The 56,755-nt window shown below is 49.5% G+C and carries 55 protein-coding genes, 17 tRNA genes, 1 pseudogene and 2 riboswitches; of the genes and pseudogenes, 10 read left to right on the top strand and 63 right to left on the bottom strand.

All coding sequences use genetic code 11. From position 1 onward, the window contains the following. Positions 1–265: 265 nt before the first annotated feature. The 4 genes from EDC32_RS15240 to EDC32_RS16460 form a co-directional block, all read right to left on the bottom strand. Positions 266–1,402, bottom strand: coding sequence for a gluzincin family metallopeptidase (locus EDC32_RS15240; RefSeq protein WP_132223588.1), 1,137 nt, complete (start codon positions 1,400–1,402; stop codon positions 266–268). A 235-nt stretch (positions 1,403–1,637) separates the two neighbouring features. After that, complete coding sequence (locus EDC32_RS15235) at positions 1,638–2,966, bottom strand: NCS2 family permease (protein ID WP_132223585.1); 1,329 nt, start codon at positions 2,964–2,966, stop codon at positions 1,638–1,640. A 21-nt stretch (positions 2,967–2,987) separates the two neighbouring features. Beyond that, on the bottom strand, positions 2,988–4,526 hold the full coding sequence (guaA, locus tag EDC32_RS15230) for a glutamine-hydrolyzing GMP synthase (RefSeq protein ID WP_132223583.1): 1,539 nt from the start codon (positions 4,524–4,526) through the stop codon (positions 2,988–2,990). A 127-nt stretch (positions 4,527–4,653) separates the two neighbouring features. Then, positions 4,654–4,755, bottom strand: a riboswitch (purine riboswitch). Between the two features lie 26 nt (positions 4,756–4,781). Further along, positions 4,782–4,931, bottom strand: a complete 150-nt coding sequence (locus tag EDC32_RS16460) for a hypothetical protein (protein WP_158283410.1) — start codon at positions 4,929–4,931, stop codon at positions 4,782–4,784. A 510-nt stretch (positions 4,932–5,441) separates the two neighbouring features. On the opposite strand from EDC32_RS16460, the gene namA reads away from it, so the two are divergent. Beyond that, complete coding sequence (namA, locus tag EDC32_RS15225; protein ID WP_132223580.1) at positions 5,442–6,461, top strand: NADPH dehydrogenase NamA; 1,020 nt, start codon at positions 5,442–5,444, stop codon at positions 6,459–6,461. A 121-nt stretch (positions 6,462–6,582) separates the two neighbouring features. On the opposite strand, the gene EDC32_RS15220 is transcribed toward namA, so the two are convergent. After that, positions 6,583–7,482 (bottom strand): cation diffusion facilitator family transporter, encoded by a 900-nt coding sequence (locus tag EDC32_RS15220; RefSeq protein WP_132223577.1) that lies wholly within the window; start codon positions 7,480–7,482, stop codon positions 6,583–6,585. 245 nt (positions 7,483–7,727) lie between these two features. On the opposite strand from EDC32_RS15220, the gene EDC32_RS15215 reads away from it, so the two are divergent. Further along, positions 7,728–8,681, top strand: a complete 954-nt coding sequence (locus EDC32_RS15215) for a phosphotransferase enzyme family protein (protein ID WP_132223574.1) — start codon at positions 7,728–7,730, stop codon at positions 8,679–8,681. A gap of 107 nt (positions 8,682–8,788) precedes the next feature. Here EDC32_RS15215 and EDC32_RS15210 read toward each other — a convergent pair whose 3' ends face one another. The 9 genes from EDC32_RS15210 to EDC32_RS15170 all read right to left on the bottom strand — a co-directional run bounded on the left by EDC32_RS15210 (position 8,789) and on the right by EDC32_RS15170 (position 16,816). Beyond that, on the bottom strand, positions 8,789–9,820 hold the full coding sequence (locus tag EDC32_RS15210; protein WP_158283409.1) for a murein hydrolase activator EnvC family protein: 1,032 nt from the start codon (positions 9,818–9,820) through the stop codon (positions 8,789–8,791). 253 nt (positions 9,821–10,073) lie between these two features. Further along, positions 10,074–11,267 (bottom strand): MFS transporter, encoded by a 1,194-nt coding sequence (locus EDC32_RS15205; protein WP_132223568.1) that lies wholly within the window; start codon positions 11,265–11,267, stop codon positions 10,074–10,076. Next, a complete protein-coding gene (locus EDC32_RS15200) occupies positions 11,239–11,625 on the bottom strand; it encodes a MarR family winged helix-turn-helix transcriptional regulator (protein WP_246026971.1) in 387 nt (128 codons plus the stop codon). Before EDC32_RS15200 ends, EDC32_RS15205 begins: the two co-directional genes overlap by 29 nt. A gap of 316 nt (positions 11,626–11,941) precedes the next feature. Beyond that, on the bottom strand, positions 11,942–13,579 hold the full coding sequence (groL, locus tag EDC32_RS15195) for a chaperonin GroEL (protein WP_022738632.1): 1,638 nt from the start codon (positions 13,577–13,579) through the stop codon (positions 11,942–11,944). Between the two features lie 67 nt (positions 13,580–13,646). Continuing rightward, entirely contained in the window at positions 13,647–13,931 is a 285-nt protein-coding gene (gene groES, locus EDC32_RS15190) for a co-chaperone GroES (protein WP_022738634.1), read from the bottom strand. A 257-nt stretch (positions 13,932–14,188) separates the two neighbouring features. Beyond that, positions 14,189–14,536: a hypothetical protein gene (locus EDC32_RS15185; RefSeq protein ID WP_132223565.1), complete on the bottom strand. Its 348-nt coding sequence runs from the start codon at positions 14,534–14,536 to the stop codon at positions 14,189–14,191. Positions 14,537–14,657: 121 nt separating this feature from the next. Further along, a complete protein-coding gene (gene tatC, locus EDC32_RS15180) occupies positions 14,658–15,401 on the bottom strand; it encodes a twin-arginine translocase subunit TatC (RefSeq protein WP_132223562.1) in 744 nt (247 codons plus the stop codon). 33 nt (positions 15,402–15,434) lie between these two features. Beyond that, on the bottom strand, positions 15,435–16,100 hold the full coding sequence (locus tag EDC32_RS15175; protein WP_132223559.1) for a redox-sensing transcriptional repressor Rex: 666 nt from the start codon (positions 16,098–16,100) through the stop codon (positions 15,435–15,437). 140 nt (positions 16,101–16,240) lie between these two features. After that, positions 16,241–16,816 (bottom strand): 5-formyltetrahydrofolate cyclo-ligase, encoded by a 576-nt coding sequence (locus EDC32_RS15170; RefSeq protein ID WP_158283408.1) that lies wholly within the window; start codon positions 16,814–16,816, stop codon positions 16,241–16,243. Positions 16,817–16,973: 157 nt separating this feature from the next. Here EDC32_RS15170 and abc-f point away from each other — a divergent pair, with 157 nt between their 5' ends. Continuing rightward, entirely contained in the window at positions 16,974–18,893 is a 1,920-nt protein-coding gene (abc-f, locus tag EDC32_RS15165; RefSeq protein ID WP_211341942.1) for a ribosomal protection-like ABC-F family protein, read from the top strand. A 51-nt stretch (positions 18,894–18,944) separates the two neighbouring features. Here the strand turns inward: abc-f and EDC32_RS15160 are convergent, their stop codons facing one another. The 11 genes from EDC32_RS15160 to EDC32_RS15110 form a co-directional block, all read right to left on the bottom strand. After that, positions 18,945–19,889 (bottom strand): 5-oxoprolinase subunit C family protein, encoded by a 945-nt coding sequence (locus EDC32_RS15160; RefSeq protein WP_132223553.1) that lies wholly within the window; start codon positions 19,887–19,889, stop codon positions 18,945–18,947. Further along, positions 19,886–20,674: a LamB/YcsF family protein gene (locus tag EDC32_RS15155; RefSeq protein ID WP_132223550.1), complete on the bottom strand. Its 789-nt coding sequence runs from the start codon at positions 20,672–20,674 to the stop codon at positions 19,886–19,888. Before EDC32_RS15155 ends, EDC32_RS15160 begins: the two co-directional genes overlap by 4 nt. Beyond that, the gene (gene pxpB / locus EDC32_RS15150; protein ID WP_132223547.1) at positions 20,640–21,392 is read right to left on the bottom strand and encodes a 5-oxoprolinase subunit PxpB; all 753 of its coding nucleotides are present in this window, start codon (positions 21,390–21,392) and stop codon (positions 20,640–20,642) included. The genes EDC32_RS15155 and pxpB overlap by 35 nt, the downstream gene beginning before the upstream one ends. A 259-nt stretch (positions 21,393–21,651) precedes the next feature. Further along, positions 21,652–22,665 carry a tRNA (adenosine(37)-N6)-threonylcarbamoyltransferase complex transferase subunit TsaD gene (tsaD, locus tag EDC32_RS15145; RefSeq protein ID WP_029072123.1) on the bottom strand — a complete coding sequence of 338 codons (1,014 nt, stop codon included), beginning with the start codon at positions 22,663–22,665 and terminating at the stop codon, positions 21,652–21,654. Then, positions 22,634–23,134, bottom strand: coding sequence for a ribosomal protein S18-alanine N-acetyltransferase (rimI, locus tag EDC32_RS15140; RefSeq protein ID WP_132223544.1), 501 nt, complete (start codon positions 23,132–23,134; stop codon positions 22,634–22,636). Before rimI ends, tsaD begins: the two co-directional genes overlap by 32 nt. Beyond that, a complete protein-coding gene (gene tsaB / locus EDC32_RS15135; protein WP_102991374.1) occupies positions 23,127–23,852 on the bottom strand; it encodes a tRNA (adenosine(37)-N6)-threonylcarbamoyltransferase complex dimerization subunit type 1 TsaB in 726 nt (241 codons plus the stop codon). Before tsaB ends, rimI begins: the two co-directional genes overlap by 8 nt. Continuing rightward, complete coding sequence (gene tsaE / locus EDC32_RS15130) at positions 23,849–24,307, bottom strand: tRNA (adenosine(37)-N6)-threonylcarbamoyltransferase complex ATPase subunit type 1 TsaE (RefSeq protein WP_132223541.1); 459 nt, start codon at positions 24,305–24,307, stop codon at positions 23,849–23,851. The genes tsaB and tsaE overlap by 4 nt, the downstream gene beginning before the upstream one ends. A gap of 210 nt (positions 24,308–24,517) precedes the next feature. Next, positions 24,518–24,588, bottom strand: a tRNA-Gly gene (locus EDC32_RS15125). Positions 24,589–24,616: 28 nt separating this feature from the next. Beyond that, a tRNA-Pro gene (locus tag EDC32_RS15120) sits at positions 24,617–24,693 on the bottom strand. Between the two features lie 15 nt (positions 24,694–24,708). After that, a tRNA-Leu gene (locus tag EDC32_RS15115) sits at positions 24,709–24,794 on the bottom strand. A 13-nt stretch (positions 24,795–24,807) separates the two neighbouring features. Continuing rightward, positions 24,808–24,891 (bottom strand) — tRNA-Leu (locus tag EDC32_RS15110). A 373-nt stretch (positions 24,892–25,264) separates the two neighbouring features. Here EDC32_RS15110 and EDC32_RS15105 point away from each other — a divergent pair. After that, positions 25,265–26,938 (top strand): glycosyl hydrolase family 18 protein, encoded by a 1,674-nt coding sequence (locus EDC32_RS15105; RefSeq protein ID WP_246026970.1) that lies wholly within the window; start codon positions 25,265–25,267, stop codon positions 26,936–26,938. A gap of 227 nt (positions 26,939–27,165) precedes the next feature. Further along, the gene (locus EDC32_RS15100) at positions 27,166–28,146 is read left to right on the top strand and encodes a glycerophosphodiester phosphodiesterase family protein (protein WP_132223538.1); all 981 of its coding nucleotides are present in this window, start codon (positions 27,166–27,168) and stop codon (positions 28,144–28,146) included. A gap of 78 nt (positions 28,147–28,224) precedes the next feature. On the opposite strand, the gene EDC32_RS15095 is transcribed toward EDC32_RS15100, so the two are convergent. From EDC32_RS15095 to EDC32_RS15045, 11 genes are all read right to left on the bottom strand, one after another. Next, positions 28,225–28,734, bottom strand: a complete 510-nt coding sequence (locus EDC32_RS15095) for an SgrR family transcriptional regulator (protein WP_158283407.1) — start codon at positions 28,732–28,734, stop codon at positions 28,225–28,227. A gap of 200 nt (positions 28,735–28,934) precedes the next feature. Next, positions 28,935–29,010, bottom strand: a tRNA-Lys gene (locus tag EDC32_RS15090). Positions 29,011–29,021: 11 nt separating this feature from the next. Beyond that, a tRNA-Gln gene (locus EDC32_RS15085) sits at positions 29,022–29,096 on the bottom strand. 3 nt (positions 29,097–29,099) lie between these two features. Beyond that, positions 29,100–29,175 (bottom strand) — tRNA-His (locus EDC32_RS15080). 9 nt (positions 29,176–29,184) lie between these two features. After that, positions 29,185–29,261: transfer RNA gene (locus tag EDC32_RS15075), tRNA-Asp, on the bottom strand. Between the two features lie 8 nt (positions 29,262–29,269). Continuing rightward, positions 29,270–29,345 (bottom strand) — tRNA-Val (locus tag EDC32_RS15070). Positions 29,346–29,349: 4 nt separating this feature from the next. Further along, positions 29,350–29,426, bottom strand: a tRNA-Glu gene (locus EDC32_RS15065). Between the two features lie 12 nt (positions 29,427–29,438). Then, positions 29,439–29,531: transfer RNA gene (locus EDC32_RS15060), tRNA-Ser, on the bottom strand. Between the two features lie 4 nt (positions 29,532–29,535). Continuing rightward, positions 29,536–29,610 (bottom strand) — tRNA-Asn (locus EDC32_RS15055). 271 nt (positions 29,611–29,881) lie between these two features. Continuing rightward, a complete protein-coding gene (locus tag EDC32_RS15050) occupies positions 29,882–30,583 on the bottom strand; it encodes a Bax inhibitor-1/YccA family protein (RefSeq protein WP_158283406.1) in 702 nt (233 codons plus the stop codon). Between the two features lie 211 nt (positions 30,584–30,794). Next, complete coding sequence (locus EDC32_RS15045) at positions 30,795–31,118, bottom strand: hypothetical protein (RefSeq protein ID WP_102991369.1); 324 nt, start codon at positions 31,116–31,118, stop codon at positions 30,795–30,797. 110 nt (positions 31,119–31,228) lie between these two features. Between EDC32_RS15045 and EDC32_RS15040 the strand changes: the two genes are divergently transcribed. Further along, positions 31,229–32,263: a ThiF family adenylyltransferase gene (locus EDC32_RS15040; protein WP_425460178.1), complete on the top strand. Its 1,035-nt coding sequence runs from the start codon at positions 31,229–31,231 to the stop codon at positions 32,261–32,263. 60 nt (positions 32,264–32,323) lie between these two features. Here EDC32_RS15040 and EDC32_RS15035 read toward each other — a convergent pair whose 3' ends face one another. From EDC32_RS15035 to EDC32_RS15025, 3 genes are read right to left on the bottom strand one after another with little or no spacing between them, the layout of a single operon-like run. Then, positions 32,324–33,226: an NAD(P)-dependent oxidoreductase gene (locus EDC32_RS15035; RefSeq protein WP_132223529.1), complete on the bottom strand. Its 903-nt coding sequence runs from the start codon at positions 33,224–33,226 to the stop codon at positions 32,324–32,326. A 51-nt stretch (positions 33,227–33,277) separates the two neighbouring features. Continuing rightward, a complete protein-coding gene (locus tag EDC32_RS15030; protein WP_132223591.1) occupies positions 33,278–33,835 on the bottom strand; it encodes a thioredoxin family protein in 558 nt (185 codons plus the stop codon). A gap of 21 nt (positions 33,836–33,856) precedes the next feature. Next, on the bottom strand, positions 33,857–34,318 hold the full coding sequence (locus tag EDC32_RS15025) for a SprT family protein (protein WP_211341943.1): 462 nt from the start codon (positions 34,316–34,318) through the stop codon (positions 33,857–33,859). Positions 34,319–34,392: 74 nt separating this feature from the next. Between EDC32_RS15025 and cmpA the strand changes: the two genes are divergently transcribed. After that, positions 34,393–34,515, top strand: coding sequence for a cortex morphogenetic protein CmpA (cmpA, locus tag EDC32_RS15020; protein ID WP_132223523.1), 123 nt, complete (start codon positions 34,393–34,395; stop codon positions 34,513–34,515). 85 nt (positions 34,516–34,600) lie between these two features. On the opposite strand, the gene EDC32_RS15015 is transcribed toward cmpA, so the two are convergent. From EDC32_RS15015 to acpS, 12 genes are all read right to left on the bottom strand, one after another. Beyond that, complete coding sequence (locus EDC32_RS15015; protein ID WP_132223520.1) at positions 34,601–34,984, bottom strand: hypothetical protein; 384 nt, start codon at positions 34,982–34,984, stop codon at positions 34,601–34,603. A gap of 117 nt (positions 34,985–35,101) precedes the next feature. Further along, positions 35,102–37,267, bottom strand: a complete 2,166-nt coding sequence (locus EDC32_RS15010; RefSeq protein ID WP_132223517.1) for a Tex family protein — start codon at positions 37,265–37,267, stop codon at positions 35,102–35,104. A gap of 318 nt (positions 37,268–37,585) precedes the next feature. Then, positions 37,586–38,371: an RNA polymerase sigma factor SigB gene (sigB, locus tag EDC32_RS15005; protein ID WP_022738666.1), complete on the bottom strand. Its 786-nt coding sequence runs from the start codon at positions 38,369–38,371 to the stop codon at positions 37,586–37,588. After that, complete coding sequence (gene rsbW, locus EDC32_RS15000) at positions 38,337–38,822, bottom strand: anti-sigma B factor RsbW (RefSeq protein WP_022738667.1); 486 nt, start codon at positions 38,820–38,822, stop codon at positions 38,337–38,339. Before rsbW ends, sigB begins: the two co-directional genes overlap by 35 nt. Beyond that, positions 38,819–39,154 (bottom strand): STAS domain-containing protein, encoded by a 336-nt coding sequence (locus EDC32_RS14995; RefSeq protein WP_022738669.1) that lies wholly within the window; start codon positions 39,152–39,154, stop codon positions 38,819–38,821. Before EDC32_RS14995 ends, rsbW begins: the two co-directional genes overlap by 4 nt. A 22-nt stretch (positions 39,155–39,176) precedes the next feature. Then, entirely contained in the window at positions 39,177–40,181 is a 1,005-nt protein-coding gene (locus EDC32_RS14990) for a PP2C family protein-serine/threonine phosphatase (RefSeq protein WP_132223514.1), read from the bottom strand. A gap of 202 nt (positions 40,182–40,383) precedes the next feature. Further along, complete coding sequence (locus EDC32_RS14985) at positions 40,384–40,734, bottom strand: type II toxin-antitoxin system PemK/MazF family toxin (protein WP_022738671.1); 351 nt, start codon at positions 40,732–40,734, stop codon at positions 40,384–40,386. 5 nt (positions 40,735–40,739) lie between these two features. Next, complete coding sequence (locus EDC32_RS14980; RefSeq protein ID WP_035952874.1) at positions 40,740–41,036, bottom strand: CopG family ribbon-helix-helix protein; 297 nt, start codon at positions 41,034–41,036, stop codon at positions 40,740–40,742. Positions 41,037–41,194: 158 nt separating this feature from the next. Further along, positions 41,195–42,403: an alanine racemase gene (alr, locus tag EDC32_RS14975; protein WP_132223511.1), complete on the bottom strand. Its 1,209-nt coding sequence runs from the start codon at positions 42,401–42,403 to the stop codon at positions 41,195–41,197. Between the two features lie 4 nt (positions 42,404–42,407). Further along, on the bottom strand, positions 42,408–42,836 hold the full coding sequence (locus EDC32_RS14970) for a hypothetical protein (RefSeq protein WP_132223508.1): 429 nt from the start codon (positions 42,834–42,836) through the stop codon (positions 42,408–42,410). 118 nt (positions 42,837–42,954) lie between these two features. Beyond that, positions 42,955–43,983: a LolA family protein gene (locus tag EDC32_RS14965; protein ID WP_132223505.1), complete on the bottom strand. Its 1,029-nt coding sequence runs from the start codon at positions 43,981–43,983 to the stop codon at positions 42,955–42,957. Between the two features lie 195 nt (positions 43,984–44,178). Then, positions 44,179–44,562 (bottom strand): holo-ACP synthase, encoded by a 384-nt coding sequence (gene acpS, locus EDC32_RS14960; RefSeq protein ID WP_132223502.1) that lies wholly within the window; start codon positions 44,560–44,562, stop codon positions 44,179–44,181. Positions 44,563–44,749: 187 nt separating this feature from the next. Between acpS and EDC32_RS14955 the strand changes: the two genes are divergently transcribed. Beyond that, a complete protein-coding gene (locus EDC32_RS14955) occupies positions 44,750–45,037 on the top strand; it encodes an antibiotic biosynthesis monooxygenase family protein (RefSeq protein ID WP_132223499.1) in 288 nt (95 codons plus the stop codon). A 52-nt stretch (positions 45,038–45,089) separates the two neighbouring features. Beyond that, entirely contained in the window at positions 45,090–45,545 is a 456-nt protein-coding gene (locus tag EDC32_RS14950) for a DUF2269 family protein (RefSeq protein ID WP_132223496.1), read from the top strand. Positions 45,546–45,726: 181 nt separating this feature from the next. Here the strand turns inward: EDC32_RS14950 and EDC32_RS14945 are convergent, their stop codons facing one another. After that, entirely contained in the window at positions 45,727–47,172 is a 1,446-nt protein-coding gene (locus EDC32_RS14945; RefSeq protein ID WP_132223493.1) for an amino acid permease, read from the bottom strand. A 114-nt stretch (positions 47,173–47,286) separates the two neighbouring features. After that, positions 47,287–47,475, bottom strand: a riboswitch (Lysine riboswitch). 285 nt (positions 47,476–47,760) lie between these two features. Here EDC32_RS14945 and EDC32_RS14940 point away from each other — a divergent pair. Next, positions 47,761–48,366, top strand: a complete 606-nt coding sequence (locus EDC32_RS14940; protein WP_158283405.1) for a LysE family translocator — start codon at positions 47,761–47,763, stop codon at positions 48,364–48,366. Between the two features lie 106 nt (positions 48,367–48,472). Here the strand turns inward: EDC32_RS14940 and EDC32_RS16675 are convergent. From EDC32_RS16675 to EDC32_RS14885, 11 genes and pseudogenes are all read right to left on the bottom strand, one after another. Next, positions 48,473–48,583, bottom strand: a pseudogene (locus EDC32_RS16675) (aminoglycoside 6-adenylyltransferase); the annotation flags it as partial. 92 nt (positions 48,584–48,675) lie between these two features. After that, positions 48,676–50,502 (bottom strand): glutamine--fructose-6-phosphate transaminase (isomerizing), encoded by a 1,827-nt coding sequence (glmS, locus tag EDC32_RS14930; protein ID WP_132223486.1) that lies wholly within the window; start codon positions 50,500–50,502, stop codon positions 48,676–48,678. Positions 50,503–50,876: 374 nt separating this feature from the next. Then, a complete protein-coding gene (gene glmM / locus EDC32_RS14925; RefSeq protein ID WP_132223483.1) occupies positions 50,877–52,220 on the bottom strand; it encodes a phosphoglucosamine mutase in 1,344 nt (447 codons plus the stop codon). 31 nt (positions 52,221–52,251) lie between these two features. Continuing rightward, on the bottom strand, positions 52,252–53,451 hold the full coding sequence (locus EDC32_RS14920) for a CdaR family protein (protein ID WP_132223480.1): 1,200 nt from the start codon (positions 53,449–53,451) through the stop codon (positions 52,252–52,254). Continuing rightward, on the bottom strand, positions 53,444–54,262 hold the full coding sequence (cdaA, locus tag EDC32_RS14915) for a diadenylate cyclase CdaA (protein WP_022738691.1): 819 nt from the start codon (positions 54,260–54,262) through the stop codon (positions 53,444–53,446). The genes EDC32_RS14920 and cdaA overlap by 8 nt, the downstream gene beginning before the upstream one ends. A gap of 473 nt (positions 54,263–54,735) precedes the next feature. Continuing rightward, complete coding sequence (gene rocF, locus EDC32_RS14910; protein WP_022738694.1) at positions 54,736–55,638, bottom strand: arginase; 903 nt, start codon at positions 55,636–55,638, stop codon at positions 54,736–54,738. A gap of 683 nt (positions 55,639–56,321) precedes the next feature. Continuing rightward, positions 56,322–56,396, bottom strand: a tRNA-Gly gene (locus EDC32_RS14905). Positions 56,397–56,406: 10 nt separating this feature from the next. After that, positions 56,407–56,479, bottom strand: a tRNA-Lys gene (locus tag EDC32_RS14900). A 7-nt stretch (positions 56,480–56,486) separates the two neighbouring features. After that, a tRNA-Asp gene (locus EDC32_RS14895) sits at positions 56,487–56,563 on the bottom strand. A gap of 17 nt (positions 56,564–56,580) precedes the next feature. After that, positions 56,581–56,656, bottom strand: a tRNA-Val gene (locus EDC32_RS14890). A gap of 5 nt (positions 56,657–56,661) precedes the next feature. Then, positions 56,662–56,738, bottom strand: a tRNA-Glu gene (locus EDC32_RS14885). Positions 56,739–56,755 lie beyond the last annotated feature (17 nt).

Genomic DNA, 56,755 nt, shown 5'->3' with positions numbered 1-56,755 from the left:
CAATGAATTGACAGGTCACGTTGTCACTCTTTAGTTTTCAAGGAACACTCATTTTTAGCGCCGCTCTTGTAGCGACGTTTTATATCTTATCATGCTTCCTTCCAACTGTCAACAACTTTTTTAGTCAATTTAGGTAAAAGGAACATGGAATGATGTTGCGACAAGCAACGAAACTAAATATAACAAGATTTCTATTCCTTGTCAACGCCTTTTTCTTCTGTTGGCTTTTTCTCTGCCGATGCCTTCATCTTTACTCTCCTCATTCTTAAGCAGACATTCCCACCATCCCTTCGATGCTGCGGCCGAACACGCGCATCCATGCGTTTCTCGTCCGTTGGTTTAACGTCGGCTGCTTTTCACTGCTGTCGAGATCGAGGTACGGGTATTTCCCCAACTCCCGTAACACCGCGCCAAAGGCTCGATCTCCCCATCGTTCGGCCAATGATTTGTAAGCGAGATATGCACTGAGATAATACTGTTCTGCTTGATCCGATGGCAATTTTTCCAGCTTTGCCCGTTCTAGCTCGGCCAAACTCATGCGCCGCTTTAAACGATTCATTTCATGGCCAACCATCAACCGAGGCAACAAATGGGCTTCATAATACATCGCGGCTCCTTCTTGCAACCAATACGCCGCATTGTCATTAGACAATTCGCTCACCATCTGATGCGTCAGCTCATGTACCAATCCAGCAGCCAATAACCGGAGTTCCCCCCAGCCGCCGATAAATTTGATCGCTTGATTGGCTTCATGCCAACCACCAGCCCATTCCGGCAACGACGGTTTGACAAATTGGCGGAACACCTCCGGGCGGTGATACAATTTCACCTCAATCCCTTTGGTCGTCCAGCCCATACGCCGATGCAACCCTTCATAGGCTTGTTGTAACGTGTTCATTGCTAATGTCGCTTCCCGCTCGAGAGCAGGGTCGCTATAATACACGCTGATTCGCTCATGTTTCAACACAGAAAAAGCCAGATCAGCATCCTTCCAACCATCCGTCCTTTTTTTCAATGACAGCGGGTAGTTAAAAGATACAGCCTTCTTGCCCATCCGATAGGATTGCTTTACTTGGACAACGGCGGTTCCCCGGCCAACGGCTTTCACTTGGAGAAGCTGCAACCGAAATGATCCCGGTTCGATCACACGCACCGCATCTTGAAACCACCGCTTCTGTTCATGAAGATATGTTTGATTTTCCTCATCCAATGTGGCTCGATACATATGCCAATTTTTTTCTTTAAGTGCCTGCTCCTTTTGTGCGAACAATTGCCGAAACTCTCCGATCTCCTTTGCCATCCCCGAGACAGATCGTTCAGCTGCTTCTGCCCCCTGCGCGCACCAACCAACAAGCAGCGCGATTCCTACGCAGAATCCTGTCCATAACACCTTGCTTCTCATTCCAGCCCACCTCCATCTTTATCTATAAGATGGCAATTCTACGCTGGTTTTAACCCCGCTTTCGCACACTGGCCGAATTAACATGGCAGCTCCTTCTATGTAAAGTGGACAATCCACAAAGATGACGGATAGATGACGTCCACACCCAACTCATTCGCAGAAAAAGCCCTGCGTTTCGTCACATTGACGTACGCAGGGCTTGATGCGTCTTTCGCACCTTCCGGTCGGAGCTCATTCAGACACTCCCCAGAAACATAAATCGCAAGATGAAAATAACCCCCAACACATACACGACGGGGTGGACATGCTTACCTTCTCCTGCCACGACCTTGCACAATGGATACAGGATAAAGCCAGCGGCAATGCCAGTCGCGATGCTGAAACTGAGTGGCATCATAATCAAAGTGATAAAGGCTGGAATCGCTTCAGACAAAGAGTCCCACTCGATCTTGCTCAAGTTGCCGGCCATCAGCACACCCACGATAATCAACGCAGGCGACGTGATTGCGGCCACCGAAGCAAGTGTCTGTACGATCGGGAAGAAAAACAGCGCCGCCGCAAAACAAAGCGCGGTGGTGACTGAGGTCATGCCCGTCCGTCCTCCCGAAGCCACTCCCGCTGATGACTCAATGTACGAAGTAACGGTTGACGTACCAAACAACGCCCCCAACACCGTCGCAATCGAGTCGGTGATCAAGGCCCGTCCGGCTCGCGGCAGTTTGTTGTCTTTCATCAGCCCGGCCTGGCTGGCTACTCCCACCAGCGTGCCGGCATTGTCAAAGAGATCCACAAACAAAAAAGCAAACACGATCGTGACAAAGCCCAATTCCAACGCACCCATTACATCTAATTTCAAGAAAGTAGGTGCCATGCTGGGCGGCATTGCAAACAGCTTGTCCGGTACCTTGATCAATCCCGTCATCATGCCGACTATAGCCGTCGCCACCATCCCGATGAATATGGCTCCCTTTACCCGGCGCACCATCATCACAGACGTGATCAGCAAACCGAACAGAGTTAACAAAATCTCCGGTTTTTTAGTCAAGTCGGGGTTGATCATCACATAAGTCGCTTCCGCGGGCAGAATGATTTGAGCATTTTTGAGACCGATAAAAGCAATAAAAAGTCCAATACCTGACGACACGGCATATTTTAACCCGGTCGGAATGGCATTAATAATCAGTTCCCTGATTTTGGTGACGGTCAACACAAAAAACACAGTACCGGACAAAAACACGGCGCCCAGCGCTTGGGTCCATGGCACATTCATCCCCAGTACGACAGCGAACGCAAAATATGAAATCAACCCGATCCCGGGGGCCAGGGCAATGGGATAATTGGCCACGACGCCCATCAGGAAGGTACCGATACACGCGGACAAACCTGTGGCCACAAACACCGCACCCAGATCCATCCCGGTCTTGCCAAGAATCGATGGCGCCACCAACAAGATGTACGCCATCGTGAAAAATGTGGTAACCCCGGCAAGGATCTCTGTCCGCAAGTTCGTTTGGTGTCCAGCAAAGTCAAAGTAACGAGCCAACCCTGTTGCAAACTTGGACATGTGAGATCACCTGATTCTCTGTTATTCCCATTCAATGGTTGAAGGTGGCTTAGAAGTCACGTCATAAACGACACGGTTTACGCCATCCACTTCATTGACAATGCGGGTGGAAATTTTCTCAAGCACATCATAAGGGATACGAGCCCAATCCGCAGTCATCCCGTCGATCGAGGTAACTGCACGAATCCCTACCGTATAAGCGTAGGTGCGCACGTCTCCCATCACGCCCACGCTTTTGAAGTCGGGTAGCGCCGTGAAGTATTGCCAAATCTCGCGGTCGAGTCCCGCTTTTTTGATCTCTTCGCGCAGGATCGCATCCGACTCGCGCACGATCTCCAACTTAGCTTCCGTCACTTCACCGATGACGCGAATCGCCAGTCCTGGACCTGGGAAAGGCTGACGCCACACGATATCCGCAGGCAAGCCCAACTCTTCGCCCACTTTGCGGACTTCATCTTTGAACAAGGTGTTGAGCGGTTCAACCAACTGCATTTTCATATCCTCTGGCAACCCACCTACATTGTGGTGAGACTTAATCGTGTGCGCGGTCGCCGTACCCGATTCAATGATATCGGTGTACAACGTACCTTGTCCCAAGAACTCATGGTCGCCAAATTTAGCCGACTCTTCTTCAAATACCCGGATAAATTCAACACCAATGATTTTCCGTTTTTGTTCCGGGTCGGAAACACCCGCCAGTTTGGACAAGAAACGCTCACGGGCGTCTATTTTAACCAAGTTCATTTTGAAGTTTTTGCCGAAGGTTTCAACCACGCTCTCCGCTTCGCCTTTACGCAAGAGGCCATGATCGACAAACATGCAAGTGAGCTGATCTCCTACCGCTTTGTGAATCAGCGCCGCAACGACAGACGAGTCAACGCCTCCACTCAACGCGCACAACACTTTTTTGTCGCCAACTTGCTCGCGAATCGCTCTCACGCTGTCTTCGATAAATGTTCCCATGCTCCAATCGCCTGAGCATCCGCACACATCGTACAAGAAGTGCTTGATCATTTCATTCCCGTTCACTGAGTGTTGCACTTCTGGGTGGAATTGCACCGCGTAGATTTTATCAGCTGGATTGCTCATCGCGGCGACCGGCGCAGAATGCGTTTTTCCATCCACTTGGAAGTTGGCCGGCGGCTCCACAACCACATCGCTGTGGCTCATCCACACCGTTTGTTTTGTATCCAAGCCTTTATACAGGACGCTATCGGACACAATCTCCATCTCCGCTTTGCCGTACTCACGCTTGCTGGCGCGGGATACATTTGCACCAAAATGATGGGCGATCATTTGCATACCGTAGCAAATACCGAATACAGGAATCCCCAAATTAAAAATCTCCGGATCGCACTTTGGTGAATTCTCGTCATACACACTGTTTGGCCCACCTGAGAAAACAATGCCTTTTGGATTGATTTGCTTCAACTCGGCCGCAGTGGTCGTGGGTGGCAACAATTCACTGAACACACCCAAATCACGGATACGGCGGGCGATCAATTGGTTATACTGCCCTCCGAAATCGAGCACAACAACGCGTTCTAATGGCTTCTCCATCATATAACCCCTCTTTTGTCATGAAACTTTAGGTAGGTACAAAAAAACCCGGGTAACCCACACCGCCGCTCCCGGCGATATGGACCCCGGTCCCCCGATTCCTTCGTCATGAAGAAAATATAAGGCTTCCCGGCGCCCCATCAACCGTAGTCCAGCTATTTTCGGTAGCCGGGTAGAGACGTTCAGGCCTTATTCCTAAACATATACGGGTGGGCGAACAACTAAATTTCATCATATCAAGCCGTCCATAGGCGGTCAAGATCGCTTCCGTCCACCCATGATTTTCCACAATGTTCGCCAACGCAACACCATCGCCTTTCCTTCTTCGTTTGCCCCATATCTCCGTTGTTCATACCAACGAATGAACGAGGCAATCTCTTGATCTGTCTGCACATCTCTTCCCATAAACGCTTCCCAGCGCTGACGCATCGTGAGGCCGGTTTGATTGCTCCACCTCTGCTCTCAATTTTTCTATATTTTCAATCAATTGATACACCTGTGAATGTCCTTCATCCCAAACAAAGCCGCTCGTCTCTTCTGTTGTCATCGATTCCCTCCATTTTTGTTATTTGAAACCACCTTGCAGCTGGTACAAGCACGCGCATGGCATTCCACATGTTCATCCGTATCAAAAATACTCTTAAACAAAATCATAATATTATTATATACAAACCTGATCCGCTCTCGATACCGTTTCCTCCACTAGGGCACGCCTAGTCTGATGCGCAGGCCAGCGACTCCAATACCGTTTCCTCATTGGCTTCAATCGGGCATTTCCCACCCGCTTGCTCGCCAGCCACACTTGTCGCCATGCCCTGTGAAAAGAGGGTAAATTTTATGTTTCATGTAATGGAATAAAGGTAATATAATGTAGAAAGATAAGTTAGTACATATTTAAAAGGTGGGGATGATGGAATGTCATTTTTATTTCAACCTTTTACCCAAAAGGAAGTCACTTTGCCCAACCGCGTTGTTTGTTCCCCCATGTGCATGTACTCCGCTGGAGACGACGGAAAGGTAACTGATTGGCACATGGTCCATTATGGTACAAGAGCGGCCGGAAAAGTAGGCTTGCTGATGGTAGAGGCAACCGCGGTGGAACCCCGGGGCCGCATCAGCACGAATGATTTGGGGTTGTGGTCTGATGAACAGATGGACGGGTTAAAGCAAATTGTTTCGTTTGCCCATTCTCAAGGCAGCAAAACGGCTATCCAATTGGCCCATGCCGGCCGGAAAGCGATCGTGGATGAACCGATCATCGCCCCCAGTGCGATTCCGTTTAGTGAAGGAGACAAAACACCGCTGGAGATGGGAAAAGAGGAAATCGCCCAAGTGATTGAGGCATTCGCCCAAGCGGCGCGACGCGCTTCAGAGATCGGCTTTGACATTATTGAAATCCATGCCGCCCATGGCTATTTGCTCAACCAATTTTTGTCGCCACTATCCAACAAAAGAACCGATGAGTACGGTGGAGACCTGAATGGCAGAGCACGACTGCTCAAGGAAGTCATCCAAGCCGTCAAAGCGGAATGGGGAACTTCTCGTCCCCTTTATGTACGCATTTCTGCTGTGGACTATCACCCTGATGGCATCCAATTGGCGGACAGTGTCGCTCTGGCACGCATGATGAAAGAGTGGGGCGTTGATCTGGTGGATGTCTCCTCCGGCGGCATTACCCCTCAACCACCGGATCGCATCTTCCCTGGATATCAAGTCTCTTACGCTGAAACAATCAAGCGCGAAGCCGGGATTGCTACCGGGGCTGTCGGCCTGATTACCACCCCGGAACAAGCAGAAGAGATTATCGCCAATGGACGGGCTGATCTTGTCTTTTTGGCTCGGGTACTGTTGCGTGATCCCTATTGGACCATTCATGCCGCTAAAAAACTTGGTGTAGAATATATTGGCCCCAAACAATACAAATATGGATTTTAACCGCAAACCGCCCAAGAACCAATCGCTTGGTTCCTGGGCGGTTTGCAGTAGGAAGGGGCATTCTGCATTCTTCCCATCCGACTGAAGCTACCGGTATCGCAACAAACACGAACCAGCCCCATCACATAGAAGTCAACTTTTGCGGTGGATCAGCCGGCTCCACATGCACATGTACATGGGCAATTCGCTCAAAACCGATCAACGCCTCTTCCACCTCTTCCGTCAAACGGTGGCTTTCCTCAACTGATAAATGGGCATCCACGCCTACCGTCAACTCCACAAACACATGCATGCCTTGATGGCGCGCACGTAACGCTTTAACCTCTCGAATGCCCGCAATCTGAACAACCCGTGCATGAATTCGCCCTGTTTTTTCCTCATCAAACCCATCCATCAACATATCGATCGCCGGCTTTCCCACTTGGTACCCCGTGCGCAAGATCAACAGGCCCACTACAAACGCAGCCAATGGGTCCATCCACATCCATCCTAAGTTGGCACCGACGATCCCCACCGCCGCCCCCAAACTGACCAATGCATCTGAACGGTTGTCGTGGGCAGCCGCTTGCAGTGCTTCGCTGTTCGTTTTCTTGCTTAATGCGAAGTTGACGCTGGATACAAGCAACATGACCACGGCCGAGATCAGCGATACGGCCAGTGCGGCATTGCCAATCTGCCCCGAGCGCGGGTGCAACACTGCTTCAACCGCACCAATCCACACTTCCAAAGCCACCAACACCATACATGATGCCGCCACCAATGTTGCTACCGTCTCAGCTTTGCTGTGACCAAATGGATGATTGCTATCCGCTGGCTGGATGGCCACCCGCACCCCAATCAGGATCGCCACCGACAACAATATGTCCGACACATTGTTTAATCCATCAGCGAACACCGCTTGGGAATGCTCCGTCACGCCGATCCAACACTTGACCGCACTTAAGATGAGGTAGGAAAAAATGCTGAGCCAGGCTCCTTTTTGCGCTTCTGCCGCTTGCTTGGACTCAGGTAACTTTACCATTTTTGTCCCCCTTCCTTCTTCAACCCACTATATGATAAGGAAGGGCTCCCTTCTTAGTCCAGAGAAACGTTTTTTACCCCATTTAGAAAAGATGACAACTCCCATTAATGTTGGCTCCGGGCAACAATTCACCCAGCTGTCCCACCCTTTTTTTTGCGAACTCCCTATAATAGAAAGAATAAGATAACAATGTTATCATGAAGAAAGACAGATGATGATTGAACCGAGATAGGTGGGTTAAATCCATGTGGAAAAAAGAACTGGTAGAAGAAGCATGTCGTAGGTTTAAGGGAACACCCGAAACAATCAAGCCGCTCGGGGGCTTTTATAACAACGTGTTTGAGTATGAGCGGGATGGGGAAGCGTGCGTGCTCAAGCTGATGCCCATCGCCACCAAAGATAAAAGTCAACTTCACTCAGAGTTAAAATGGGTGAATTTTTTGCGTTCGCATGGCATCGCGATCCCTAAGCAAATCTTATCGACGCGCGGTCAATCGATTGAAACCATTATCGAGCTTCCCATCCCATGTTGCGCGATCTCCTTCCGCAAAGGGGAAGGGAAACTGTTGGAAGCCTCGCGCCTCAATGATTGGAGCCCCAATCTGTTGCGTCGGATGGGCCAAGTGATGGGCAAGATGCACTCCCTTTCTCAACGCTTCTTGCAAAAAGAACAGGCCACTACCTTTGAGGAATGGGACGAAGGCGAGATATATCATAGAGATTGGTCCTTCATTGACCGTCCGGTCGCCGACCGCTGGTCATCGATGTTGCAAAGGGTACACCAATTCCCCAAAACAAGCAGATCCTATGGGTTAATCAATAATGATTTCCATCATGACAGCATCTTGATCAGCAACACAGGCAATCCTATCGTGGTTGATTTCAACCGTGTCAAATATCACTGGTTTACATACGATATTGCCATTGTACTATTCCACGCCTTGGAATCGATCCCGGAATCAGAACATGCCGCTTTTAAGCAACTGTTCACCCATGAGTTTATGTCAGGCTACTTCCTTGAAAACATCCTGGAAGACGATTGGCGCCAGCAATTGGACTTCTTCGTGGAATTCCGGTTGTACTTTATCTATTTGCACCGGCTGATTCACTTGCACCGTGATGTAGACGCACAAGAACAAGAAACAAGAATCAAAGAATACAAAGAGCGAATGGATCGCCTCGCGTATCCCACCATGTGATTTCCCCAGCAATGAGAGAAAAAACGCTGTCAGGTGTTTACCTGACAGCGTTTTTACATACCCTCCGGCATAAAAAAAGCCGGCTTTGGCCGGCCGTATTAGCGAATTTATGAGATATATGGTTTGGGGTTGACAGCCTGTCCGTTTTTATGCACTTCAAAGTGCAAGTGAGGCCCTGTGGAACGGCCGGCATTCCCCACCGCCCCGATTACTTGGCCCCGGGCAACCCGTTGTCCCGTGCTCACTTTTACTTGATAGCTGTACATGTGGGCGTACAACGTCTCCAATCCGTTATTATGGCGCACAATAATATACCAACCATATCCGCCCGCATCATATCGCACCGACTTCACCACGCCGCCTTCTGCCGCATAAATCGGCGTGCCGATCGGCCGCGGAATATCTACACCAGCATGAATGTGACTACTGCGGTTTTGCCCGTAGTTCCAGTAGGTCATGCCCCGTGAGGATGGATATCCCAAGACACCGCCCCCGACAAAGCCAAATTCCCCCATCAACTTTTGCTCTTGCTTTTCGAGTTCCTTCAACTCGGCTTTGTACTTGGACATCTCATTCATCATTTTCTCGACGCGTTGCTTTGATTCTTTGAGAAGCTTTTCTTGCTCCTCCTTGGCTTTGACGACTTTGGCTTTATCTTCTTCATATTTTTTCTTCAAATCATTATAATGCTGAAAGTCGTTCATATCTTGATTGACAATAATGCGGATCAATTGGAATCGATTCAAAAAGTCGGCAAATGACTCCGCTGCCAACATGTGAGCTAAGTATTCGTTTTCGCCTTGCAGATAGAGACGTTGCAATTTCTTGCGTAATTTCTGTTCTACCGCCTTCTTCTCTTTTTCATTGGCGGCCAGACTTTTGTTCAATCCGTCTATTTGTTGCAGATAGGCTGAAAGCTTCTCATCTACTTTTGACACATCTTTTTTATGCTGTTCCAGCTTAGCTTCTACTTCCTTTAAATTCGCCTTCGTTTCCTTCGCTTCGTTTTTTACTTCTTCCAGCTTCTTCTTCGTGTCCGACTGCGTGGGGTTCGCCAATGCAGGACTGCTGTAGATTCCCCAAGACGACACCACAAGCGCCAGAGTGATGAAACCGATAGGCAGGATTCTTCTTCTCATCATCTTCTCCTTCCGTCATGTGATTATATTAGCATTTTAACAAAATGCGTAAGAGTCGTCTCATTCTTTCATTCGATAAGAATTTCTTTTTTATGACTTTGTATCATGGCGGGCACCTGCTCAAATCCCACTTGCCACAACGATTGCCCGCTTCATTTGTCCATTTATTGAAATCACGAAAAAACGAGCTAAAAAAAGCCCCCACCGGTCAACCGCCTGTTAGAGGCTACAGAGCATAACATCATCGTCTCATTTATTGTCGAGCCAAAGCATTGAGGCGGGTCTTTTCTTTCTTACCGTGGAGCCAAAAGTAAAGGCCGGAAGATGCCAAAACGACAACGCTCAGAAAGATATATAGCGAGCGATAGCTGATCATGGGAATGAAGAGTCCCAATAGATAAGGGCCGAAGCCTAGCCCGGCATCAAGAAAGATAAAGAAGGTCGACGTTGCCAGTCCCATGCGCTCAGGGGGCGTCAACTTTACAGCAATCGCCTGCGTACATGACTGCATATTACCAAATCCAAGTCCTACCAGTGCACCACCCAACAACAAAGTAAAACTGCTATGGGCTAAACCTAAAAGCAACATGCCGGCTGCAAAGAGAATAAAAGCCGGGTACATAACATAGTTGGCTCCTTTCACGTCCATTAACCGACCCGTAAATGGACGTGAAACCAATACTGCGATCGAGTAGACAAGAAAGAAAAAACTAGCTGCGCTAACTAGATTCATCTCAATGGCATAGAAGTTTATAAACGAAAGAACACTGGAGTAACAAAAGGCGATGACCAGCGTTACCCATGCTATAGGAACCGCCTTCGGTTCAATCAATTGGAAGGGCTTCAACTCTGTCATCTCAACCTTTTTTGCGCTACTTTCTAATGCCGGGGCATGCACAAAGAATGCCGTGAGCAAACTGATGACACCTAAAGCCAAGCAGAGACTGAAGATCATTTGCGCGCTTGCATGCTGATTCATATATAGTCCAATAAATGGCCCGATCGCTGTGGCCAATGTCGTGCTCATGCTGTAATAACCGACACCTTCTCCTTTTCGTGTAGCGGGGATGATTTGAGCCACAATCGTTCCGGTTGCCGTGCTTGCAATGCCTAGTGCAATCCCATGCACGAAACGAGTGAAAATAAGAAAGGTGATACCCAGATGGATGAAATATAACGATGTCGTTAACAGATAGAGACCCAATCCAATAAACAACGTTCTTTTGCAGCCAATTGAATCGATTTTACGACCAATAAAAAGACGCCCTATTAGCGTCCCTACGATAAAAATCCCTGTAACCAGACCAGCCTGGCTTGCAGTGGCATGATATTCATCTACTGCATAAACACCTATAATTACGACTAGCAAATAAAAAACCAGCGTCAGCAAAAAGTTGATGCTAGACACAATGATAAAATTATTTGTCCACAATTTTGCTTTGCTCAATGTTGCTCCCCTCTCGTTTCATGATGTTCGCCTGCACTTTGGGCAGTGTTTGAAACATAATCATTTGATCTTCCTTATCGATCCCTTCCATCACACGATGTTCCAATTCCGTTATTTTTTTTCTGCATTCTTTGTAGATCTCTTCTCCTAATTCCGTTAACTGAATGATCTTTTCCCGTCTGTCTTTGCCTGGAATTTGCTTCACGATGTTCAGCTCTTCCAAACGTTGAACTCTCCTCGTAATGGTTGGCTTCTCTACTTGATATTGATTTGAAATATCTACAAGCGTCGACGGCCCATGGTTTTTTATATAAAAAATCACTTGCCATAAAGAATAAGAAAGCTGATAAGTGCTCATTAATTCATTCAGCCTCGTGATAAGCGGCCGATACAGCCTTAAATAGCGTTGAAAAAAACCCTCCACTGTCGGTACTCCCTTCTATGGAGAAATAATTAATATAGGTAACTATTACCCAAGGTAACTATATGCCGTTCTAAAAAAAATGTCAAGCAGCACCCTATCACCATCCATATAAAAGAGAAGGTCTTTCACCAGTTTTACACTGATGAAAGACCTTCTTTGTCGGGGTGGTTATTGTGAATAAAGTGATCATGGTTGCTGATGATGAGCAACATGCACTCCCATCCCCATGCTGAAAGGCTTTATGATGTTATTACATCATGCCGCCCATTCCGCCCATGCCATTCATGTCTGGAGCTTGAGCTTTGTTTTCTTCCGGTTTGTCAGCTACAACTGCTTCGGTGGTCAGGAACATAGCTGCTACGGAAGCTGCGTTTTGCAGTGCGGAGCGGGTTACTTTGGCCGGGTCTACAACACCTACTTGGATCATGTTTACCCATTCGCCAGTGAGCGCGTTGAAACCAATGCCCACTTCTTCTTTTTTGAGGCGCTCTACAATGACGGAACCTTCCAGTCCGGAGTTGTGAGCGATTTGACGTACTGGCTCTTCCAGAGCGCGTTTGATGATGCTTACACCTGTTTTTTCGTCGCCAACCGGCAAGGTTGCTTCGAGGTCTTCTACCGCACGGATAACGTTCACCAACGCGGTACCGCCACCAGATACGATACCTTCTTCTACTGCCGCACGGGTAGCGTTCAATGCGTCTTCGATGCGCAGTTTTTTCTCTTTCAATTCGGTTTCGGTAGCCGCACCAACTTTGATCACTGCTACGCCGCCAGCCAATTTAGCCAGACGCTCTTGCAGTTTTTCTTTGTCGAACTCGGAAGTGGTTTCTTCCAGTTGTTGACGGATTTGTTTGATGCGTGCTTGGATGTCGGATTGCTCGCCGAAACCATCCACCACGATGGTGTTTTCTTTGTTTACACGAACTTGACGTGCGCGACCGAGGGATTCGATACCCGTGGATTTGAGATCCAATCCCAAGTCTTCGGTGATCACTTGACCACCGGTCAGGATCGCAATATCTTCGAGCATCGCTTTGCGGCGATCGCCGAAGCCTGGTGCTTTAACAGCAACTGCGGTGAAGGTGCCACGCAGTCTGTTCACTACAAGGGTCGCCAATGCTTCACCTTCTACATCTTCAGCGATGATCAACAGCGGACGACCTTGTTGTACGACTTTCTCCAATACTGGCAGCACGTCTTGGATGTTGCCAATTTTCTTGTCGGTGATCAAGATGTACGGCTCATCCAACACAGCTTCCATTTTGTCGGTGTCAGTAATCATGTATGGAGAGATGTAACCACGGTCAAATTGCATCCCTTCCACAACTTCCAGCTCGGTGTTGAATCCTTTGGACTCTTCCACGGTGATAACGCCGTCGTTGCCCACTCTTTCCATCGCTTCGGCAATCAATGCACCCGTCTCTTCGTCGTTAGCAGAGATCGCAGCTACTTGTGCGATGGAATCTTTGCCTTCGATCGGTTTTGCAATCTTTTTGATTTCGGATACAGCAGTACTTACTGCTTTTTCAATCCCTTTGCGCAGAACCATTGGGTTAGCGCCAGCAGCTACGTTTTTGAGGCCTTCGCGAATGATCGCTTGTGCCAACACAGTTGCGGTGGTGGTACCGTCCCCAGCCACGTCGTTGGTTTTGGTTGCTACTTCTTTAACCAGTTGCGCACCCATGTTTTCGAATGGGTCTTCCAATTCGATTTCTTTCGCGATGGTCACACCGTCATTGGTGATGAGCGGAGAACCGAATTTTCTCTCCAATACCACATTGCGACCTTTTGGGCCGATGGTTACTTTCACTGCGTTAGCCAGGGCATCTACCCCGCGCAGCATCGCACGACGCGCGTCTTCACTGAATTTGATATCTTTCGCCATAATCTTCCGTCCCCTTTCGTATGTAGGGTATTTAATTTATGTTAAAGCAACGCTCAGATGTCCTTCATTACTCCACAACAGCGAGAATGTCGCTTTCACGAAGGATGAGATATTCTTTCTCACCATACTTTACTTCGGTGCCAGCATATTTGGAGAAGATGACGAGGTCGCCTTCTTTAACCTCCAATGCGATGCGGTTCCCTTTCTCATCCACGCGGCCTGCGCCTACTGCCACGATCCGTCCTTCTTGTGGCTTTTCTTTGGCGGTTTCTGGCAATACGATTCCGCTAGCGGTTTTTTCTTCTTTCTCAACTGCTTCTAAAACGACACGATCACCCAATGGTTTGATCATCGTAATAACCCTCCTTCGTATGAGGTGGTATGAAATAGTTTCATGTTGTTAGCACTCGACCTCGATGAGTGCTAACATCAATTATAATGATATTCATCTCGTTTTCATTTTTCAAGTATCCACCACAAAAAAAATCTAATAAATATTGTTCCTTCCTCACACATATCAAGCGCTGGCCGGGTCGGGATATCCCGCCTAACATAAAACACCGGTCGCCCATCCTCTTCTTTACAGGCAACCGGTGTTTGCCGCTTCCCTTATTCTTGTCCGCGCTCAGGCAGCTCAAAATGATCGCCGAACGCGTTTGGATCTGTCAAATCGCCCATGTCCGCCATCTCCGGTGCCATATGATTCGGCTCCCTTGTTGCGGACGTCTGAGTCTCTGATTTTGACTTCCGCTTCATGAACTTCGTTAAGTCAATGTACTGTCCCATCTGCGTTTTGGTTTGCGACGCCAAATTAGACATGGTGACGGCCATCCCCTGTCCCTGCGCTCTGTTCCACAGCCTGCGGAGGGAAGGCGCCAACAACCACGCCAGCGCGCCAATCACCACCAACCACAGCAACGCACAACTAGAGCTACGATTTCTTCTCCAATAGTCCATGCTTTTACCTCCACCATGAGAAATCTTTCTCATGGTGAAGTGTGCCCCAACCGATGAAGGTTATGTAAAAAAACGCCGTTTGAACGGGCCACTTTGGGAGTAGCCCGTCAACGATGGCGTTTTACACAGCGTTACCGTCTGCCTCTTCCCGCTCCATCTTTCTCACCAAGCCGGCTGATAGCCAAATCCCCACCTCATACAAAACAATCAAGGGAATGGCTACAAAGATATTGCTTAAAAGATCGGGCGGCGTGATCACCGCAGCGATCACCACCATAATGAAATAAGCGTATCTTCTCATCTTGGCCAACAACTGCGGCGTGATGAGCCGGATGCGGGTCAAAAACAGCATGATGATCGGCAGTTCAAAAAAGATACCCAGCGGCAAAATCACCCCAAACAAAAAATTGAAAGTTTCTTTGGCCGCCAAGAGTGTGCCGAGTCCCATCAGCTGGTTAATGTTCTTCAGAAAAGCAATCAAATAAGGGATGATGACAAAATAACCAAATGCGATGCCAAGCAGAAACAACCCGACCGCCACGGGAATATACAACAAAGCTGCTCGTTGTTCGCGGGGGTTCAAGCCCGGTTGGACAAATCTCCACACATGGTACATGAGAAAAGGCAACGTCACGATGAACGCCATGATGAAGGAAATATTCATATAGATTCTCATGCCGTCTTGTAGTCCCATCGTGTTAATGGCCTGTTTTGGGAACAAGTCGCTCACTATGTAGCGGAAAATCGGCATGGAATAAAACAAGCTGACTACCAGCGCTATCACAAAAAACACCAAACACCATATGATCCTGCGCCGCAACTCCCCCAAATGATCAGACAGCGGCTGCAACTCATCATTCTTCATTTCAAGACGACTCCCTTGACATTAAATTACGGGTTACTCCTTTTCATCAGATACCTCAACGTTCTCCTCATCCGGAAAGTTTTTCAGGAAATAAATCAAGGTTTGCAGCTCAATCGTCAAATCGATATTGTGAATCCGGACAGTGGGCGGGGCAGTCAACCGAGCCGGCGTGAAGTTGAGAATGCCGCGAATGCCCGCTTCAAACAAGAAGTCTGCCGTCGCTTGGGCCACATTGACAGGTACCGTCAAAATCGCCACTTCCACATGATGCAAGGCGATCACTTCTTTGAGCCGATCCATCGAGTAGACGGGGATGCCATCGATGTCTGTACCCACTTTGCGCGGGTCCTGATCAAACCCAGCCACAAGTTTGGTATTGTGACTACGGTAAAAATTATACCGCAACAAGGCCGTCCCCAGGTTACCCACACCGATCAAAACAACGTTGGTCACCTCGTCCTGCTTCAGAAAATCGCGCAAAAACTGGAGCAAATAAGTTACATTATAGCCATATCCTTTTTTTCCCAGTTCACCGAGATACGAAAAGTCGCGGCGAATCGTCGCCGGGTCGATCTGTAGCGCATCACTCAAATCGGAAGAAGAGACGCGCTGCTTGCCGATCGCGTGTAATTTCTCCAAGTAACGGTAATACAAAGGCAAACGTTTGGCTGTCACCTGAGGGATCTTTTGTTCAGCCATGTTGTTTCCCCACACCTCCAGATATGTGAATTTCCGAACAAGAAATGTGCATGTCCAATATAACACAATCACTCATGGCATACATGGCCCCGTTTTTTCATTTCGCCATTTTGGCGGAGCTTCTCTTCCGTACCAACGGATCAGGCCCGCGCAAATGACATCTCCCTCTCGGAACTGATCAGCAGGTGCAATGGTTGATCATGAGGTTCAGGATAAACGGTTGGCACAATCTGCTCTTCATAAGCGACACCGATGCGCCAAGCCTTGGCTTGCCGCTCGAACAACCGATCATAATACCCCCCTCCATAACCCAGTCGATACCCGGCGAGATCAAAGGCGACTCCAGGCACAATGACCGCTTCCAGCCTTGTGTCTGCTACCTGCCGTTCCGAAATTGCCGGCGGTTCCAAAATGCCATAAGCCCCTACTACACACTCCTGCAAACTGCTGACTTCATACCAACTCATCCCACGAGTTTCCCTGATCACTTTCGGCAAGGCCACTCGTTTGCCTTGCTGAAGCGCGGTTTCCATCGACATCCGCACATCCACTTCATTTCGAAATGGCATGTAAAAACCAATCATGGTAGACTGTTGAAACACGGGATGCTCGATCAAACGCTGGCAGATGCGTTCTGAACTTTCTTTCATATATTCGGGAGCAAGCTGGTTCCTGAGCTCCAGTTGTCGCTTGCGCAACGTTTCTTTGTTGGACATGAGAGCTTCATCCTTCAATTTTATGTTAATCCTCATTATTTTACCAGAAAACATTTTTTCTTGTTATCTGACACTCACGCTTCCGCCAGCGAGCACGTTTGCTCTCGTTCCGCGTCTTTATTACACTGGGTAGTGAATGAATGAACGAGGTGACATCATGCTATTGCAAGCAAAACATATCCATAAATCTTACGGCGGAACCACAGTGCTCGAAGATGTCCACATACAGGTAAACGAGCATGAACGGATTGGGCTGATCGGACCCAACGGTGCGGGCAAATCCACGTTGCTCAAAATCATCATCGGTGAAACCGCCCCTGATCACGGGGAAATCCAGATGTCCAAAAAAACGCGCTTGGGCTATCTTGCGCAAAACACTGGCTTCTCCTCAGAGGAAACGATCTGGAACGAGCTTTTATCCGTCTTTGCCGATCTGTTAGATCTGGAGAAGGAAATGCGCTCCCTTGAACACGAAATGGGCCTAGAACAGGTTTATTCCGACGCTGACCTTTATCAAAAAATCACCGAGCGTTACGCCAAATTGCAAGAAACCTTTGAAGAGAAAGGCGGCTATGCGTTTGAAGCCCGCATTCGTGGGGCCTTGCACGGATTGGGATTGGGTGATTTCGATTGGAAGCGAACTCGGGTCAATGAACTGAGCGGAGGACAAAAAACCCGCATGGCTCTGGCTAAAATGTTGTTGGAAGAACCCGATCTGTTGATTTTGGACGAGCCGACCAACTACCTGGATATGCAGGCAGTCGCTTGGTTGGAACAAACATTGAGCAACTATAGCGGTTCGCTCCTCATCGTTTCGCACGATCGGTATTTCCTCGACCGGTTGGTCACTGTGATCTATGAGCTGGAACATCACCACCTCACCCGCTATGTCGGCAATTACACCAAGTACGTACAATTAAAAGAGGAAAAACGGCTACATGATCTCAAACGGTATGAAAGCCAACAAGCTGAGATTAAAAAGATGGAGGAGTTTATTCAAAAGAATATCGCCCGCGCCTCCACCACCAAGCGGGCACAAAGCCGACGCAAAGCGTTGGAAAAGATCGAACGACTTGAACGACCCGCAGACCAGCGACGAGAAGCAGCCATCCGCTTTGAAACCGCCGTGACAAGCGGCAAAGAAGTCCTAGCGGCCACCGATTTGACTATCGGCTACGACCAACCGCTTATGAGCGGGCTTTCTTTCCAGATCGAGCGCGGTGAGCACATCGCCTTGCTCGGCCCCAACGGAATGGGCAAATCCACCCTCTTAAAAACCATCGCAGGCAAGCTTCAACCCCTTGCAGGCAACCTGAAATGGGGCGTGCAAGTGGAGTTGGATTATTATGATCAGGAACAGAAAGAATTGCACCCCGACAAGCAAGTCATTGACGAGCTGTGGGATGATTACCCCAACTTGGATCAGACCACCATCCGCTCTTATCTAGGGCAATTTTTGTTCAGCGGCGATGATGTGTTCAAACAAGTTGGAGCGTTAAGCGGCGGCGAAAAAGCCCGTCTTTCCCTGTGCAAACGCCTGTTAAACCAAGCCAATTTCCTGTTGATGGACGAGCCTACCAACCACTTGGACATGGTAAGCAAAGAACGGTTGGAAGAAGCGCTGGAAGATTATCCGGGCACTCTGTTGTTCGTCTCCCACGACCGGTACTTCATCAATCGCCTGGCGACGAGGATCTGGGAATTGACCCCGGACGGGATAAAAGATTATGTGGGAGATTATGAACGCTATCTTGAAAAAAAGGCGTTAGAAGCATTGGAGAAAAAAGAACAGCCTGCCACCAAAGCGGATGACGACGCAAAGGCCAAACAAGCAGAAGCTTACCGTCAACGTGAGAAAGAAGAAAAACGCCAGCGCAAGAAACGACAACAAATGATCGACCAGTTGGAGAAAGAGATCGCAGAACTGGAAAGCAAAATCGCCGCCATTCACAACGAGCTGTGCAAGCCGGAAGTGTTCAGCGATCCGGAGCAGAGCGCCTCTTTACAAAATGAATTGCGTTCGCTGGAAGCAGACTTGGAACAAAAGACCGATGAATGGGCGGAATGGGCGGAGTAATCACCAATTCCCTGATAGGAGCGGGTGTCTAAGTAACATCCGCTCCATGGTTTATAACCCCGCATGCACCCGGAGTAATCGCAGAAATTGACGTTGTCTCCGCAGGCATCGTTGCGCTTCGTCCAAGGTGACGGGTTGAAAGCGCAAACGGTCACCCGGCAACGCTTGGGCAATCTGAGGGAGATCGACTGTACTCACAGTAGCGATCTGTGCATATCCCCCTGTGGTTTGCCGTTCGGCCAGCAAAAGGATGGGCTGACCGTCGGCGGGGACTTGAATGGAACCGCAGGTCACCGCGCCAGACAAGATGTCTGCGCCTTTCTCATGGGTCAATGGAACACCGTCCAGCTTAACCCCCATCCGATTCATTTGTGGGGTCACCGTGTAGGGAGTATTGAAAAAAGCCTCCAAGGCCTCCGTTGTGAATGCATCTTGATGTGGGCCCAGAATCACCCGGATCGGAGCGCCTTGCCGGTAAACAGGTCGGCATGAAGGGGGCAACAGTCGTCCTTCTTTGGCCACCTGGCCACGAAAAGAACCGATTGGCAATCGATCACCCCGGCGCAGAGGCCGTCCCCGCCATCCCCCCATTCCGGCAGTGAGATAAGTGGATCGGCTCCCCAACAGGCTGGGCACATCCACTCCCCCGGCCACTGATAAGTATGCGCGCGCACCAAGGGGTTTCCCCCGCACTGTTAACTGCTCTCCCTTGCGCCACCACAAACTCTTCCACAACGGCACTGGCTTACCCGCGAGTCGCGCCCCCAAGTCGGAACCAGTGATAGCGATCAAAAGATCGGTTTCCGCCTCAAGTACCGGACCTTGTAGCGTCATTTCCAATCCCGCCGCTTCCGGTGTATTCCCGACCAGAATATTCCCTAGCTGAAGAGCCACCGCATCCAGCGCCCCGCCGACACTCACGCCAAACCGCTGAAATCCTGGGCGGCCGAGATCTTGCACCGTTGTCAGCAACCCGGGGGACAGCACGCGAATCATCGGCCTTTCCCCACCGGCCTGACAGTGATGCCCTCCGCTTGCAATCGTCGGCGCAACGCCTGAGCCAATGCAGGTGCATGCGGATGATCCCCATGCAGGCAAACCGTGTCCGCTTGGATGGGGTGTTTGCCGCCATCTAGCGTTTCCACCACCCCTTCCTTTATCATGGTGAGAACCTGTGCCACCGCTTCCGCCGGGTCAGTAATCACCGCCTGCGGATTAGTGCGGGGTGTCAACTTCCCATCAGCTTGGTAAGTGCGATCAGCAAACACTTCTTCAGCAACAACCAGCCCTTGTTCCCGTCCGGCTTTCGCCAACAACCCCCCTGCCAAAGCATACAAGACCAGAGTAGGATCAACGTCAACGACCGCCTGCGCCAATGCCTCCGCCAATGCAGGTTCCCGCTCTGCCATGTTGTACAGCGCTCCGTGCGGCTTGACATGATGCAAACGAACCTGATGCGCGCGAGTAAACGCCAGCAACGCGCCCACTTGGTACACCGTCATATGATAGACATCGGAAGCACTCACACGCATCTCCCGCCGCCCAAAACCAAGCAAGTCAGGCAACCCTGGATGTGCCCCCACCGCCACTTTGTGCCTTTTGGCCAGTGCGACTGCCCGCCCCATGACTTGCGGATCACCCGCATGGTAACCACAGGCAATATTGGCAGACGTGACCCATGGCAACAACGCCTCATCCTCTCCCAGCCGATACCGACCAAACCCCTCTCCCAAGTCTACATTTATATCAATGCTTCCCTTCACCAGACATCCCCCCTCCATGCTCCCAACTCACCTTTACCGGCGGGATCCCAGCTTGGCTAGCCTCTTGAAGCGCACAGAATTCCTCCGGCCCACAAGGCCGAAAGCGGAGGTAGTCCCCCATCTTCAGCAGACTGGGAGCGGCACTGTTCGGTTGAAAAAGCGTTAAGGGGGTCCGGCCGATGATTCGCCATCCCCCGGGAGTCGCCAGCGGATAAATTCCGGTCTGCCTTCCTGCGATTCCGACCGCTCCTGCCTCGATGCGGGGTCTGGGCGTAGCCAGCCGCGGTGTAGCGATGCGGGCAGACATGCCTCCCAAGTATGCAAATCCCGGAACAAACCCGATCATCTGCACCCAATAGGTCGGCGCCGTGTGGAGCCGGATCACCTCGTCCTCACTCAGGTGATTCAACCTGGCCACATCAGCCAGATCTGGACCCCATTCTCCTCCATAAGCGACAGGAATCTCCACCACCCGCCGGGCTACCTGCTCCTTGTCAGGCCGCCACTTAGCAGCCTGACGCCGCATCCATCTCTCCACTGCCTTGGCTGAAGTGCGCAAAGGATCATACACCACCGCCACCCCGGCAAAGCCGGGAATCCATTCCACAATCCCCGGAGGTCTCTGCCGCTCCAACATCTCGCACAGATAAACCAGTTGCTCATGGTGTTGACGGGTGCCTTCCCCATCCAGCTCAAAGAGCAATCCTTGATCCCCCAGCAAGCGCACATGCATCATGGATGTCTCCTATTCCAAATCATTGTTATATTCTTTCTATTTATAATACACTAACTTACTTGACAAATGAATTGTTCAGCTCAAAGATCTTCCAACAGGTTATGCGAGCGAAATTTCCCACAATCATTCACAAGTTATTCACAACTTAATCACAAGAAGTATACAAGCAACTGGTTATCCACAAATTCATCCACAATTTATACACAAAAAGAGTTACCGCCCTCCCTGGCAGTAACTCTCCTCATCCCTTACCTTGCGTTTATTTTATTAATGGTAAGTTGGCATCCGCATTAAGCTCCAAATCAGCCAACACGCCGTCCAAAAACTGATATGTTCCTGCCGCGGCAATCATCGCCGCGTTGTCCGTGCACAACTCCAACGGCGGGATCGCCAGCCGGATGCCCTCTTCTTTGCATCGTTCTAATAAGCGAATGCGCAAGGCGCTGTTCGCCGATACTCCACCAGCCAACACCAATTGCTCTACACCGGTTTCCTTTGCGGCGCGAATCGATTTCTCCACCAACACGTCTAGCGCCGCCTCCTGAAAACTGGCCGCCAAATCAACATACCGAATCTCTTCTCCGCGTTGGCTAGCATTGTGCATCAAATTCATCACCGCAGATTTCAACCCGCTGAAGCTAAAATCAAACGACCCGGGCTCCAGCCAAGCCCGCGGCAAATCGTAGGTGGGTTCTCCTTGTGCCGCTAATCGGTCAATCTGCGGACCTCCCGGATACGGCAACTTCATGAGGCGAGCCACTTTGTCAAAAGCTTCCCCAGCGGCGTCATCCCGGGTTTTGCCCAGACGGCGGAAATGGTTGTGACGATCCATGTGGATCAGCTCCGTATGCCCGCCCGATACAACAAGGGCAACCAGCGGAAAGGTGAGGGGTTCCACCAAATGATTGGCGTAAATGTGCCCCGCGATGTGGTGAACCGGCACGAGTGGCTTCCCAGTAGCATACGCCAGGGCTTTGGCGGCAGTCACACCGATGAGCAAAGCACCCACCAATCCGGGGCCCTGCGTCACCGCAATTGCATCAATTTCCTCCATCTTCACCTTCGCCTCTTCCAAGGCCTTCTGAATAATCAAGGTGATGCGCTCAACATGCCGACGCGAAGCCACCTCCGGCACGACCCCGCCAAATTTCTTGTGTACATCCATCTGCGACGAAATCACATTGGACAGGCATTCGGTTCCTCCGCGAACCACTGCAGCCGATGTTTCGTCACAGCTTGTTTCAATTCCCAATATGAGAGGTTGATTGTTCATCTTGTTCATGCAATGTCACCCACATGATTATGGCATCTTCTTTATTATCGGTGTAATACGCTTTTCTCACTCCTGAGCGGACAAAACCCAACTGTTCATACAGCGCCTGGGCCACATGGTTGGAAACCCGTACTTCCAATGTCATGGAAGTGGCCCCCAGCTCCCGCGCCAACTGCATCACGTGAAGCAACAGCCGTTTTCCCAATCCCCGCCCACGGTAATCTGGATGGATGGCTACATTGGTGATGTGCGCTTCATCCAAAATCAGCCAAAACCCGCAATAACCCACAATCTCCCCGTCGACACATACCACCGTATAGTGGGCAAACTGGTTGAGCACCAGCTCATTATAAAATGCTTTTCTGGGCCAAGGGGTGGGAAAGGAGAGGTTTTCCACTTCAGCGATGCGCGTCAAATCCAACAACTCCATCGGCCGGAAAGTGACGGCCCCCTCACGTTTCTCACTCATTCGCCTCTGCCTTTCCCCTCTTTTTCAACCAATTGGCTTCCGCTTCGGTGATTTGCAAATAATTCGGCGTAAAATCGGCGTGCTCTGGCGGTTGATGCGCCTTCCATTTCTGTCCGCACAACCACGCCAATTGCGCAGCACGCGGAATGTGATCCGCAGCATTGCCCCACACGGCTCGCTCACCCAGTGCCTCTCGGATGCTTTCACGAAACTTGGCCACATCATCTCCCAAGAACAGAACCGGTTCTTCCCGCTCCCGCAACCAGTCCAATAACGCGCTCACTTCCATCACTTGCTGGGGCAAGACTTCGGTCGGCACTCCCCGTTGCCCACGGTATACGCCCGTGTATGCCCGTTGCCTCCGCGCATCAAACATCGGCACCACCAGACCGGGATAGTTCAACCCATTCATCGCCAGCACCGTCAAGCTCGATTCGCTGTACAGCGGCAACTGGCGCGCCCAAGCCATCGTCTTCGCCGTCGTCACGCCGATGCGAATTCCCGTATAGGAGCCTGGTCCGGCGGTGACCGCCAACGCACCAATCTCCTCAATCGACAGCTCCAGATCAGCAAGCAACCGATCCACCGCAGGCATCAAGCGCACCGAATGGTTTTTATGCAGATTGGTCATCACTTCGCCCAATACCCGATCCGATTCCGCATCGTAAACGGCCACACCCAACACCAACGTAGATGTGTCCATCGCCAATAACTTCATTCAACACCCAACTCCTTACAGACCGATTCCCACCGCGCATGGCTGGAGTAGCAAGCAATCTCCCTCGATCCATCGCCACGGACGGAGAAGTTGAGCCACAGCGTCTCTTCCGGCAACCAAGGCTCCACGCGTGAAGCCCATTCGACCACACACACGCCGTCGCCGTAAAAATAATCGTCCAGCCCTATTTCTTCCACGCCATCCAAACGGTACACATCCATATGATAAAGCGGAAGCTTGCCTTCATACTCTTTAATGATCGTGAAGGTGGGGCTGTCTACCTCTTCCTGGACAGCGAGTCCTTCGGCGATCCCTTTGGCAAACGCCGTTTTTCCAGCGCCCAAGTCCCCTTCCAAAGCCAAAACATCACCGGCGCGAAGCAATCCGGCCAGCCGAACCGCCAGCGCCCGGGTCATTTGTTCCGATTTCGTGGTCAGTACGCATACCTTTTCCATACGATCACCCAACTTCAGAAATTGGCTCTCCCAACCTTTCTATTAGAAGAAAGCCGCCTATCAACGGCTACACACTCACACACAGTTTACCAAACATCTCACTTTGCCCGCATCCTTCGATCTGTTCACAGCTTTTCCCACCATGATGGTCAACTATGCAATAAACAAAGGACCGCAGCTTATGCCACGGTCCCCTCGTTCATTCTCCAGAGCGGGTGAAGGGAATCGAACCCTCGCATTCGGCTTGGAAGGCCGATGTTCTACCACTGAACTACACCCGCGTACACTATCGTGCTGTTTCAATTGACATGGTCGGGGTGACAGGATTTGAACCTGCGACCTCCTCGTCCCGAACGAGGCGCTCTACCAAGCTGAGCCACACCCCGAAGTTATGATGAAAATGGTGCGGTCGGCGAGACTCGAACTCGCACGGTCAGGGACCACTACCCCCTCAAGATAGCGTGTCTGCCAGTTCCACCACGACCGCATGTGTAAGTCCATGGTGCGGGTGGAGGGACTTGAACCCCCACGCCAGAGGCGCTAGAACCTAAATCTAGTGCGTCTGCCAATTCCGCCACACCCGCTCACAAAATCGGTTTATTTCAACTCATATACCATGTCGCTCTCAATCGACAAGAATAAATTTAACATGGATAGTGCACAAAGTCAACAGGTTTTTTAAGATCGAATATTATGTCTTCATCCTAATCAGGAAGAACGTTGTTTTTCGTGAAAGACCAACGGCTCTTGCTTCACATGGTCTGTGTACAAGTTCAGTTATCATTCTTACTTTTACATGCAAAAATGAGAAGCGCACATTATTATTGATTAAATAATATGAAGATTATATAATAATAATCGAATCACGTATAGTTGTCTATACAATCAGTCGTCTATATCCTTTGCAATGGTCATCATAATTCATCCTGCCCATCTCACAACCAAAGGAGTGACATCATGAGAAGAAGATCAGCAGGTAAATTCCTTTGTATCGCCATGGTTTTGTTGCTGCTCGTTGCCCTTGTGCCGCCAGGCGCCTTAGCGGCCAGTGAATGGCAACCGAATACCGCTTATAATGTAGGCGATGTTGTGACTTATCAAGGAAGCGTTTACCAATGCTTACAATCCCATACTTCCCTTACTGGTTGGGAGCCGCCCAACGCTCCTGCGCTGTGGAAGTTGACTGATGGCGCTGGAGACGACACGGAGCCGCCCACTGCACCGACCAACCTCGTCTCAACCGCTCAAACGGCATCCTCCATCTCCCTCTCTTGGAACGCTTCCAGTGACAATGTCGGTGTTACCCAATATGAGATTTATCGCGGCAACACCAAAGCGGGTACTGCCACCGCCACCACTTACACCGATACCGGTTTAACCGCGGACACCGCTTACACCTATACAGTCAAAGCCAAAGACAAAGCCGGCAACGTATCCGATCCGAGCAACGCGGTGACAGTGAAAACCAAGGCAAACGGCACCAATCCAAATCCCAACCCCAGCTCACACAAGATCGTAGCCTACTATACCAGTTGGTCCACCTATGCACGAAACTATCAAGTAGCGGATATCGACGCTTCTAAAATCACACACCTCAATTACGCCTTTGCTAACATCGCCAACGGTGAAATCGTCGTTGGAGACACTTACGCAGACACGGATAAAGCGTTCCCCGGCGATTGCTGGGATCCTGGCTGTCAGCGTGGCAATTTCAATCAATTGACTAAGTTGAAGCAGAAATATCCCCACTTGAAAACATTGATTTCCGTTGGCGGTTGGACTTGGTCCGGCGGATTCTCCGATGCAGCCCTCACTGACGCATCGCGCACCCGCTTCGCCGACAGCGCGGTTCGTTTCATCAGACAATACGGTTTTGACGGCGTCGATCTTGACTGGGAGTATCCCGTGGGCGGCGGTTTAAATCCCGGACGTCCCGAGGATAAGCAAAACTTTACCTTGCTCCTTGCAAAAGTGCGGGAAAAACTGGACGCAGCCGGACAAGCTGACGGCAAACAATATCTTTTGACCATCGCTGCAGGCGCCAGCCCCAGCTACTACAACGACAATACTGAAATGGACAAAGTGAAAAACTATGTTGATTGGATCAACATCATGACCTATGATTTCCGTGGCGCGTGGGAAAACGCCAATGGACATAATGCTCCGCTCTATGCGGACCCCAGTGATCCCCATCCAAATCGCGACACTTACAATATTGACGCTGCTGTAAACGGCTTCCTGAATAAAGGCGTTCCCGCCTCCAAATTGGTACTGGGCATGCCCTTCTACGGGCGCGGTTGGAAAGATTGCCCTGCTACCAACAACGGCCAATTCCAAACCTGTAATGGCCCTTCCCAAGGAACATGGGAAAATGGCGTGTTCGACTTCTCTGACCTAGAAAACAACTATATCAATAAAAACGGTTACACCCGTTACTGGAATTCAGTATCCAAAGTGCCCTATCTGTACAATCCAACCAACAAAGTGTTCATTTCCTATGATGATGCGGAATCTTTCGGCCACAAAACCGCTTATCTCAAATCCAAAGGCTTGGCTGGCGCCATGTTCTGGGAGTTGTCAAGCGACCGCAACCAAACACTGCTCAGCAAATTGTACAACGACTTAAAATAAACAAATAACAACTAGGCGGCTGGACATAGAACAGCCGCTTTTTTGTTCCCTCCACCCAGATGTCGCTCCCCTAGTCCCCTAGCGTGCAAAAACGGGGACATAAAACGTCTGAAAAGCCCTTTTTCTTTCACCCTCCGTCAGTAAAATGGGAAGTGAAAACATTCATTCCATACCGCAATCATATTGCTCCATTTAATAGACAACCGCGAAATGGAGGGCTACCAAAGATGAAGCGACTACTTAAGAAAAAGCGATTCTGGGTGGTGCTGGGCTTGATCGTTTTCGTATATTTCAACAACAGCTCGCTCTTCACCAACCCACCCGCTCAAAAGCCCCTGTTGCTCGCACACCGGGGACTTGGTCAAACATTCGACATGACGGGGCTGACCAATGACACTTGCACAGCTGAGCGAATTCATCCACCTGAACATCCCTACCTCGAAAATACGCTCCCATCCATGCGAGCGGCGTTTGCCGCCGGAGCCGATATGGTGGAATTGGATGTTCACCCCACCAAAGATGGCCAGTTTGCTGTTTTTCATGACTGGACACTCGATTGCCGGACAAATGCTACCGGCGTGACGCGTGAGTATACGCTGTCTGAATTGAAGAAGTTGGATATCGGTTACGGATACACTGCTGACGGCGGCAAAACGTTTCCATTCCGCGGCAAAGGAGTGGGGCTAATGCCTTCGCTTGACGAAGTGCTGGCCGCGTTTCCCAAGCAGGAGTTGCTGATCCATGTGAAAAGCAACGACCCTGCGGAAGGAACTCAACTAGCCCGTCGGTTGGCCACCTTGCCTGCCGACCGCTTATCCCGGATCACCGTATATGGTGGGGATGAACCCATTGCCGCTCTGGAACAGCAACTTCCCCATCTGCGCACCATGTCCAAAGCCTCACTGAAAAAGTGTCTGCTTCCTTACATAGCCATCGGTTGGACCGGTATCGTACCAGACGCATGCAAACACACGCAACTCCATGTTCCCGATTACGCCGCGCCATGGTTGTGGGGTTGGCCCCACCGTTTCTTAGCCCGGATGAACGAGGCAGGCACACGAACCATTCTCGTCCGGGATGGTGATGGGTTTTCCGCCGGTTTTGACACCGCCGAAGACCTCAACCATTTGCCAGAAAACTACACAGGTGGCATCTGGACCAACCGCATCGACCGCATCGCCCCTCTTATCCAGCGGCGGACGCAGTAATCTTTCCAACATCACGTTGTCCAGGGGAGATAGGTATAAAAAAGCCCGGCAGACCAGTGCCGGGCTTTCTCTACTCTTTTATTTTCTATTATCGCCGTCTTGACCATCCACAAACAGCCACCTTCCTGTATTCGTGGAAACCATCGCCGGCACAATGCCAGATGGCCATGTTCGGTTTAGTCCTTCTATCTCCCTAACATGAATGCGCGGAAAGCTCAGCGCCGCTAACACTTCACGATAACAACGTTCCCGTACCCGGGCGGGAATGCCTTCCCGTTTAAGCCAACGAATCGCTTCTTTGAATGCTCCCCGATGCAACAAAGCATCAATATGGGTGGTTAACGCTTCTTCCAACGAGCACCTGAACAGCAGTTTGGACCGGTGCCCACGACCGCCTCCCGGTTTCCAATAGATCAGGCCGTCTTCTTGCATATTGCTCAGGATGCGTTTCACATTTCGTGTAGAACAATAAAGGATGGACGCCAACTCATCCAAACTGACATAGATGGAGCAATGATTGGCCACATTCCGTAGCCGATACCTTAACTCCAAATAATGCTCCGCCGTTTTCACAAAATCACCCCGCAATCCTTGCCACTCGATAGTGGATGATGCATTACTGATTGCTATAAGTTACGCATAAAGACTCCGCACACCATAGGATCTATTCAAAAAAAACGCCCCACTGTCGGTTCAACCCGACAATAAGGCGTTGATGGGCATAAAAAAAGGCGTTCTCATTTTGAACCCTGTCTGCATGCAGTCATGCCCAACTGCTTAATGTGTTGTGGTGAGCCATGAAGGACTCGAACCTTCGACACCCTGATTAAAAGTCAGGTGCTCTACCAACTGAGCTAATGGCTCGCAAAAAAAAATGGCTGGGGGAGTAGGGATCGAACCTACGCATGACGGAGTCAAAGTCCGTTGCCTTACCGCTTGGCTATCCCCCAAAGTGGGGCGACCGGAGGGAATCGAACCCTCGAATGCCGGAGCCACAATCCGGTGCGTTAACCACTTCGCCACGGCCGCCAAGAAAAATGGCGGAGCTGACGGGATTCGAACCCGCGATCTCCTGCGTGACAGGCAGGCATGTTAGGCCTCTACACCACAGCTCCACAAAATATGGTGGACGCTGACGGGATCGAACCGCCGACCCTCTGCTTGTAAGGCAGATGCTCTCCCAGCTGAGCTAAGCGTCCATATTGGTGACCCGTAGGGGATTCGAACCCCTGCATGCTAGCGTGAAAGGCTAGTGTGTTAAACCGCTTCACCAACGGGCCAAGGCATATAAATGGCGGAGAGAGAGGGATTCGAACCCTCGCGGGGCTTAGTAGCCCCCTAACGGTTTAGCAAACCGTCCTCTTCGGCCTCTTGAGTATCTCTCCGCGTTGGCTCCTCAGGTAGGACTCGAACCTACAACCTACCGGTTAACAGCCGGTTGCTCTGCCATTGAGCTACTGAGGAATATTTTAAAATTATCAGCGACGTGATTCATTATATCGCATTTGATTTCAATTTGCAAGAACTTTTTATGGTTCTTTGTTTTTCTCTGTTTCCACTGCATCAGGGAGCAGTGACAATTAATAATTTAACATGGAGAACACCAGGAGTCAAGAGCTTTTACACCAAAATACTTTAAAAAATTTTATGCTTCAATTGGCCTAGTGCACATGCGCGTGGAACCCTTTTCTCCATATAAAAACTCCCCCTGCAAACACTTGCAGGGGGCCACATATTAATCGTCGTTCAAAATGGCAAGCAAGTTTCTGAAGATCATGATGAAGTCGATGTACAACATCAACGCGCCATAAATCGCATACTTGTTCACGTTCTCTTCGTCCATATTCATCTCGCTCATATGCTTGATGGTCTGCATATCATATGCAGTGACAATCGTGAACAGAATCACCATGGCGTAAGAGATGATCAATTCGATCATGCCGCTCTTCAGGAAGAAGATATTGACCAGCGATGCCAAAATCAGACCCAACACCAACATCAGCGCCAAAAAGCCAATCTTGGACAGGTCCATCTTCGTGGTGTAACCAACCAATGCGCTGATGCCAAACATGCCCGCGGCGATGAAAAACGCCCCGGCGATGCTATCTAAGCTGAAAAACACCATCAGAACCGAAAAGCTGACTCCAGTTACCGCTGCATACACGAAAAAGGCGATGTTGGCCACAAAGGCGGGAATGCGGTTGATCAAGGCCGACAATCCGAAAACCAACACCAATTGCACGATCCAGATCCCCCAGAAGATCCCCGAGTTTTGCAGGAGTGCTTGAACCACATTTTGATTTGTTCCCAATACATACGCGATAATAGCGGTCATGGTCAAACCCATGAACATCAACAAAAACACGCGAGGTAGCATTGTGTTTGTCCGCGAGGCGACGGCGCTACCTGCACCGTTGTTAAACTGCGTTTGATTCATCGGTACGTTCCCTCCGAACATACTTTTTTTGTGCCCAACTTCCAAAACCAGAAGCATGCACAGCCTAAGTATATCAAAAAGTATGTTTGCTTGCGAAGGGAGTCCGTTTAGACAAAGCGTTTGTAACCGCTTTCAATGCTAATTTTCGATCTTTTGTTTATAAGTAGTTTCAAAAGTTGCTGATATCCGCTTACAACCGACCACCTAGATGTCAACGCACTAACCCGGCGCTCCGCATCCGTTCTTTGGTTTCCGGCGTCCCCAATTCATAAATGGTACGGTAGATCTTCTCAATTTGTTTGTCTTCGGTCACATTTTCTTTCCGTTCATTATCCAAAAATGGGATATGCGCCAACACAAATGTAGAAAAATCGGTGTCTTCCACTTGGTTGAACATCTGCTCCAAACGATTAATCTCTTCCGGTGTCGCTTCAATTTCAAAATCGTAATTGGGGTCGTTCACATCGAGGGTTTCTCTAATCTCGCCTGCTCGCGGCCCGATGTCAACCGTCACGTAGTACGTCTTTTTTTCCATTTGCCCTACCTCCTCATCCTTTAACCCTTCCCCACAAGCCAGAAATTCATTCCACATCCGCCAGCTTTCAAAATTCGCTATAATTTGGATTGAAGGAGGCGTACTCACTGATGAACATAGACATGAACCGTTATTCACGCCAAATGCTGTTCGCCCCCATCGGTCCAAGCGGCCAGGAAAAGTTGGGCCAGGCCCGGGTAGCGATTGTTGGCTTGGGGGCTCTGGGCACAGCCTTGGCCAACCATATGGCTCGCGCCGGAGTGGGCATGTTGCGCCTGATTGACCGCGACTTCGTTGAAGAGAGCAATCTGCAACGGCAAATGCTGTTTGACGAAGCAGATGCCCAAAACTTCATGCCCAAAGCCGTCGCCGCCGAACGCAAATTACGGGCGATTAACTCCACGCTGACTCTGGAAGCCCACGTTACGGATCTGACATGGAAAAACGCAGAGTCATTGTTATCCGGAGTTGATCTGATCTTGGACGGCTCGGATAACTTCCAGGTACGCTATCTGGTGAACGATTTTAGTGTCAAACATGGCGTCCCTTGGATTTATGGCGGTGCCGTAAGTGCGCGCGGCATGAGTTATACGATTCGTCCTGGGGTAACCCCCTGTTTGCGCTGTTTGTTTCCAGATGCCCCTGCGCCAGGCACTACAGAAACATGCGACACAGCCGGAGTGATCAGCCCTATCATCCATGTCATCGCCGCTTACCAAGCGACAGAAGCCTTGAAGCTACTATGCGGAGCAGAGGAAGCCTTGGAAACGCGGATGCGTCACATCGATTTATGGCACAATCAAGCACAAGCACTTCAGGTGTCTGCGCAAAAAAACGACCAATGCCCCTGTTGTGCCAAGCGGCAATGGGATTATCTCGATCCAGCGGAAAAGGAGGCGCAAGAAATCTCCATGTGCGGACGCCAATCCGTTCAAATCTCTTTGGGTCAAGTGAAGCTGGATTTGGACAGCTTGGCTGAGCGTCTGCGCCATGTCGGGGAAACGGAACGCAACCCCTTTATGCTACGGTTGCAAATCGATGAACAACACCGCCTGGCCGTGTTCCCGGATGGACGCATCCTCGTACAAGGTACCACCGATACCGCTTTGGCTAAAAACTTGGTTGCCAAATATATCGGTTTTTAAATAACAACAAGGCTCTGGGTATTCCGGAGCCTTGTTGCTTACCATCAGCTAAAAAGCGCACTATTGCTTTGGCGTAATTTCCACATTCCCCAATTGTTCCATGACCCGAACCAACGCTTGCGTGCCATCCTCGTTACCGCCGTGTGCTTGCACAGCACGCAACAATTGTTGCACGGTAGCGGTCCCCAACAACGGGAGTTCCATCCGCTCCGCTTCAGCAAGCACAATTCGCAAATCTTTTTGTTGGAAGCGCACAGAAAAGCCTGGATCCAGATCTCCTTTGACTACACGTGGCCCATAGTTTGCGAGAGCCCATGAACCGCCCGCCCCTTGCGAAGTGACTTGAATCATTTTCTCCAGGTCCACACCGCTTTTTTTGGCAAAGGCTAACGCTTCCACCATGCCAAGCAAGTTTAACCCACACAAAATCTGATTGCAGGCCTTCACTGTCTGACCAGCACCAATCGGACCGCAGTGAACAATCGTCTTGCCCATCGCTTCCAAGACCGGGCGCACCTTCTCCAGCACTTTTTCTTCTCCTCCGACCATGATCGAAAGCGTACCATTGCGCGCTCCTACATCCCCGCCACTGACAGGCGCATCTAGCATGGCCACACCTTGTTCGGCTGCTAATTCTGCCAACTCACGCGTCGCCTCGGGCGAAATGGTGCTCATATCAATCAAAACCGACCCTGGCCGTGCGCCAGCCAAAACTCCTTCTTCACCAGTCACCACTTCCCGCACATCTGGGGTATCGCCAACCATGGTGATCACTACATCGCTTTGCGCCGCCACATCCTTGGGCGAATCCGCAAGGTGGGCGCCCCATTCGGCCTTAGCCTCGTCCATTTTGGCGGCTGTCCGGTTCCAAACAGTCACTTTGAAGCCTGCTCGGTGCAAATTGCGGGCCATCGATTTCCCCATGATCCCCAAGCCGATAAATCCGATTCTCAGTCCTTCCATTCTCCTGCCCCTTCCTCTTCAAACGCTACAGATGCGTCTGGCAAGCCCCGCTCACGCTTCGCTCAACCGGCCGAGCACACTGTTAACCACCGATTGCCACAAACTGCGGTCATTGAGCAAGCGTTCGCGAAACCCTTTGTACATTGCGCGTTGCTCCGCTTCAAAGCGCGGGTCATCCTTGGGTGGCAATCCGCTACGCATGTGGTCAACCATCGCCTGCACTTCAGGGGAGCGCGGCCCCCAGACTGCCCGCTCTTTCCCTGTTTCGTCAATGAAGATGAAAATGGGAATCGACCGCGATGTACCATTGGTCAAATACTGATCCATCAATTCCAGATTTTCGTCGCGAATCAAGAAACGCATCTCCATTCCCGCGCTTTCGGCGATCCGTTTCACAATGGGCACGCATAAGAGGGCATCCCCGCACCAGTCGGCAGTCAGCACGATCACCCGCCAGGGTTCAGTTCGTCTTTTGGCCAAAGTTGCTACTTCCTCGTCAGTAAGGGTGACTTGCTCATACAAGGACAGCAACTCGTCACGATTCACCTGCATATTGTTTACATATGTGTCAAAGGTCATGCCTTTCGCAAACCAGTCATTCAATGTCATCAAGGCATCCATCTCCTTTGTTTAACTGTTTGCTACCACGTGTTCCAGCTTCAACCTGCCGCCGCATCGGGCGCAACGATACCGATCCACTTGCATCTGGCGTTGTCGGAAGGTTCGACGGCCGCACGCCAGACAATGCACCACATACTTCGGCTTCGTCTGTCCTGGTAGCCTTGGCGCATATCGCAGGCCGCCAACCGCAATGAGCAACTGCTTAAAGTCACGATCGCGATGCCGGTATCCTTTTCCCTCCAAATGCAAGTGGTAATGGCACAATTCATGCAAAACAATTTTACCAAAAACCTCTCGCCCATGAACCAAATGCTTGGGATTCATTTCAATCCGGTGATCCCCCAGATGATAACGCCCGCCGGTGGTTTTCAAACGCGGATTAAACCGGGCTTCATGCAAAAAAGGTTTGCCGAAGCAGGCCAATGAGAGCGATTCCACCCAAGCCTGCAATTCCGAATCTGTCAATGCCATCTCTCCTGACACAAACCACTCGTTTTTAACATACATTACCCTATCCGTGATTTTCGTCAAGGGAGGAAGAAGGAATGCCCAGCTGGTTGATCAAACAACTGATGCATGCCTTTTCCAAGAAAGACCGCCGGCTCATCCAATGGTTGAACCACTGTTGGTTCCACTACCGGTGCAATCAAGGAAAACGGATTAGTTGATAACCAATGAGGCGGGACCAAAAGGCGAATCCCTCCTCCAGCTTACCTGAAAAGGCTGGGGGTAGTCATGTGGGACACAGCTTTCTCATTGACTAAAGACGCCTATTGCGCGCGAAGCCGACTGTGAATCGTTATCCAGTTTAAACATATACTTTCCGGCTGGGTGTGCCACGTCTATCTGCACTCGTTCTCCCGCTTTCACCTGGCCATTCACCAGCGTGGGACATTGCAAATGGTCACAGTGCATAAAGACATAAAAAGTCACCATACCCGGCCCCTCATTGTGGATCGAGACGCGAAGGTCCCCCGCAGAAAGGGATTCCCACCCACTCCAAACGGAAGGGGTACCCACATCCAACCGCAACGAGTGCACCACTCGCGCTTCAGCACCAGCCTCGAAAGGAACCAAGCTGAGGATCATCACCAACGTGGCCGCAAAGGCGCGAACAGGAACAAAACTTAAACGCATCACCAACCCACCTTTTGTCAAGATATGCATTCCCCATCTGGGACAATGGTGCCCTTAGTCTACCCCATGACAAAAAAGCTACCGGTGCGTCAGGCGCATCGGTAGCTTTTTCCGGAATCATGTTTCTTCGCTGTCGTTTTCAGGTTTGACCGGGACCATGCTGAGCCCGACCCGTTCTCGCTCCACATCCACATTGTATACCCACACATCCACAATATCACCGACTGTCACCACATCCATCGGATTCTTGACAAACCGTTCGCTTAAACGGGAAATGTGAACCAACCCATCATTCTTCAAGCCAATGTCCACAAAGGCGCCGAAATCGACCACATTGCGAACGGTTCCCTGTAGTTGCATCCCCACATGCAAGTCTTCCAGCTTCAACACATCAGAACGCAGAAGCGGTTTGGGCAGTTCATCCCGAGGGTCGCGGCCTGGACGCAAGAGCGCTTCGATAATATCCTTCAATGTTGGCACGCCACATGCCAACCGCTCGGCCATGCTCTCTACATCCACTTGTTTAAGACGCTCCTTGCAAGCATCGCTGCCGATCTGATCCAACTCCAAACCTAATTCGGCGAACAAGCGTCCCACCACTGCATAAGACTCCGGATGAATCGGCGTTTGGTCCAAAGGATTCTCACCATCATGAATCCGCATAAAGCCGATACTCTGTTCATACGTCTTGGCTCCAAGGCGTGGTACCTCTTTCAGATCTGTCCGCTTAGTAAAACGTCCCACTTCTTCCCGCCGCTTCACAATGTTTTTGGCCACGGTAGCACTGATTCCAGACACATAAGACAGCAAAGACGGAGAAGCTGTGTTTACATCCACTCCGACGTAGTTCACAGCAGATTCCACCACGTGCGTCAAGCTTTCACTCAAGCGTTTCTGTGACACATCATGCTGATATTGGCCGACACCCACCGATTTCGGATCAATCTTAACCAACTCAGCCAATGGATCTTGCAAGCGCCGGGCAATCGATACCGCGCTTCGGCGAGCTGCGTCCAGATCAGGGAATTCCTCTTTCGCGATTTTAGAAGCGGAGTAAACACTGGCACCCGCTTCATTGACGATAATATAATACACCGGCCGTTTTGCCTCTTTGATCACATCGGCGATGAAAGCTTCGGTTTCACGGGAAGCGGTACCGTTACCAATCGCGATGATATCGATCGGATATTTATCCAAGAGAGCAAGCACATCCGCTTTGGCCTCAGCAACTTTGTTCTGGGGCGGCGTCGGATAGATTACACCCACTTCCAACATCTTTCCTGTATCATCCACCACTGCCCATTTACAACCCGTGCGGTATGCCGGATCGACGCCCAGCACCATCTTGCCCCGAACCGGCGGTTGCAACAGCAATGGACGCAAATTCTCGGAGAAAATACGGATTGCCTGTTCCTCTGCCTGCTCTGTCATCTGCGCCCGCACTTCCCGTTCGATGGAAGGTGCAATCAGGCGTTTATAGCTATCTTGCACCACTTGGGTCAAGTATGCGTGGACCGGAACGGCAAACCACTTGGCCAATCGCAGGAAAATCTTCTCCTCATCCACCTCAATCTTCACTTTGAGGACTTCTTCCCGTTCCCCGCGGTTAACCGCCAAAATCCGATGCGGTGGCATTTTATGTACAGGCTCACTGTAATCGTAATACATTTCATAAACGGTGCGGACTTCCGGGTCTTTAGCCTTGGACACCAACATGCCGTGTTTCCACGTATATTCACGCACCCATTTGCGGATATCCGCGTCTTCAGAAAGCTCTTCTGCCAAGATATCCATGGCACCTTGCAATGCGGCATCGACTGAGTCCACACCCTTCTCCGCATCCACGTACGAAGCTGCTGCCGCTTGAACGGTCTCTGCCTCAGAGGACTCTGCCATCACGCGTGCCAACGGCTCCAACCCTTTTTCACGGGCAATCGACGCCCGGGTCTTCCGTTTGGGGCGGAAAGGAAGATATAAGTCCTCCACCTCTTGCAATTTGGTTGACTGCATGATTTTTTGTGTCAGCTCATCCGTCAGTTTCCCTTGTTCGTCAATGAGCCGAATCACTTCTTCTTTGCGTTGGTTCAATTGGGTGAGATAATGGTAGCGTTCTTCAATCGCCCGCAATTGCTCTTCATCCAGTTCCCCTGTGCGCTCTTTGCGATAGCGCGCGATAAAGGGGATGGTGTTGCCTTCTTCAATCAATTCAACTGCCGCTTTCACCTGCGTCGGCTTGACAGCCGTTTCGGTAGCGATCAGTTGAAACATCTGTTGCTGATCCATATTCAACCCTTCTTTCCTCAACCATCACAACAACCTCACGAGGAAAATGATTCCCCAATATATAAAGATAACGAAATTCTGGCACTGTGACGGAGAATTTTATGTGAAAGGTTTGACATTTACTCTGTTCGTTTGGCTAGAGCGTGGTGGCTTCAAACCCCTTTTCTCATTCGCTTCCCGCGTTGCCTGACTCTCCACGAGAAAGGGCTCTCCATCGCTTCTTCCCTACGAACTTGGTTCACCAGACACACCCTGGCAAATAAAACAAAAGGTGTGCCGAATCGCCTGAAGCTCACGATCCGACACACCTATCCCTTATTATCCAATCACTTCCGACGGCTCCATGCGAATCGCTTGCCGCAACTTCGCCAACGCCCTTCGTTGCAGGCGCGAAACATGCATTTGGGAAATTCCCAGTTGATCCCCCACCTGTTTTTGGCTGAGATTCTCAAAAAAGGTGAGACGCAGGATCTCTTGTTCCCTTTCAGTCAGCACAGCAAAGATTTTGTCCAACAACATCTTGCGGTCAATTTGTTCATATCCGCCATCTTCTGTACCCACCAGATCAAGCAGGGTGATTTGGCTGCCATCATTGGCGGCTTCAATCGGGCTATCGACGGAAACGGCGTTATAACTCCGCCCCATCTCCATCGTCTCCAACACCTCTTCTTCTGAGACGCCGAGATATTCCGCAATCTCCTGCACCCGGGGGGAACGTTGCAATTGTGTCGTTAATTCTTCGACCGCCGCCTTGATGCGCGGCCCCAACTCCTTGATGCGCCGTGGAACATGCACACTCCATGTCTTGTCCCGGATATGGCGCTTGATTTCACCCACGATCGTCGGCACGGCAAAGCTTTCAAAACTCCGGCCATAATCGGAATCAAAACGCTTCAATGAAGCGATCAGCCCGATCATCCCAACCTGAACGAGATCTTCATACGGCTCTGATCCATGGGCGAACTTAAAGGCCAATGTTTCCACTAGATCACGGTAATGCGCGACTAAAATCGCTTGAGCTTCTGCATCCCCATCCTCTTGGAATCTTGCTATCAGGTTGTACACCTGTTCATCGGTTAGTGAAGGATGTGGACGACTCGACATGTGACTCCACCACGCCCTTTCGGATATACTTGGTCATCGTCACAATTACGCCATTGTCCCCTTTGATATCCACATGATCCATCAAAGATCGCATCAGAAAGACGCCCAACCCTCTTTCGCGAAGCGCGTTCATGGTCGGCCCGACTTCGATCGGCCCAGTACGCTTTTCAATCTCTTCGATATTAAAGCTGTTTCCACGGTCAACCACTTCGATTTCCAACCGGTTGGAGAAAATATTGCAACTGACCTCGATCTCTCCATCGCCGCCGCAATAAGCATGATCCACGGCATTGGTACACGCTTCGGAAACTGCCAATTTCAGATCTTCGATATCGTCATATGAGAAACCCATGCGATTGGCAATTCCAGAGACAGCCAACCGGGCTATACCCACATAGTCCGGCTTCGCAGGAATTGTCAAATTCACCAAATCTAAGGGTTTACCACTCATTGTCGGCCATCCTCCTGCACTTTTTCTTCATTGAGCATAATTACGTTCAGGTTGGTGATGCGGAAAATGCGTTGCAGCCGCGCGTTCATGCCTTTCAAAATCAGTTTGCCACCCGTTTGACCCTGCGCCTTATATGCACCGATCAACACACTTAGACCCGTGCTATCGATATATTCCACATCAGTAAAGTCGATCGTAATCGTGGTTCCGCCTTGACAGCGCGGTAACAGTTTTTCCCGTAGTTTGGGCGCGGTATACACATCAATTTCCCCTGAAACCACATAGGTGATCTCTTTTTCGTTCTCTATTTTCTCTTGAACGCTTAAATTCATTGTTCTTCCCCTCCTGCCTCGATCAGCCGACGCGCTTGATCATCAAAATGGTTTGATCGTCTCTCATTATATAGTTAGTCATTTCGTATAATTTCTGATGAATAGCTTCCACCGCTTGTTGGGCGGGCAGGTGTATATGATCACGAATCATGCTTTTGATCGTTTCCCTTTCGATGAACTTGCCGTCGACCCTTGCCTCCGTCACTCCGTCGGTGAACAGGATAATCGCATCGTTCGGCTCCAAGTCGGCCACGTACTCGGGATATTCATTGTCCCGCAACACACCCAAAACCATTCCTTTGGTCTCCAAACTGGTGAAGCAATCTTCCCCGGCGGAATAAATCAGCCCGGGCTCATGACCAGCCGTTGCATAACGAAACTGGTGGTTCAACGAATCATATACCCCGTAGATCATCGTGATAAACATGCTTGGCAAAACATTGCGTTCCACAATTGTGTTTAAGTCGCGCAAAATCTCCCCCGGGGAAAGAGATTTGGCATCCAACCGGTCCATTGTGTACTTAATCATCGACATACACAAAGCCGCGGGAATCCCTTTTCCGACAATATCGGCAATGCCCACTCCCAACTGCTGCATCCCATGGTCGACAAAATTGTAATAATCTCCGCTCATCTGCTTGGACGCCACACTAATCACCCCAATATCCACACCAGGAAGCGAAGGGGTGGACTCAGGCAGCAGCGTTTGTTGCAGACCCGCTGCAACTTCGATCTCATCTTCCAACTCGCGTTGCCGGCTCATCAGCTGTTCCCGTTCCTGATAAGCGACACCGTACCCCACCATGACTTCCAACAGCATCTCCAACGTAGCTTTCACTTCTTTAGGCAGCTCCGGTACCATTCGCTTGACCGATCCGATATGGACATTGATTACTTCTTCCGGCGAAACGCGTTTTTCTATGAACCATTTGCTTAGCTGTTGCGCGCTGTAAAGATGGTCCTCCTTAGGCTCGGTCATATAGGAAGCGAGCAGCTTCTCATATAGTTTTTTCAGATGAATATCCATGTGTTAGTTCTCCTTGCTGGAGCCTGCGCTTAAATTGCTCCAATATTCGAAAGCAATACGGCAACATATCGCCTTTCTATGAGGAAGGCATAGAAAGGCCATCCTCATTTTACATTTTAAATTTAAAATATCACAGAAGGGAACAGAATTAAACAAGTTCAACAAAAAAAGAGAATGGCCCATTCACCATTCTCAATCTCCATTAAAAATCAATCATTCCCAAGCTAATCATCAACGCTTCATTGACTCGGCTCATCATCTCATCATCAAGATGGGTGATTTTATCTGTCAATCTCTGTTTATCGATGGTCCGAATTTGTTCGAGCAAAATGACCGAGTCACGATCAAATCCGTACGCTTTGGCATCGATTTCTACATGCGTAGGTAACTTGGCTTTTTGGATTTGGGCTGTAATCGCGGCGACGATAACGGTGGGGCTAAATCGGTTCCCAATATCATTTTGTATCACTAAGACAGGTCGAACCCCACCCTGTTCGGATCCGACCACAGGGGAAAGATCTGCGAAATAGACATCGCCACGCTTGACAATCAAATCAATTACACCCCGCTAACTAATCGATCCAAAGTATCTTCAGCCTCTTCTTCCGCTACAAATGCTTCAGAAGCGATGTTGAGATTGATGCGAGCCATTTCCATATAGCCTCTTTGCATCATTTCGCGGATGAGACGTTTTTTCCGCTCTTGGAGATACATTTTCATCGCCTGACGAATAAATTCGCTGCGATTGGAATTATCCCTCGCCACCATACCATCTACTTCTTGAAGCAAATTTGTTGGCAGGCTGATCATAATTCTCTTTGTTCCGGACAAAATGAAGCACCCCCAACCAATCATCACCGTAAGCATTTCCCATCAATACTACCATTATGTCGTGGATGTTGCAAAAATATACTTATTTATAAGCTATATAAGCGCGATAGAGAAGGATTCAACAGGCATAGTTAAATGTATTCGTGCCGTCCGTTTAAATTCCTTCCCTTTCAATTGTAATACTAAAATTGTTCATCCTTGTCCAGTTGATTGTCCCACTGTCTTGGTGGATTGTATTGCAAACGGTTTATAAAGTCAACAATCTCTCCGTTTTTTATATAAAAACGGGGCAATCGATGGCTCAAGGCACAAACCACTTCATATGAGATCGTCTTCAAAAAACTCGCCACTTCATCCACGGTAATTCGCTCCCCGCCTTGTTGGCCGTAGATGACCACTTCATCTCCCACTTGTACAGGCATCACGTCTGTCACCTGGATCATCAACTGGTCCATGCAAATTCTACCGACGATTGGCACACGCTTTCCCTTTACCAGCACGTGACCCGCATTGGAAAGATGGCGGTTGATGCCATCCGCATAACCAACGGGCAAAACAGCAATCCATTCTTGACCCGAAACGGTGTACGTTTTTCCATAGCTCACGCCCGTGCCCCGCGGTGGTTTTTTCACATGGGCGACACGGCATTTGAGCGACAGCGCCTGCCGCAAATTTACCGTATCCCGCTTCACCTCCGCGGACGGATAAAAGCCATACATGCTGATGCCGATCCGTACCATATCAAATGCGCCCTCAGGCAATTGGATCGCACCTGCGCTGTTGGCGATGTGCACCAGCGGAATGTTGTACCGCTTCCGCACTTGGTTGACGACATCGGTGAAGCGCTGCAATTGAAAACGTGCATAATCATCCTCTTCTTCATCTGCCGTGGCATAGTGGGTGAAGATGCCTTCCACTTCCACATGGTCAAGGCCCTTCACTTGCGCCAGAAGGGGGGAAACTTCCTCAGGCAACACTCCCAACCGGCCCATTCCGGTATCCACTTTGACATGCACCCGCGCCGTCACTCCCAAGCGAACCGCTTCCTGTTCCACCGCTTCTAATATTTCGGAGCGGTAAACAGTTAGCGTCAACCCATTTCGCAAGGCGTAGCCGACGGCATGTGGGGGCGTGTATCCCAACACCAAAATCGGGGCGTCAATGCCTGCCTGACGAAGTTCCACTCCTTCATCGACAAACGCAACCGCCAAATGGCTCGCACCCGCTTCCAGCGCCGCACGAGCAACCGGGACAGCACCATGGCCATAACCATCGGCTTTAACAACGGCCATCACTCGGGTGCGCTGTGGCAGGTAGCGCCGAAACTCTTTAATATTGTGCATGATGGCATCAAGATCCACTTCAATCCATGTATCCCGACCATGAATCATCCTATCACCTTTTCCAACCACGTCGCACCACTTCCAACTGGACATTGAGTTCTTTTAAAAAGGCATCACTGACCAACAAAGGAAATCGTTTCCCTTTGACTCTGATTATATACGGCAAATCATACTCTTTTTCTATCTCATGGAGCCAAATAGTTTCCTCTTTGGTTCCCACTTTGGCCAGCAAACGGTCTTGGTACAGTTCATAGCTTGGTTTCGCCCATATCAAGTACAAAATGGGCACGATGAGCATCGCAAACACCGCCGAAAGAACCATCCCCACAACAAACCCCGGACTCCGAAACGGAAAAACGCTTAACACGAGCAACAAGCCGATTGCAAAAAATCCCGACTCCAGCAATTTGAGCACGCCGTTTTTCCTGTACAGCAACGTTGGGTACTTGGATTTCTCCACGATCAGTGCCTGTTTCGCCATCCTTTAACCTCATCCTTTTAGCAAGTCATTTCCACAACTAATCTGTATTATACCAGAGATTCGGCAGATATACGGACAAAAAAATGGACGACCTCCAGGCGGCAGTCCATTTGTTTCATTATTTGGATGACTGATTGTACGTAGAGTTTGCGATTTGCACGAGCTCATCCACAGACAGATTGCCAATTAATTCATAATCGACGCCGCCTTCCGTCCATGTGAGCCGCTTCCGTTCTCCCATCTCCAATAACACGCCCACGGTCTCCGCCAATTCGACCGGTTTGCCCATCAGAGGTAATCCTGCTTCCAATGCTTGTGGATGCCGCTCAGTCAGCGTGAATGATTTGTCGCCTTTGAAACGCATCACCACTACCGGCCCTTGCGGTGTTTGAATGGTTCGCTCGCTTTGCAGGCGAGTTCCCTGGGGAATGTATTCAGGTAGTACGGCTTCGATCTCTTTTTGTTTGGCAGAGGGTTTAGCCATCGCCTCCAGCGAAGTTTTGGAATCCTGAGGTAATTCCTCCAAGTTGCGTTTCATGTCAAACGCGTCTTTGTCAAAGGATGCGCCTTCTTTAAACCGGTCAAACTCCACCTTGATCAACTCTTCGTTCGATTCGCTCAACACCGCCACTTTGTGGGGGTTCAACTTGTGATCCAACCAGATCCGCTGCTTGTTTGCATGTTGGTTAAAAGGATATTTGGCAACCACTTCAAATTGGTATTGTTTTTTTCCGGCGCGAAAAGTGCGCTCATTGTCATCGATAATGCTTTGAATGACTGTTTGGTAAAGATAAACTTGCCCACCTGAATAAGGCCAGTCACTTTGGAACCGGAAACTCTTTTTGAGGTGCGGTGTCAGCACATACACCCCTTCTTCATTGCGCAACAAGATCTGGGTAATCCCTTTTTTCATGTTTTTGATCGCCACGCGGAAAAAATGCGGTTTTTTGTACCACACCTCTATATCGTACACTTGCGGTTCTTTGCCAGAGCGGATCGTCATTTTCCCGTGGCTAACATAAGACTCCATCTCTTCCGAACGCTTGGATAAGTCGCTCACGACTTCCTTAGCGTCTTTGACGCCGCATCCGGCCATACTCAATGCCAATGCAATGACTATCAGACTGAGCCAGACTTTCCGACACATAAGATCCTCCCTTTCGTCAATTTCCCGGGAAATGTGTCGGTTAGCAGGGGATCGTTTTTCTGGAAGAAGCTACACATTGCAACTTATATCTGGATCGACAAAGTGAAGACAGCATTCCCGCCCTCTCGGTAACATTCTCCCGCGGCTGTTTGTCCCTCCTAACCGCGTTATATATGTATGTCCCCCTAAGGGCAGTTATGCTTTATCCACCCGCTCGACCACAGCCATTGCTAACGCGTAATGTGCACTGTGCGAAATAGATAAATGCACAGTGGCTGCCCCTTCCGGGAATAAACGCTGAACCACCGCCTCCGCTAAAATAACACATGGCTTCCCTTGTCCATCATTCAACACGTCAATATCCTGAAACGAACAAGCACGGCCGATCCCTGTTCCCAATGCTTTGGAAATCGCTTCTTTGGCGGCAAACCGCCCCGCAACGTATTCCAGACAACGACGAGGCTGTTCAGGCATTCTCACCCATTCCTCCGCAGTCAAGATCCGACTGGCCAGTCGTTCACAACCCAGTCGCTTAATGCGTTCCAACTCGACGATATCGGTTCCAATCCCCCAAATCACTTGCTTCACCTCTCAAATAGAGCAAGCCCACAAAAAATAGCCCGCTGATTATCAAAAAGAGCATAACACAACGAAAAAGGGATCACCAACCGCTCTGTGAAGTTGAAATCCGTTTTTTTACTATCTTCCAATCGGTAAATTAATGGTATAGTAGATAAAGAATATAGTTTGATGAGGAGGCTTCTCTATGTATCAGGTGAATAACCGCATCAACATCACATCCCCCGATCATCTGGCGATGTTGCGGGAACGTTTCAGCAACGCAACCGAATCGATGAGCAGAGTTCCCGGTTTTGTCTCATTTCGTTTGTTGGAGGCGGAAGATGGTTCCCATATCCTTGTGGAAACCGTTTTCAAATCAAAAGAAGATTTTCGTGCATGGGTGGAAAGCGATCACTTTAAGCGCGCTCACGGCGGGCGTACCGGTGATGCCGACGGGCCTGATTTGAGTAGCTATTATGTAAGGATGACATAACCTTACCTGCGCTCATTCAATACCCAATGATTTACAAGGAGTGACTTTCTTCATGACTACAGGATTAGTTGTTAAATTTTTGCATGTGCTGTTCGTCGCCACTTGGTTTGGCGGCATCAGCATGATGGCCATGGTACTGCGCGACGCGACACGCTCCAACAATCTCGACACCATGTCGCGCGCATTAAATCGCGCCCAACGCTGGAATATGGGCATGTTTATGCCCCTTGCGGTGTTGGCCCTGATCACGGGTATATACATGATGATGCAAGTGGACGGTGAGATGCCGCTGTGGCTGATCGTCAAAGAGCGTCTCGGCAGCATGGTTATCCTTTTGTTCATCTTGTTTGTCGTCATTTACGGCCGCAAGGCGCTGAATCAAGTGCAAACCAGCGGCATCGAGAGTGCAAAAGCGCAGTCTATCATCAAGCGATACATCATGTTGCTTTATATATCACTATTGCTGATGGCGGTACTGATCTTCTTCGCCACCGTCAAATTGGCATAAACAAGCAAAAGCTTCATGGCTATTTGGTCATGAAGCTTTTTATTTGCCGCTACAAACAGGGCAGACGTCCTTCTTGCGTCGCTCTCCATTGCCATCTAGTCCGCTTACAAAAAAACCCCAGCGGAACACTTCGTTCGCACCGGGGTTGTTATTATTATCTTGTCGTGTGCAGCTTGTCTAATCAATCATCCAACTCGCATTTATCCAATGGGATGAGCTTGGTTTTCTTCGTCCATTTATAACCGAGATAAAAGGCCAAGAACACAGGAATACCGATATATGAAACCAACAGCCCATACCAGTCAATCGTTTGTCCCAACAATGCTTGGTAGTTTTGTCCCACAATCACGATCAAGCAGAGGGTAAAAGCAAACAGCGGCCCAAACGGGAACCACTTGGCTTTGTATGGCAGGTCGGCCAAGTCTCTTCCTTGACGCACATAGGCACGGCGGAAACGGTAGTGGCTAATCGCAATTCCCAGCCATGCGATAAAACCGGTCATGCCGGACGCGTTCAGCAACCAAATGTAGATCGTCCCTTCCCCAACCAACGAAGCGAGGAAAGCCAATCCTCCGATCAACGCCGTAGCCAACAACGCATAAATCGGCACGCCATTTTTCGTCAGTTTGGCAAAAATCTTTGGCGCCTTCCCTTCTTTAGCCAGCATCCACAACATTCTTGTGGAAGCGTACATCCCCGAGTTGCCAGCGGACAAGACAGACGTCAATATCACCGCATTCATCACGGAAGCGGCAAAGGCAAAACCAGCACGTTCAAACACCAGTGTGAACGGACTTTTGGCGATCGCATCTACATCTCCACCGGCTAAGTTCGGATGCGTATACGGAAGAATCGTGCCAATCACCAATATCGCCAAACCATAGAACAACAAGATTCGCCAAAACACTTGCCGAATCGCCCGCGGCACGTTTTTGCTCGGGTTCTCACTCTCCCCCGCGGCCACGCCGACCAGTTCTGTCCCTTGGAATGAAAAACCGGCAATCATAAATACGCTGATGATCCCCATCATCCCGCCACTAAACGGTGCTTCTCCCACCGTCCAGTTCTTGGTGCCGACGGCTTGTCCACCCAGAATGCCGACAATCATCAACAACCCGACTACAATAAAAATGATCACTGTTGCCACTTTGATAAAGGAGAACCAATACTCCGATTCACCATATCCTTTGACCGATAACGCATTCAAGACGAACATCAGCGCCAGAAACAACGCGCTCCATAAGATGGCAGGCGAATCAGGAAACCAATATTTCATGATAATCGATCCTGCCGACAATTCCACTGCAATGGTGATCGCCCAATTGTACCAATAATTCCAACCTAAAGCGAAACCGAAGGCCGGGTCGACAAAACGGCTGGCATATGTGCTAAAGGAGCCGGAGACTGGCATATAGGTGGCCAACTCCCCCAGGCTGGTCATCAAAAAGTACACCATTATACCAATGGCCAAATATGCGACCAACGCCCCTCCAGGACCTGCTTGTTGAATCGCGGAGCCGCTGGCCAAAAAGACACCTGTCCCGATGGAGCCGCCGATGGCAATCATCATCAGATGCCTGGCTTTTAAGTCACGTTTCAAATCGCCACCCGATTTTCCTCTGCTCATGAAAAAACACCTCTCTACTGTTATAGTATGGCGAGGTGGTCAGGATAATAAAAATACCGCCCAATGACGATGCACCTGATTTGGACGGCATATTACCATACCCACACCAAATCCCCGCAAGATAGCGCAACACATTTGCTTGGCAGGCAAATGTGACAGTGCTGCCCCTATTCGAGCACAGCCCCAGCCTCACTGATCAGAGAACACAATGAAGCTTCGGCGGTCTTTCCTTTCATTGATTTTCGCCGACTTCTCTGTGTCTCCAATCAACTACTCATAAAAACCGCGACCTCTACCTCACCGAAGAGATCCGATGAGGGTTTACCTATTCGATTTCTGGTTCATATGTAACGAGTATAAGCTAACCTTAGTCATTTTTCAATGTAAATATACAGGTAAAACATACTAAAACCATTTAATTAACTCAACCAAACGTATCGCTTATTTGTTCTGCAAGTGAAAAAACAGCATAAAAGCTTACCAAGCTTGCATTTAGTTTTCTGAGGATACTATTAAAGGCAAGTCCCGGCACGTATAAGCATACCATGTAGTAGTTTAATCAAGCGAAGCGGGATGGGAGAAACGCTGATGGAAAGTTGGTTTCATTTCTTGCTACTGGGTTTGGCCTTGTCCACCCCCGTTGGACCAGCCAATCTGGAGATGATCAAACTTGGCATGAATCGGGGATTTTATTTGTCATGGCTGGTGGGATTGGGTGACGTTTTTTCCAATCTGTTTTTCATGCTCATTCTGTTGTATGGGGTGTCAGATTGGCTTGTACATGAATGGGTACGCGCCATCTTCTCCATCATCGGTGGGCTTTTCCTCATTCAATTGGGCCTGCGTTCCAACTTGACCGTCTCGTTGCTTTCCGTTTCCTTTCCAGATCCGGTTTCAGCAATGATGAAAGGATTTTGTCTTGGCTTGATCAACCCCAGTGATCTGTTGTCTTGGCTTGGCATCTACAGTAGCATCAGTCAACAATCCATTGACTTCATCTGTTCCGCTTTTGCTTGGCTCCTGCTTGGCTCCTGTCTGTGGAACTCCTTGCTCTCCTTTGTGGTCAGCCATTGTCGGCATTTTGTCAAACCCACCTTTCTGCAAATCTTTATGCGAGGAGCGAGCCTGCTCCTAGCCGTCTATGGCGCCAGCTTCCTCATCCGGGGTGTAAGCCACTTCATTTTCAACGAATAAGCCGACCCACTCGCTCAAGGTGAACCCCTTTTTCAACGCAATCAGTTTAAAAAATGTAAGATTTCCTCTGTATTCGTGGTAATGACTTCATCAAAACTTGGATAAGGATAGCCAAGTCTTCCGGCTTTTTCATAAACAGGCGATGGCCAAATGCATCCAGCCAAAAATCATTCTCTTTAAATGAGTCAAGATCAGTGACAAAATAAGAGATATCATAACATGCCAACATAACACAGCATGTGCGATCTCCATAAAAAAATCCCTTCAGATAATCATATCTGAAGGGATTTTTTGATTCATCATTTTTTATTATTCGACCGTCACACTTTTCGCCAGGTTGCGTGGTTTATCCACATCGTAGCCACGCTCCACGCAAGCATAGTAGGCGAACAATTGCAATGGGATCACTGTCAGCACCGGTGTCAAGAGGTCAATCGTATTGGGGATGTGGATCACTTCATCCACCGTTTTCCGCAACTCGCTGTCCCCTTCTGTCGCGAGTCCCAGTACATGGGCTCCGCGTGCTTTCACCTCTTGAATGTTGCTTACCATTTTATCATACACGGCATGTTGCGTTGCGAGTGCCACCACCGGAATGCCTTCCTCAATCAACGCCAAGGTACCGTGCTTCAACTCACCTGCGGCATACGCTTCAGAATGAATGTAAGAAATCTCCTTCAGCTTGAGCGAACCTTCCAGTGCTACGGCATAATCCAAGCCCCGGCCCAAGAAGAAAAGATGCTCATTTTTCGCCATGCTGCGAGCAAACTGGGCAATCTGCTTTTCTTGCTTAAGCACATCTTCTGCATGTGTGGAAAGAGCCATCAAGTGGTTGACAATCTCACTCAATTGCTCCGCCGTTTTCGGCCCCCGCACTTGAGCCAAATAGAGGCCCAACAGGTAGATGGCAATCAATTGCGATGTGTAAGCTTTGGTGGAAGCAACCGCAATCTCTGGTCCTGCCCAAGTGATGATCACATCATCCGCTTCACGAGCGACGCTGGAACCAACCACATTGGTGATCGCAATGACGCGTGCACCTTGTTTTTTGGCCTCACGCAACGCTGCCAGCGTATCCGCCGTCTCACCAGACTGGCTCACCACTACCACCAAGGTTTTATCCGTGATAATCGGGTTACGGTAGCGGTACTCAGACGCTACATCACATTCAACCGGAATGCGGGCCAATTCTTCCAATACCGTCTTGCCGACCAATCCCGCATGGTAAGCCGTACCACAAGCGACAAAGTGGATTTTCTCAATGTCTTTGATCTGCTCCTTCGTCAAGCCGATCTCTTGCGACAGATCCACCACTCCGTCTTTTACCCGTCCACTCAACGTATCGCGAATCGCTTTGGGTTGCTCATGGATCTCTTTCATCATGAAGTGGTCATAGCCGCCTTTTTCCGCCGTGGCGATATCCCAGTTCACTTTCATCGTTTCCCGCTCAACCGGCGTGCCATCGACGCGCATCAATGTCACGCTATCCGGTTTCAAGATGGCCATTTCGCCATCTTCCAAGATGTACACATCACGGGTGTGCTTTAAAATCGCCGGAATGTCCGAAGCGATGAAATTCTCTCCGTCGCCTACTCCCACAACCAGCGGGCTTGCATAGCGAACCGCAACCAGCTTATCTGGCTCATACTCGCTGATTACGCCAAGTGCGTAGGCCCCTTCCAAACGGGCAACTGCTTTTTGCACAGTGGAGACAAGGTCACCGTCCCACAGCTCGGCCAAAAGCTTTGCCACGACCTCGGTGTCCGTTTCAGAGGTGAAAACATGCCCTTTTGCCATCAGCTCTTCTTTCAGCTCGATGTAATTCTCGATAATCCCGTTATGAACAATGGCAAACCGTCCCGCCATGTCCACATGAGGATGCGAGTTCTCATCAGATGGCTTTCCATGGGTTGCCCAACGTGTGTGTCCGATCCCCAGCACGCCTGGCAGGGATTCAACAGCCAACCGCTCTTCCAGATTGGCGAGGCGGCCTTTGGCTTTATTGACCTTGATCGTCTCGCCATTGTATACGGCCAACCCTGCAGAGTCATACCCACGGTACTCAAGCTTGCTGAGTCCTTCCAGCAAAATGGACTGAGCCTGCTTTTCACCAATGTAACCCACGATTCCGCACATATTAAATTGTACCCCCTAAAAGAATGGTTTGATGGTGTTGCAATGATTCTCTATTTATTGTTCCCTAAGTCCATTCACGCATCATACCGAGAGTTTTGTACAATGAGTCACCCCATTGGTTTGTCCCTCGGTTCCGCGGCTCTGATGCGAAGCCGGGAGGTATCCGCCGAAAATTCGATATGCCTCCACCTCGTCAACTGCGGCGCTACGTCCATGCCACAGTCCTGGCGCTTGACAACATAAAATCAAAGGCCCTTGTTTCTATGTTCATGCATTAAACATAAAAACAAAGGGATGTATTCATGTTATTCCAAAAGAAGCAAAATGTAAAGGGCGGCATTTCCGTCAAAATGCCGCCTAATCATACATTTATCTTACGAACCCAGCTGATTCCTAACGACATCAGCTATTTTCTCTACATGATTTTTCACAATTTGTTCATCTGGGCCTTCCGCCATCACACGGATCAGCGGTTCCGTTCCTGATGCACGCACCAATACGCGGCCATCGTTGCCCAGTTGCTTTTCCACTTCGCGAATGCTGTGTTGAATCGCTTCGTTTTGCTCCCAACCCTCTTTGGAATGCACGCGCACATTGACCAACACTTGCGGATATTGCTTCATAACACGAGCCAAATCACTGAGGGTTTGGGCTTTATCCTTCACCACGCGCAACAATTGGACTGCTGTCAACATCCCGTCACCCGTGGTGTTGTGATCCAGGAAAATGATGTGGCCGGATTGTTCCCCACCCAGGTTGTATCCGCCCTCTCGCATCTTCTCCATCACATAACGGTCTCCCACTTTTGTGCGCTCGGTTTTAATACCTAATTCATCCATGGCTTTAAAAAAGCCGATATTGCTCATGACGGTGGTGACAACGGTATTTCCGTTTAACTCGCCTTTTTCTTTCATATACCCGGCGCAGATGGACATAATCATGTCCCCATCGATCAGGTTGCCTTTTTCATCCACAGCAATGAGGCGGTCAGCATCACCGTCAAACGCCAAGCCAAGATGCGCTTGTTTGTTCAATACCTCTTGGCGCAACCGTTCTGGATGGGTCGAACCGCAGTCCACATTGATGTTGGTCCCGTCCGGATGGACACTCATCGCCGTCACATCAGCTCCCAAATCACGCAAAAGATGGGGCGCCAATTCATAAGCCGCGCCATTCGCACAGTCCACCACAATGTGCATACCACACAAATCCGTGTCGATGGTCGACTTCAAGTGCTCCAAATACGCCTTCACCGCATCGCGGTCATCCGTAATACGCCCGATTTGGTCGCCTGCTGGACGCGGTAACTCATCCTCTTTTGCGTCCAACAATTGCTCGATTTCGGCTTCGACTTCATCCAGCAATTTATAACCATCCGCACCAAAAAATTTGATGCCGTTATCTTCAAACGGATTATGGGAAGCGGAAATCATCACACCAGCATCCGCCTCCAGATGACGCGTGAGAAACGCCACGCCCGGGGTGCTCACCACTCCCAAACGGACGACGTCGCAACCCATCGACAGCATGCCAGCCATCAGGGATGCTTCCAGCATTTCGCCCGATAGGCGAGTGTCACGACCGATGACGATCTTGGGACGCTGTTTTCCTTTTGTCAACACATAGGCACCACAACGTCCCAGGCGGAAAGCCAATTCCGGAGTCAACTGTTGATTGGCTACTCCCCTAACCCCATCGGTTCCAAAATATTTACCCATGTTTTCTCCTCCTCGTTAACAAACCAAACCCTTATTCAGCAATTTTGATTTTTGCTTTTGGTTCTGGTTGCCCAACCACCTCGACATATGAAGGCAATATGAATTGGATCGGCACTTCATGAGTCCCTACAGGTAAATTGGATACATCGACCAGCGTTTTTATGTCTGTATGATTCAATTTTGCCAGTTGTGCAGGCGATCCGGAAAGGGTGACGTTCAGTTTACCACCCGCCGGTGAGATGATTTCCGCTGTGGCCCCTTCTCTGAGACCGGTCAGCTCTATGGGAATCTCTTTAAATGTTTTAGTCTCAGCACGAACCATTTTAACATAGATTTCTACCTGTTTGGGTTCCACTTTTATGGCACCCTCCTGAACAGGAATGGGTGCAAGAATCGTCTGATCCCGTTTCACATTGCTCAAATCCAGCTTAGGCCCGCTATAAACCTGCAAGTCTTCCAGGTAATCTTCCGGACCATATACTGTCACTTTGTTCACGTTGGTGGTAATTTCCTCCACCGCATAACCCGGCGGCGGTCCCTTTTCCACTCCCACTTGCAGCGGTACTTCTTTATTGGGGATATTGATCGGCACTTGTACATGAACCGTTTCGGGATTCACATCCACCTGTCGTAACACGCCTGATTCACCGTAAGCCTGAACCTGTAACTGTTTGTCAAATGATTGCTCCTGTTTGTTCAAATGAATCATGACTTTTACCGATGTGACTCGTTCGAGAGTAGACTCCGATCCACGAACCAATACTTTGGAAGGGTTGATAATCGGTTGGCTCACTTTGAACCCATCTGGCACATCACCAACAAACTCCGCCCGCACTATCATCTCTTTTTGTACTTTTTCTTCCAGATGAACTTTTATTTCTTTCGGCTCCACCTGTTTGGTCATCCCCTTGGGTAACCCCTCCACCTGCACCGGCAACGAATGTGTTCCTGCTCCCACATTTCTCGCATCAACAAACACTTGGTATGTACTAGGGAAGCGCTCCAGCTGAGCATCTTTGCCATACAAAGTCAGCATTACTTTTTGCGGCTGCTCTACCAATTCATAACGGTTTTTGTCATATTTCACGGCAACTGAAATATCCCGAATCTGCGTGCGGTCTCCATCTGTAGGGGCGGTGAAGGTCGCATCGGTAACAGACCCCCACAGCATGATAGCCAAGGCTACTGAAACCACGCGCAACAGCATATCATTTTGTACCCAGTTATTCATGCCGCTTTGCCTCCTTCTCCCTGCGCAACCAAAAGACCGGACTTTTCTCAGGCGGTTTCAGTTCTTCATATAAACGGGATACTAGCTGTTCTTCACTGATGTCCCTTTCCAATTGCCCCATTAGCGCCAATGAAATTTGCCCCGTTTCCTCAGAGACAATCACCATCACCGCATCAGAAATTTCGCTCAAACCGATCCCTGCGCGGTGGCGGGTACCAAGCTCTTTGCTGATGAAAGGATTTTCAGATAATGGCAAATAACATCCCGCAGCCATAAGCCGATCATGACGAATCACCACCGCTCCATCATGCAAGGGCGTGTTGGGAAAAAAGATATTTTTTAGCAGTTCCGAACTCAATTTTGCCTCGATTACCGTGCCGGTTTCTATATAATCACTTAAGCCGGTCTGCCGTTCAATGGCAATGAGCCCGCCAATTTTCCGCTTGGATAAAAAAGAAACAGCACGGGAGACTTCACCCACCACCATCGCTGCCATCTGATCTTCAATCTGGCTGGTGCGGCCAAAAATGCCACCCCGGCCCAACTGTTCCAAAGCACGGCGCAACTCCGGCTGAAAGATGATCATCACTGCGATCACCCCAACAGAAAACAGGTTCTCAATCAGCCATTGCAACGTGGCCAAATGGAACAGGTTGCTCATCAACCAGATTAATAATAGGACACTGATTCCTTTTAATAGTTGAACTGCTCTGGTTCCCCTAAGCAACATCAATAGGTGGTAAATGATATAACTGACAATTAATATATCTACAATATCATTGAGATAACTCGTTACACCCTCTATCTGCATTCCAACCCTCCATCACGTCCATCTCTTGTGTATTATGCTACATCGAGTGCTGTTTTTACCCTCTTTCATTATGGGGGAAAAGACCGAAAAAAGGAATGTCTATAAAAATGGTGCCCATTTCCATAATCAATGGTTTCTTCCACCAAGCTCTCATGTAAACGCCTTAGCATTCACTCTGTCTAGGATGTGTCTGGCAAAGCAAGTTGGTGGGGTCACGGAAAACCATTTCCCCGAGGAGCGCCTCGCCATGCGTGAAGCGAATGAGAAAAAGGTTTTGAGCCGCTGGCCTATTTATCACAAACCCCCTAGAGACAACATGAATTAGGCCTACATACATGATTCCAAAATAACATGATATTACACGAATAATAAGAATAAAAGAACTTTTTAAGCGCATAAAAATCCATTGCGCAAAAGCCACAAAAAAACACAACCTGCCATGAGGTTGCGTTTTGACTGTATCAAATAACCACTTATAGCACTTTTTGTCCGAAAACCGAACCCATCAGCGCCACCGCTACTTTCGCCGTCTGGTTTTCGCGATCCAGAATCGGGTTTACTTCAACAAACTCCGCTGACGTAAGAATCCCCGCTTCCGCCAGCATCTCCATCGCCAAATGGCTCTCACGGTATGTGATGCCTCCAGGTACAGGGGTGCCCACACCAGGTGCATCTTTCGGATCCAAGCCATCCAAATCCAAGCTGAGATGAACGCCATCCGTATCATGAGAGACGATACCAATCGCTTCATCCATCACCCGCGCCATGCCTAGCCGATCGATTTCATGCATCGTAAACACTTTGATTCCCAACTGAGCGATCAATTCCTTCTCGCCAGGGTCCAGCTCCCGCGCACCGATGATCACGGTGTTCTCCGGCCGCACTTTGGGCGCATATCCACTGATGTTCACCAAATCGGGATCACCAATCCCTAAGCTAACTGCCAAGGACATGCCATGGATATTTCCTGAAGGAGACGTTTTCCCGGTATTCAAATCTCCATGGGCGTCAAACCAAATCAAACCCATGTTGTTGTAATGTTTCGCCACCCCTGCAATGGTTCCGATCGCCATGCTGTGGTCACCGCCAAACACCAAAGGAAAACGCTTTCTTTCCACAACACTAGAAACCGTCTCTGATAACTTTTCACATACGTCCTTAATTTCAGTCAAATATTTTAATTTGGGGTTTCCGATTTGAATTGACTCAGGGCTGGGAACAGAAATATCCCCGATATCTTCCACTTCATAACCCAATTCCTCCAACAAGGACTGCGCGGAAGCATAGCGGATGGCACTCGGACCCATGTCCACACCACGACGTCCCTGTCCTAAGTCCATTGGCATCCCAATAATTGAAATCGGCTTTTTTTCCATTGCTATATCCCCTTTTCTATACAGACTAGGTGATACCATTGTATCACAGAGAATAGTTTACTAACAAAAATATTTTAGTTATAACAAACAATATTGTAATAATTATTCATTTTATAGTATATTCAATCAGGAAATTTCACCCTATTTACAACCTTATGTAAAAAGGCTCAGTCCTTAGTTTCTCAAAAATGTTTCAATCTTACATAAAACTTTAAATGTCTATGCTAAGTTGCTTTTTATAGCATATTAAACCACCATTTACCAACTAATTGTACAACATCTAGACGCGATACCACTCTGGCAAACCATGAAAAGGTCCATATCAATGAAAAATAACCCAAAAAATATTATGCCTCAGTCTACTGACATCTTAGCCAAGGTACAGGATATATCCAAGTAAATCGAATGAACAGACAAGTTGCCAACTAACGCCACAACACAATGAGATCTGAAGATAGGGCAAACCCAAGCCATATTCTGTTTACCATCCAAACACCTCATTTGCCATCTTGCTGTCGCCATTCACCATTGATTCACACTCATATTATGCCCCACCGTGTATGCAAAAATAGAAGCTTGCAAAGAAAATTAAGCTGTCCTCTACAATTAGAAAAGTGTCTTTGGAAAAAAGCCGTAAAAATAAAAAAACCTCCAGTTATCTGGAGGTTTTTCTTAATAAAGTTTGGAGCGGAAGACGGGATTCGAACCCGCGACCCTCGCCTTGGCAAGGCGATGCTCTACCCCTGAGCCACTTCCGCATATAACAAGTGAGCCATGAAGGACTCGAACCTTCGACACCCTGATTAAAAGTCAGGTGCTCTACCAACTGAGCTAATGGCTCAAATAACTGGCGGAGCTGACGGGATTCGAACCCGCGATCTCCTGCGTGACAGGCAGGCATGTTAGGCCTCTACACCACAGCTCCGCAAAGAAAAACATTCTTGGTGGACGCTGACGGGATCGAACCGCCGACCCTCTGCTTGTAAGGCAGATGCTCTCCCAGCTGAGCTAAGCGTCCACATATGGTGACCCGTAGGGGATTCGAACCCCTGCATGCTAGCGTGAAAGGCTAGTGTGTTAAACCGCTTCACCAACGGGCCATGTCTGGAGCTTCCTA

This window comes from Laceyella sacchari (genome assembly GCF_004343255.1).
In the GTDB taxonomy this organism is placed as follows: domain Bacteria; phylum Bacillota; class Bacilli; order Thermoactinomycetales; family Thermoactinomycetaceae; genus Laceyella; species Laceyella sacchari.
Note: the sequence above shows the minus strand (reverse complement) of the source record. Positions and strands in the feature narration are given on the sequence as shown.

Excerpts from the sequence above, each read along its gene's own strand:
- EDC32_RS14950 (WP_132223496.1), top strand. The coding sequence starts at position 45,090 with ATGACTACAGGATTAGTTGTTAAATTTTTGCATGTGCTGTTCGTCGCC.
- EDC32_RS15200 (WP_246026971.1), bottom strand. The coding sequence starts at position 11,625 with ATGAGCACTTATCAGCTTTCTTATTCTTTATGGCAAGTGATTTTTTAT.
- EDC32_RS15155 (WP_132223550.1), bottom strand. The coding sequence starts at position 20,674 with ATGGAGGGGGGATGTCTGGTGAAGGGAAGCATTGATATAAATGTAGAC.
- EDC32_RS14970 (WP_132223508.1), bottom strand. The coding sequence starts at position 42,836 with ATGGCGAAACAGGCACTGATCGTGGAGAAATCCAAGTACCCAACGTTG.
- EDC32_RS14920 (WP_132223480.1), bottom strand. The coding sequence starts at position 53,451 with ATGAATAACTGGGTACAAAATGATATGCTGTTGCGCGTGGTTTCAGTA.
- EDC32_RS14940 (WP_158283405.1), top strand. The coding sequence starts at position 47,761 with ATGGAAAGTTGGTTTCATTTCTTGCTACTGGGTTTGGCCTTGTCCACC.
- EDC32_RS14965 (WP_132223505.1), bottom strand. The coding sequence starts at position 43,983 with ATGTGTCGGAAAGTCTGGCTCAGTCTGATAGTCATTGCATTGGCATTG.
- cmpA (WP_132223523.1), top strand. The coding sequence starts at position 34,393 with ATGCCCAGCTGGTTGATCAAACAACTGATGCATGCCTTTTCCAAGAAA.
- cdaA (WP_022738691.1), bottom strand. The coding sequence starts at position 54,262 with ATGCAGATAGAGGGTGTAACGAGTTATCTCAATGATATTGTAGATATA.
- glmM (WP_132223483.1), bottom strand. The coding sequence starts at position 52,220 with ATGGGTAAATATTTTGGAACCGATGGGGTTAGGGGAGTAGCCAATCAA.
- EDC32_RS15025 (WP_211341943.1), bottom strand. The coding sequence starts at position 34,318 with ATGGCATTGACAGATTCGGAATTGCAGGCTTGGGTGGAATCGCTCTCA.
- EDC32_RS15215 (WP_132223574.1), top strand. The coding sequence starts at position 7,728 with ATGTGGAAAAAAGAACTGGTAGAAGAAGCATGTCGTAGGTTTAAGGGA.
- EDC32_RS15235 (WP_132223585.1), bottom strand. The coding sequence starts at position 2,966 with ATGTCCAAGTTTGCAACAGGGTTGGCTCGTTACTTTGACTTTGCTGGA.
- EDC32_RS15035 (WP_132223529.1), bottom strand. The coding sequence starts at position 33,226 with ATGGAAGGACTGAGAATCGGATTTATCGGCTTGGGGATCATGGGGAAA.
- EDC32_RS15050 (WP_158283406.1), bottom strand. The coding sequence starts at position 30,583 with ATGAATCAAACGCAGTTTAACAACGGTGCAGGTAGCGCCGTCGCCTCG.
- EDC32_RS14995 (WP_022738669.1), bottom strand. The coding sequence starts at position 39,154 with ATGAATTTAAGCGTTCAAGAGAAAATAGAGAACGAAAAAGAGATCACC.
- tsaB (WP_102991374.1), bottom strand. The coding sequence starts at position 23,852 with ATGAAGTTATTGGCGATGGACACATCTACGTTGGTGTTGGGTGTGGCC.
- EDC32_RS15105 (WP_246026970.1), top strand. The coding sequence starts at position 25,265 with ATGAGAAGAAGATCAGCAGGTAAATTCCTTTGTATCGCCATGGTTTTG.
- EDC32_RS15240 (WP_132223588.1), bottom strand. The coding sequence starts at position 1,402 with ATGAGAAGCAAGGTGTTATGGACAGGATTCTGCGTAGGAATCGCGCTG.
- EDC32_RS15045 (WP_102991369.1), bottom strand. The coding sequence starts at position 31,118 with ATGGAAAAAAAGACGTACTACGTGACGGTTGACATCGGGCCGCGAGCA.
- EDC32_RS15030 (WP_132223591.1), bottom strand. The coding sequence starts at position 33,835 with ATGACATTGAATGACTGGTTTGCGAAAGGCATGACCTTTGACACATAT.
- abc-f (WP_211341942.1), top strand. The coding sequence starts at position 16,974 with ATGCTATTGCAAGCAAAACATATCCATAAATCTTACGGCGGAACCACA.
- guaA (WP_132223583.1), bottom strand. The coding sequence starts at position 4,526 with ATGGAGAAGCCATTAGAACGCGTTGTTGTGCTCGATTTCGGAGGGCAG.
- EDC32_RS15100 (WP_132223538.1), top strand. The coding sequence starts at position 27,166 with ATGAAGCGACTACTTAAGAAAAAGCGATTCTGGGTGGTGCTGGGCTTG.
- EDC32_RS14955 (WP_132223499.1), top strand. The coding sequence starts at position 44,750 with ATGTATCAGGTGAATAACCGCATCAACATCACATCCCCCGATCATCTG.
- alr (WP_132223511.1), bottom strand. The coding sequence starts at position 42,403 with ATGATTCATGGTCGGGATACATGGATTGAAGTGGATCTTGATGCCATC.
- EDC32_RS14945 (WP_132223493.1), bottom strand. The coding sequence starts at position 47,172 with ATGAGCAGAGGAAAATCGGGTGGCGATTTGAAACGTGACTTAAAAGCC.
- rsbW (WP_022738667.1), bottom strand. The coding sequence starts at position 38,822 with ATGAGTGGTAAACCCTTAGATTTGGTGAATTTGACAATTCCTGCGAAG.
- glmS (WP_132223486.1), bottom strand. The coding sequence starts at position 50,502 with ATGTGCGGAATCGTGGGTTACATTGGTGAAAAGCAGGCTCAGTCCATT.
- tsaE (WP_132223541.1), bottom strand. The coding sequence starts at position 24,307 with ATGGAAAAGGTATGCGTACTGACCACGAAATCGGAACAAATGACCCGG.
- groES (WP_022738634.1), bottom strand. The coding sequence starts at position 13,931 with ATGATCAAACCATTGGGTGATCGTGTCGTTTTAGAAGCAGTTGAGAAA.
- namA (WP_132223580.1), top strand. The coding sequence starts at position 5,442 with ATGTCATTTTTATTTCAACCTTTTACCCAAAAGGAAGTCACTTTGCCC.
- EDC32_RS15170 (WP_158283408.1), bottom strand. The coding sequence starts at position 16,816 with ATGTCCAACAAAGAAACGTTGCGCAAGCGACAACTGGAGCTCAGGAAC.
- EDC32_RS14980 (WP_035952874.1), bottom strand. The coding sequence starts at position 41,036 with ATGATTGGTTGGGGGTGCTTCATTTTGTCCGGAACAAAGAGAATTATG.
- EDC32_RS16460 (WP_158283410.1), bottom strand. The coding sequence starts at position 4,931 with ATGGGAAGAGATGTGCAGACAGATCAAGAGATTGCCTCGTTCATTCGT.
- pxpB (WP_132223547.1), bottom strand. The coding sequence starts at position 21,392 with ATGATGCATGTGCGCTTGCTGGGGGATCAAGGATTGCTCTTTGAGCTG.
- EDC32_RS15010 (WP_132223517.1), bottom strand. The coding sequence starts at position 37,267 with ATGGATCAGCAACAGATGTTTCAACTGATCGCTACCGAAACGGCTGTC.
- rocF (WP_022738694.1), bottom strand. The coding sequence starts at position 55,638 with ATGGAAAAAAAGCCGATTTCAATTATTGGGATGCCAATGGACTTAGGA.
- EDC32_RS15210 (WP_158283409.1), bottom strand. The coding sequence starts at position 9,820 with ATGAGAAGAAGAATCCTGCCTATCGGTTTCATCACTCTGGCGCTTGTG.
- rimI (WP_132223544.1), bottom strand. The coding sequence starts at position 23,134 with ATGAGTGAGAAACGTGAGGGGGCCGTCACTTTCCGGCCGATGGAGTTG.
- EDC32_RS15015 (WP_132223520.1), bottom strand. The coding sequence starts at position 34,984 with ATGCGTTTAAGTTTTGTTCCTGTTCGCGCCTTTGCGGCCACGTTGGTG.
- sigB (WP_022738666.1), bottom strand. The coding sequence starts at position 38,371 with ATGTCGAGTCGTCCACATCCTTCACTAACCGATGAACAGGTGTACAAC.
- EDC32_RS15220 (WP_132223577.1), bottom strand. The coding sequence starts at position 7,482 with ATGGTAAAGTTACCTGAGTCCAAGCAAGCGGCAGAAGCGCAAAAAGGA.
- EDC32_RS14990 (WP_132223514.1), bottom strand. The coding sequence starts at position 40,181 with ATGGATATTCATCTGAAAAAACTATATGAGAAGCTGCTCGCTTCCTAT.
- EDC32_RS15185 (WP_132223565.1), bottom strand. The coding sequence starts at position 14,536 with ATGGACTATTGGAGAAGAAATCGTAGCTCTAGTTGTGCGTTGCTGTGG.
- groL (WP_022738632.1), bottom strand. The coding sequence starts at position 13,579 with ATGGCGAAAGATATCAAATTCAGTGAAGACGCGCGTCGTGCGATGCTG.
- EDC32_RS15175 (WP_132223559.1), bottom strand. The coding sequence starts at position 16,100 with ATGGCTGAACAAAAGATCCCTCAGGTGACAGCCAAACGTTTGCCTTTG.
- tatC (WP_132223562.1), bottom strand. The coding sequence starts at position 15,401 with ATGAAGAATGATGAGTTGCAGCCGCTGTCTGATCATTTGGGGGAGTTG.
- tsaD (WP_029072123.1), bottom strand. The coding sequence starts at position 22,665 with ATGAACAATCAACCTCTCATATTGGGAATTGAAACAAGCTGTGACGAA.
- EDC32_RS15160 (WP_132223553.1), bottom strand. The coding sequence starts at position 19,889 with ATGATTCGCGTGCTGTCCCCCGGGTTGCTGACAACGGTGCAAGATCTC.
- EDC32_RS15040 (WP_425460178.1), top strand. The coding sequence starts at position 31,229 with ATGAACATAGACATGAACCGTTATTCACGCCAAATGCTGTTCGCCCCC.